Origin of the sequence: Streptomyces sp. OZ13 (assembly GCF_052068155.1) — a bacterium.
Classification (GTDB): domain Bacteria; phylum Actinomycetota; class Actinomycetes; order Streptomycetales; family Streptomycetaceae; genus Streptomyces.
Window position 1 is genome coordinate 1 of record NZ_JBQHCZ010000002.1, and the last position, 56,008, is coordinate 56,008.

Consider the following 56,008-nt stretch of genomic DNA (forward strand, 5'->3'; position numbering starts at 1 on the left):
ACCGGAAGGCCCTCACCTGTTCAAGATCCTTCAGCCGAGACCTGGCTCACCCGTCCACAACCTCCCCGGACAGAACACCTAGGATTCACTCCCTGATGACTGCAACTCTCGTCGCCAAGGACCTCGCCGCCGGACACGGCGACCGCTCGCTCTTCGCCGGGCTCGACCTCGTCGTCGCACCCGGCGACGTGATCGGTCTCGTGGGCGTCAACGGAGCGGGCAAGTCCACCCTGCTGCGTCTGCTCGCCGGACTCGACCGGCCGGAACAGGGCGAGCTGCGGCTCTCCCCGCCGACCGCGACCGTCGGCCACCTCCCGCAGGAGCCCGAGCGCCGCGAAGGGGAGACCGTCCGGGCCTTCCTGGCCCGCCGCACCGGCGTCGCGGCGGCCCAGACCGCCATGGACGCCGCCGCCCAGGGCCTGGCCGACGGCGTCGAGGGGGCGGACGACGCCTACGCCACCGGCCTGGAGCGCTGGCTCGACCTCGGCGGCGCGGACCTCGACGAGCGCGCCGAGGAGGTCGCCGGTTCGCTCGGCCTCACCGTCGACCTCGACCAGCCGATGACGTCCCTGTCGGGCGGCCAGGCCGCACGCGCGGGTCTCGCCTCCCTGCTGCTGTCCCGCTACGACGTGTTTCTCCTCGACGAGCCGACCAACGACCTCGACCTGAGCGGTCTCGAGCGCCTCGAGACCTTCGTCCAGGGTCTGCGGGCCGGCACGGTCGTGGTCAGCCACGACCGCGAGTTCCTCACCAGGACCGTCACCAAGGTCCTCGAACTGGACCTCGCTCAGCAGCAGATCACCCTCTACGGCGGCGGCTACCAGTCCTACCTGGAGGAGCGAGAGACCGCCCGCCGGCACGCCCGCGAGGAATACGACGAGTACGCCGACAAGCGGGCCGCTCTCGAGGGCCGCGCCCAGATGCAGCGGAACTGGATGGACAAGGGCGTCAAGAACGCCCGCCGCAAGGCCACCGACAACGACAAGATCGGCCGCAAGATGCGGAGCGAGGCGAGCGAGAAACAGGCCGCCAAGGCACGCCAGACGCAGCGCATGATCGAGCGGCTCGACACGGTGGAGGAGCCCCGCAAGGAGTGGGAGCTGCGGATGGAGATCGCCGCTGCCCCGCGCTCCGGCTCGGTGGTCGCCACCCTTCGGGAGGCGGAGGTGCGGCGTGGTGGCTTCCGGTTCGGCCCCGCGTCGTTGCAGATCGACTGGGCGGACCGCGTGGCCGTCACCGGCGCCAACGGCTCCGGCAAATCGACGCTGCTCGCCGCCCTGCTCGGCCGGCTTCCCCTCGACTCGGGACACGCGTCGCTCGGCTCCGGTGTCGTCGTCGGCGAGGTCGACCAGGCACGCGGGCTCTTCTACGGCACCGAGACGCTGCTGGACGCGTTCTGCGCGGCCGTCCCCGACACCGAGCCGGCCGAGGTCCGCACACTGCTGGCCAAGTTCGGACTCAAGGCCGGCCATGTGATGCGCCCGGCGACCACCCTGTCACCGGGCGAACGGACCCGTGCCGCGCTCGCGCTGCTCCAGGGCCGTGGCGTGAATCTGCTGGTTCTGGACGAGCCGACCAACCATCTCGACCTGCCCGCCATCGAACAGCTCGAGGCGGCGCTCGACTCGTACAAGGGCACGCTGCTGCTGGTCACCCACGACCGCCGGATGCTGGACGCCGTCCATGTCACCCGCCGCATCGAGGTGGCCGACGGCAGGATCACCGAACTCTGACACCCGATCCGGCCCTGATCCGAGGCCGTCCGGCCCGGCCGCTGCGACGCGGCCGGGTGCGGGACGGCCGCTCCCGGGGCCGGGGGGTGCCCCCGACCCCGGTGCGCATTCAGCGGTTCTTCGGGTCCACCAGGCCCGCGCGGCGCAGTGCGTCCGCCATCGCGCTGTTCGACGGGGCCGGGGCCTGGCGCGGTGCGGCGGCACCACGACGGTCACCGCCGTTGCCGCCACCGCGGCCGCCCCCGCCACCCGCACCACGGCGCTCTCGGCCCGCGCCGCCACCGCCCTGGCGCTGCTGCGGGGGACGTCCGCCGCGCTCACGCCGGGGCGCACCCGCCTCCGCCGGCTGCGCCGACGCCTCGTCGTCCAGCCGCAGCGTCAACGAGATCCGCTTGCGGGGGATGTCGACGTCGAGCACCTTCACCTTCACCACGTCGCCCGACTTCACCACGTCGTGCGGGTCCTTGACGAAGTTCCGGGACATTGCCGACACATGCACCAGACCGTCCTGGTGGACACCGACGTCCACGAATGCGCCGAACGCGGCGACGTTGGTGACCACGCCCTCCAGCACCATCCCCGCGGCGAGGTCGCCGATCTTCTCGACGCCGTCCTTGAAGGTGGCGGTGCGGAACGCCGGACGGGGGTCGCGGCCGGGCTTCTCCAGCTCCCGCAGGATGTCCGTCACGGTCGGCAGGCCGAAGGTCTCGTCCACGAACTCGGCCGGCCGCAACGATCGCAGGACGGAGGTGTTGCCGATGAGGGACGCCACCTTTCCACCGGTCGTCTTCACCATCCGCCGCACCACCGGATACGCCTCCGGGTGCACGCTGGAGGCGTCCAGCGGGTCGTCACCGCCGCGGATGCGCAGGAAGCCCGCGCACTGCTCGTACGCCTTCGGGCCGAGCCGTGCCACGTCCTTGAGCGCCTTGCGGGATCGGAACGGGCCGTTGGAGTCGCGGTGCGCGACGATGTTCTCCGCCAGCCCGGCGCCGATGCCCGACACCCGGGAAAGCAGCGGCGCGGACGCCGTGTTGACGTCGACGCCGACACCGTTCACACAGTCCTCGACCACCGCGTCGAGCGACCGGGACAGCTTCACCTCGGACAGGTCGTGCTGGTACTGCCCGACGCCGATCGACTTCGGGTCGATCTTGACGAGCTCGGCCAGCGGGTCCTGCAGCCGGCGCGCGATGGAGACGGCGCCGCGCAGCGACACGTCCAGACCGGGCAGCTCCTGCGAGGCGAACGCCGACGCCGAGTACACCGAGGCGCCCGCCTCCGACACCATCACCTTGGTCAGGTTCAGCTCGGGATGCCTGGTGATCAGGTCGCCGGCCAGCTTGTCGGTCTCGCGGGAGGCGGTGCCGTTGCCGATCGCCACCAGTTCGACGGCGTGCTCCTTGGCGAGACGGGCCAGCTTCGCGAGCGACTCGTCCCACTTGTTCGCGGGAACGTGCGGATAGATCGTGTCGGTGGCGACCACCTTGCCCGTCGCGTCGACGACGGCGACCTTCACCCCGGTACGGAAACCGGGGTCGAGCCCGAGGGTCGCGCGGGTGCCCGCCGGGGCGGCGAGCAGCAGGTCGCGCAGGTTGGCCGCGAAGACCCGCACCGCCTCGTCCTCGGCGGCCGTACGCAGCCGCAGCCGCATGTCGATGCCGAGGTGCACCAGGATCCGGGTGCGCCAGGCCCAGCGGACGGTGTCGCCGAGCCACTTGTCGCCGGGGCGCCCGCGCTGCGCGACACCGAAGCGGGCCGCGACGATGCCTTCGTAGGACGAGGGACCGTCGGTCGGCTCCTCCGGCTCCAGGACCAGATCGAGGACCTCCTCCTTCTCGCCGCGGAACATCGCGAGGATCCGGTGGGAGGGCAGCTCGGTGAAGCCTTCGGAGAAGTCGAAGTAGTCGGCGAACTTTGCGCCCGCCTCCTCCTTGCCGTCCCTCACCTTGGCGGCGAGCCGGCCGCGGGTCCACATCCGCTCGCGCAGTTCGCCGATGAGGTCGGCGTCCTCGGAGAAACGCTCCGCCAGGATCGCGCGTGCTCCATCGAGAGCGGCAGGGGCGTCCGCGACGCCCTTGTCCGCGTCGACGAACGCGGCGGCGGCCGCGAGCGGGTCCACCGACGGGTCGCTCAGCAGGCCCTCGGCCAGCGGCTCGAGCCCGGCCTCACGGGCGATCTGCGCCTTGGTGCGCCGTTTCGGCTTGAACGGCAGGTAGATGTCCTCCAGCCGTGCCTTGGTGTCGGCGGCCCCGATCCGGGCCTTCAGCTCGTCCGTGAGCTTGCCCTGCTCGCGCACGGACTCGAGGACCGCGGTCCGCCGTTCCTCCAGTTCCCGGAGGTAACGCAGCCGTTCCTCGAGCGTGCGCAGCTGCGCGTCGTCGAGCATCTCGGTCGCTTCCTTGCGGTAGCGAGCGATGAACGGCACGGTCGACCCGCCGTCGAGCAGCTCGACGGCCGCCTTCACCTGCCGCTCACGTACGCCGAGCTCCTCGGCGATCCTGCCTTCGATGGACGTCGTCACGGTTCCCCGACTCGCCTTCTCGTGCTCGCTGTGCTTGAGAGTGCATTGTGCCGGGTGGCCGGGGGCCGTGTCGCGTGCCTCAGACGCGCCGTGTCCTGCCGCCGCGCGAGGCTCCGCCGAAGAGCCGGGCCAGGAGCCGGAACGGCAGCGTCACCACGGTGGCGATCGCCGAGCCGACGGTGCGAAGTGCGTCCGCTATGGCGCTGAGCACAATTGACCTCCAGTGACGGGGGCGTTGGACTACGTCGGGTAGCCGGGATCGCCTCTGTGTAAACGTCTCGGCCCGCCCCCGTCCCGGTGTCTCAGCCCTTGCCCGTGAGGTCCTCGGGGAACGCGCCGGCGAGCGCGGCGCTCGTCAGGAAGCCGCGGCCGAGCTCCGTGAGACGCTCGACGCCCTCCGCGCCCAGGTGCTCGTACGGTGCCCGGTCGAGCCGGTCGGTGTGCTCCTCCAGCTCGGCCCGCAGCGCGGTGCCGGCCTCGGTCAACTCGCCCTCCGCGTCGATCAGTCCGCGCTCCCGCAGCCGGGACTGCGCGGCCTCCCAGTCGGTCCGTCCCCAGCCGCGGGTGGCGAGGATCCAGCGCGGCGCCATGCCCTTGCCCGTGGCGGTGTGGCTCACCAGCGCCTCGAGCGGGTCGAGACCGGCCGCGAGCAGCGCCGCGAGATGCCCGTCGCCGCGGTGCTCCCGCAGCAGGGTCGCCGCGTGCCAGTACGCCAGGTGCGGCTCTTCCGGAACGGGCAGGTCGGCGTGTGCCGCGTAGAGGGGACGGGCGTGACGGGTGCACGCCTCGGCCGCGCGCAGCGCGAGTTCCGCTGCCTCCGCCATCTCGGGGGAGGCGACGGCGTCGTCGCCGAGCAGCCGCCGCAGGGTGGTGTCGACGGCGCGCAGCCGCGCCGCGAGCACCGCCTCCGGCGGGGCGGTGTCCCACACGGCCGGCAGATGCTCCGCGATCAGGTCGTGGTTGAAGTTGTAGAACGCGGCGGCGACCGCACCGGGTCCGACCGCGCCCATGGCGGCGCCGCGCCCCGCGAAGTAGGCGGCTCTGGGGTCCTCGACACCCAGCTGTGCGAGCTCGGCGGTGAAGTCGGGGGAGAAGTACACCGTCGAGTGCAGCGGGTTGAGGGCGTTGTGGCAGCGGCGTCCCGCGCGCGGATGCAGAGAAGTCATGAGCCGCACGTTACCGACTGGTCGGTACGGGCGGAAGTCCGGGAACGTCCCTCGGCGGCGATGGCAGGAAAGGTGGGGTTCTCGTCATTGCGGCCATGGCCGTGCCGCGAGAAGGATGGGGCCCGTGACGGAGTCCACAACAGAACCTGCGGAGCGGCCGACGACAGGACGGACGCTGCTCGTCGTCCTCTTCGACCATGTGCAGAGCCTCGATGTGACGGGGCCGGTCGAGGTCTTCGAGGGTGCCCGCCGGGCCTGCGGCGACCCGTCCGCGTACCGGATCCGTACCGCCTCGCTCGACGGCTCGCCGGTACGGACCTCCAGCGGTCTCACCCTGGTCCCTGACGGGGACCTCGCCCGTGAACCCGCGCCCCACACGCTCCTCGTCCCCGGCGGCGAGGGCACCCGCCGCCCGGATCCGCGGCTGATCGACTGGCTCCGCGACCGGGCGCCCCACGCCGGACGCCTGGTGTCCGTGTGCACCGGCGCGCTGCTGCTGGCGGAGGCCGGGCTGCTCGACGGCCGGCGCGCCACCACCCACTGGGCCGCCTGCGACCACCTCGCCGGCGCCTATCCGGAGGTCGAGGTCGACCCCGACCCGATCTTCGTCCGGGACGGCAGGCTCTCCACCTCCGCGGGCGTCACGGCGGGCATCGACCTGGCGCTGGCACTTGTGGAGGAGGACCTCGGCCGGGACGTCGCCCTCACCGTGGCCCGCCATCTGGTCGTCTTCCTGCGGCGTCCCGGCAACCAGTCGCAGTTCAGCGCCCAGCTCGAGGCCCAGACCGCGCGCCGCGAACCGCTGCGGTCCGTGCAGCACTGGGTCACCCAGCACCCCGAGGCCGACCTCTGTGTCGAGGCGCTCGCGGACCGCGCGGGCCTGTCGCCCCGGCACTTCGCCCGCGCCTTCCAGGCCGAGACGGGCACGACACCCGGCCGCTACGTGGAACGCGTGCGCCTCGAGCACGCCAGAAGGCTCCTGGAGGACACCCCCGACGGAGTCACGAAGATCTCCCGCGCCTGCGGATACGGCACCACGGAGGCGATGCGGAGGGCCTTCGTGAAGGCCCTCGGCGTGTCCCCGGCGGAGTACCGCCGCCGCTTCCGCGGCCCCGCACGACCCGCCAGCTGAACCCTACGAAGGGAACACCCGTGCCCACGCAGATCGCCGTCCTGCTCTTCGACCGTTTCACGTCACTGGACGCCGTCGGCCCGTACGAGATGCTCTGCCGCCTCCCGGACGCCGACGTCGTCTTCGTCGCCGAACGGAAGGGTCCCGTGGCGAACGACCGTGACCAGCTCTCGCTCGTCGCCACCAGGACCTTCGACGAGGTGACGGCTCCGGACATCGTCCTCGTCCCGGGCGGCCCCGGCCAGGACGCCCAAATGGGGAACGAGACCCTGCTGGACTGGCTGCGCGCCGTGGACGCCACCAGCACCTGGACCACGTCGGTGTGCACGGGCTCGCTGCTGCTCGCCGCGGCCGGACTGCTGAAGGGCCGTGAGGCGACCTCCCACTGGCTCGCCCTGGAACAGCTGGAGCAGCTCGGCGCCAGGCCGACCGGTCGCCGGGTCGTGACGGACGGCAAGTACGTCACCGCCGCCGGTGTCTCCTCCGGCATCGACATGGGCCTGACCCTGGTCGGCAGGCTGTCCGGTGACGAGCACGCCCGGGCCGTGCAACTGCTCACCGAGTACGACCCGCAGCCGCCCTACGACGCCGGCTCACCGCTGAAGGCACCCGCACACCTGGTGGAGGAGTTCCGCACCAAGAGCCGCTTCGTCCTCCGGTAGCCCGGCACGGGTGCGCCCGGCCGGTGCTGCCGGCGTCAGCCGGCTCCCGGCGCCCACGAGAAGCGCGGCGCACGACGCTCGAGGAAGGCGGCGACCCCCTCCGCGGTGTCGCCGCTGCCGCGCGCCTGCTCCGCCCAGTACGCGTCCCGGTCCGTGCGGCCGGCGGTGAACTCCTTCGCCGCACACTGCGTGAGCTGCGATCTCGACACCAGGATCCTGGTGAACTCGGCCGCCCGCCGGCCCAGTTCGTCCCCCGGCAGCACCTCGTCGACGAGCCCGGTCCGCAGCGCCCGCCCGGTGTCGATCAACTCGCCGGAGAACAGGAGGTACTTGGCCGCGGCCGGACCCACCAGTGCCGCGAGCCGGCGCGTCGAGCCCGCCGGGTAGACGATGCCCAGCTTGGCCGGGGTGACCCCGAACAGAGTGTCGCGCTCGGCGAAGCGCAGGTCGCAGGCGGCGGCGAGCTGACAGCCGCCACCCACGCAGTAGCCGCGCACCACGGCGAGCGTCGGCTTGGGGAATGCCGCGAGGGCCTCCTCCGCATGCACGGCCAGCGCCTGCGGGTCCTCACCGGGCAGCCGCAGCGACGAGATGTCCGCCCCGGCACAGAACGTCCCGCCCTCGCCGGTCAGCACCAGTGCCCGTACGGCCGGGTCCGTTGCCAGTTTCCCGAGCAGCTCCGGAAGCGCCCGCCACATGTCCGCGGTCATGGCGTTGCGCTTGGCGGGATTGCTGATCACGACCGTGGCGACACCGTCCGCGACGGTGTGCCTGAGCCGGGGCGGATGCGCGTTCGGGGACTCCATGCGCCGGATGCTATCCGGCGGGCACGAACCTATGATCAAGAAGGGGTGCCGCTGCCACGGGGGTTCGCCGAGGAGTCGTCCGATGACCCGTACCGCGCACCACGAGAAGAACCACCGCAGCCGGGAGAAGAGCCTGCGCCGCGGCTTCGGAAGACTGGCCGCGCTCGGCGCGATCCTGGCCGCGGGCGGTCTGGTCGGCCTGGTCTACACGGGCGTGGCGACCCTCACCTCGATGCTCCTGTTCGGCTGGCTGCTGCTGATCTGCGGGATCGTCGGCCTGCTCCACGCGGTCGAGTCGCGCGGCAGCAACTTCTTCTGGCTGGCCGTCGTGGTCGCCGCGCTGAACATCGCGGCCGGCGCGATCGTCATCCGCCATCCGGAGACCGAGGCGGCCGGTCTCGTCATGTTCGCCGCCCTGCTGTTCCTGACCGGCGGACTCTTCCGGCTGGTGGGCAGCATGGTGGTCCGCGGCCCGCAGTTCGGCTGGACCCTGGTGCAGGGGGCCTTCGATCTGCTGTTGGGTGTGCTGGTCCTGGCCGACTGGCCGGAGAGCAGTTGGTACGTCCTCGGCACCTTCTTCTCGCTGGCGCTGCTTTTCGACGGCCTCGGCCTGATCGCGATGGGGGTCGGCGGCCGGCGCGTCGTCAGCATGGTCACGGAGCAGGGCGAGGGACCGCGGGGGAGCCGGGAAAACGCTGATAAGAGTGCTGAAACGATCGATCCGGGGAAGCGGGCAGAAGGCGGTTCCGACCAGTCACACAACTGACGCTGTCATACGCACCCGGTCAAAACGCGTCGATCGGCGTTCACTTCCGTTCAGTGGTACGGCACGGACCAACTGACTACCAACACTTGTTACCTGAAGGTCAGTGGGACGAGCCGAAGGTGGGTGCCGGACTATGGAGAGCCGCGGGAGCGTGCCGGCCCGGCCGCTGTCTTACGAGGGCGTCTGGCGGTTCACCGCTCCCGCACTCGACGTGTCCGTCCCGCAGGCCCGGCACGCCGTGCGGGACCTGCTCGCCCGCCAGGGCGTCCCGGTCGCCGACGACGTGGTGCAGGGCCTGCTGCTGATCGTGTCGGAGCTGGTCACCAACACTGTGCGGCACGCCGCTCTGCTCTCGCCGGAGGTCGCCGTCGAGGTCGCCATCGGCACGCACTGGGTGCGGGTCTCGGTCGAGGACAACCATCCCTACCGTCCCAAGGCTCTCGAGACCGACGCCGCGCAGACGGGTGGCAGAGGACTGCTGCTGGTCCGCGAGATCACCCGGGAGGCCGGCGGTATCTGCGACGTCGAGCACACCGCGAGCGGCGGGAAGATCATCTGGGCGGAGCTGCCGCTGGCGCATCGGTTCCAGGACGGCGCGGCGCCCGTATGAGGCGCCGCGCCGTGGAGCGGACGGCGCCTCTCACCAGCCTCCGGCCGGCCCCGTCAGCTCCCTGACCGCGGGCCTGGCCGCGTCCAGCACCGTCATGAACCAGGCGGAGAACGTCGCCCGGCCGTGCAGCTCGGTCAGCTCGTCCGGCGTCACGAAAGCCGTCTCGCTGATCTCCTCCGGATCCGGCAGCACCGGCTTCTGCACCATCCCGACGAAGAGGTGGTTGTACTCCTGCTCGACCAGCCCGGACTCCGGGTCCGGGTGGTTGTAGCGGACCGTGCCGGCCTCGGCGAGCAGCGAGGGGGAGACCCCCAGCTCCTCGTAGGTGCGCCGGGCGGCCGCGGCGAACGGCGCCTCGCCCGGGTACGGGTGGCCGCAGCAGGTGTTCGACCAGACACCGGGGGAGTGGTACTTGCCCAGCGCGCGGCGCTGCAGCAGCAGCCGCCCCTGCTCGTCGAAGAGGAACACCGAGAACGCGCGGTGCAGCCGACCGGGCGCCTGATGGGCGGAGAGCTTCTCCGCCGTGCCGATGGTGTTGCCCTCCTCGTCGACCAGCTCGAGCAGGATCGCTGGTGATGTGCCGTTCGACGAACTGGTCGCCGCGGTGGCTGGTGTGATCGGCATAACCGTCCTTCGCATCGGTCCTCGGCCCTGCGGTCCTTCCGGAGGAAGGACCCTGGGCCCCGCTCAGTCTGCCGTACAAAAGCGGCTTGTCCGTACTTCGGTGGCCGCCTGGCATGTCCGCCCCGCCCCGCCCCGCCGGCCGGGGCGGGACGGACAGCCGGTCAGACGCCGAACGCCGCCGGATAGCGGACCGTGCCCTTCGGCACCTCTTCGCGGCCGTCGAGCGTCAGCACCATCAGGGCCTCCTCCGGTACCTCGAAAGATGTCCTGATCCCGTGCTTCGCCGCGACCTCGAAGCCGAACCTCGGGTAGTACCCGGGATGCCCCAGGACGACGACCGGTCCGTCACCGCGCGACCGCGCCGCGTCGAGCACCGCCCGTACGACCGCCGTCCCCGCCCCCTGCCGCTGATGGCGGGGCGCGGTCGCGACCGGCGCCAGGGCGAGCGCGGGTGTGCCGCCGATCCGGCACCGGGTGAGCAGCGCGTAGGCGGCGACCGACCCGTCCTCGGCCTCCGCCACGTACGACAGCCCCGGCAGCCACGCCTCGGCGTCCAGGCGGAGCGAGTCCACGAGGGCGGCCTCCTCCGGGGTGGGGAACGCGGCGGCGTTGACCGCGCGTACCGCCGGGATGTCGGCCGCCGTCTCCGGTCGGGTGCGCCAGCGGGGGTCGGCCGGGCGGAGCACGTAGCCGGTGTAGCCGAACTCCGCGCCGTGGTCCCTGCGCATGGCGATCTCCGCGCGGGTGGCGGCCACCGCCTCCGGCATGCCGGGCGCGCCCGGGTCCGCGGCGTCGGCCCGCTCGCCCAGCGGGCCGTAGTACTCGTCCCAGTCGCTCTCGGGCTGCCGGTACAGCCCGAGCACGGTGTAGCCGGCCGCGACGGCCGCCGAACAGTTGTCGGCCGTGCCGCGCAACGGGTAGTGCGCGTCCCAGAAGGCGCGGGCCTCCGGGGACGGCTCGGCCGATGTCCACTCGCACTCGGTCATGACCAGGCTGCCGCCGGTGGTCCCCCCACGCCGCAGGGTGCAGGGGGAGAGCAACCGCCGCCACTTCTCGAGCGCGGTGTCGAAGCCGATGCTGTAGGCGGAGCTCTCCGCCCAGACGAGGTCGAACGAGCCGTCGGGGAAGGGGAGGTCTCCCATGTCGGCGTCGACGGTGATGATCGAGTCACCGAGGCCGCGCGCCACGGCGCTGTGCCGCAGCTCGTCCAGGAACGGCTGGTGCAGATCGACCGCCGTCACCAGTGCGCCGGCCCGCTCTGCCAGCAGCAGGGCCGAGCGGCCGGGACCGCAGCCGAGGTCGAGCACGCGCGGCCGGGCGGGCAGGGGGCCCACCGCCGCGAGCAGCCGCGCAGAGGTGTCGTCGGAGCCGGGACCCTGCCGCGGGAGACCGTGGTGCAGGGCGAAGAAAGCGTCGTGCAAAGCGTTGTCGGACAACGTGGAAACCCTTGTTCACGGGGCTCCGGCCGACGTGCGCGATCGGACCGGCGGATACCGGACAGGATCGGATCAGGGTCGGACGGAAGCCCGGAGGATGAGGAAGGACCGGGTGTGCGCAGGGCTGGGGGTACCACCACGCCGCCAGGCGTAGGGGGACTCCGCTGCGACGGTCATCAACCTCAGCTCCTCTCAAGGATCGTGGGACGTCCGCGTCCGCGGAAACCCTAGCAGGGGCGGGCGGTCCCGCTCAGTGGCAGAGTCTCGCCTCGTGCTCGGCGTGCCCGACCGGCTCCAGCTGGAAGGTGCAGTGCTCGACGTCGAAGTGCTCGCCGAGGCAGCCCTGGAGGTCGTGCAGCATCTTCTCGTGGCCCACCGAGTCCAGCGCTTCCTGGCTGACGACCACGTGCGCCGAGAGCACCGGCATTCCGGACGTGATCGTCCAGGCGTGCAGGTCGTGCACGTCCGCCACGCCGGGCAGGGCCAGTATGTGCGCACGCACCTCTTCCATGTCGACGCCCTTGGGGGCCGACTCCAGCAGCACGTTCAGAGTCTCCCGCAGCAGCCGCAAGGTGCGCGGCACGATCATCACGCCGATGGCCAGGGAGGCGATCGGGTCGGCGTACTGCCAGCCGGTCGCCAGGATGATCCCCGCGGACACCAGGACCGTCACCGAGCCGAGCGCGTCCGCCATCACCTCGAGATAGGCGCCGCGGACGTTGATGCTCTCCTTCTGGCCCCGCATCAGCAGCGTCAGCGAGACCATGTTCGCCGCCAGGCCGACGACGGCGAAGACGACGGTGAGGCCGCCCCGGGTCTCCGCCGGCTCCATGAACCGCTGCACCGCTTCCACGAGCAGGAAACCGCCGACGCCGAGCAGCAGCAGACAGTTGGCGAGCGCCGCGAGGATCTCGGCCCGGGCGAAGCCGAACGTGCGGTTCACCCCGGCCGGCCGGTTGGCGAAGTGGATCGCGAGCAGGGCCATCCCCAGGCCCACCGCGTCCGTCGCCATGTGCGCAGCGTCCGCGAGCAGGGCCAGCGAGCCCGACAGCACCCCGCCGACGACCTCCAGCACCGTCACGCCGAGCGTGATGGCGAGGGCGATCCGCAGCCGGCTCCGGTGGGCGGCGGCCGCGGTGCCCGTGGGCGGCGGGCCGCCGTGAGTATGCCCGTGGTCGTGCCCTGCCCCCATGTCGATGCCTTTCGCTATTGGTGCGCATCACTCGGCCGAGGCTTAGTCAACTACGGGTGGGGGGTATCGGGCAACACGGCACTGAACACCGTTGTCATATGCTCTGACCTGCGGAAATGCTCGCAGGTCAGAGCGTCCTGCAGATCAGTACGGTGCACCCTCGTGGCGTCCGGGGCAGCCGTAGGACACGGCCGCCCGTTCGCCGGCCGCCGTCACGGCGTGCACGACAGGCCCCCGCTGGAACGTGCTCCACGTGCGATGCGCCACGTCACGGGCTCTGGCCGGGGCCTCGGTTTGGAGGGCGGGGCGTGGATCGACAATGATGATCTCGGCGGGCCGCCAGGGCGTAAACGGCCGGTGAACTCCCGCTTCCGTACATCCGATAGCCTCTGCCGACGTGCCGCCGCCCGTGTGCGGGCCGAGCCGCCGTGGACCAGCACCGTCAGCGCCAAGGAGTGAGTTCGTCTGTCGACCGCCATCCTCACCGGTCCGCCGGTACCCGGGTCGTCGCTCGAGGGCGATCTGCGGTCGCTGGGCTTCGACGTGCGGGTCGCCAACGGCCCTGAGCACACCGCCGCCCTGATCGAGGCCGTGCCCGGTACCGAGAGGGTCGCCGTGGTCGACCCGCGCTTCGTGGGCCATGTGCACGCCCTGCGGCTGGCGCTGACCGACCCGCGCTTCCCCACCGCCGCCGTCACCGGCGCACTCACCGCCCAGCCGGCCGGACGCGCCGCGCTCACCGGCGCCGTGCGCGCCGTCTCCGCCACCGTGCCGGCCGGCGCGGGAGCCGTCGCCGGCGACGGCGTCGTCGACGGTGTGACCGCAGAGCTCGAGGCCCGGGGCATGTCCGTCCATCACCCCGAGCTCGGTCCGCTGGTCGCCGCCGTGCCCTCCGACGCGGAGGAACGGCACCGGACGCGCGCCGCCGTCGAAGCGGTCGACGACGAGGCGGTGCGCCTGCGCTCCGCCGTCAAGGCGCGAGACGGCTTCTTCACCACCTTCTGCATCAGCCCCTACTCCCGCTACATCGCACGCTGGTGCGCCCGCAGGGGACTGACGCCGAACCACGTCACCACCGCGTCGCTGCTCACCGCGCTCGTCGCGGCCGGCTGCGCGGCCACCGGCACCCGCCCCGGCTACATCGCCGCCGGCCTGCTGCTGCTCTTCTCCTTCGTCCTGGACTGCACCGACGGGCAGCTCGCCCGCTACTCCCTGCAGTACTCGACGCTCGGCGCCTGGCTCGACGCGACCTTCGACCGGGCCAAGGAGTACGCCTACTACGCGGGACTCGCCCTCGGCGCCGCCCGCGGCGGCGACGACGTCTGGGCGCTCGCCCTCGGCGCGATGGTGCTCCAGACGTGCCGGCACGTCGTCGACTTCTCCTTCAACGAGGCGAACCACGACGCCACGGCCAACACGAGTCCCACGGCCGCCCTGTCCAGCAAGCTCGACAGCGTCGGCTGGACGGTCTGGCTGCGCCGGATGATAGTTCTGCCGATCGGCGAGCGCTGGGCGATGATCGCCGTGCTCACCGCCGTGGCGACCCCGCGCATCGTCTTCTACGCCCTGCTCGTCGGCTGTTCCCTCGCCGCCTGCTACACCACCGCCGGCCGGGTGCTGCGTTCGCTGACCCGCAAGGCGCACCGCACGGACCGTGCGGCCCAGGCGCTCGCCGACCTCGCGGACTCCGGGCCGGCCGCGGAGGCCCTTTCCCGTGCGACCGCCCGCGTCGCACGGAGGCTGCCGGGCCCGGCGCCGCTCGCGGCGGCCGCCGTGGGCGCGGCCGGGCTGCTGGCGACAGCCGCCTTCACCGGTTTCGGCAGCGTCTGGACGCCGGTCGCCGCCCTCGTGTACGCCGCCACCTCGGGGCTCGCCGTCGCCCGGCCCCTCAAGGGCGCCCTCGACTGGCTCGTCCCCCCTGTCTTCCGGGCCGCCGAGTACGGCACGATCCTGCTCCTCGCCGCACACGCGGAGGTGAACGGGGCGCTGCCGGCCGCTTACGGGCTGGTAGCGGCTGTCGCGTACCATCACTACGACACGGTGTACCGCATCCGCGGTGGCACCGGCGCGCCGCCGCACTGGCTGGTCCGGGCCGTCGGCGGGCACGAGGGGCGGGTCCTGGCAGTCGCTGTGCTCGCTTTCCTGCTGCCCGCGGACATCACCATCGCGCTGACGGTCCTCGCTGTGGCCGTGGCGGCCGTGGTGCTGGTCGAGAGCGTTCGCTTCTGGGTGTCCTCGCAGGCACCCGCAGTACATGACGAAGGAGAACCCGCATGATTGGCCTCGTACTGGCAGCCGGTGCCGGAAGGCGTCTTCGCCCCTACACCGACACGCTTCCGAAGGCCCTCGTGCCGGTGGACGGGGAGACCACGGTCCTCGACCTGACGCTGGGCAACTTCGCGGAGATCGGGCTCACGGAGGCGGCGATCGTCGTCGGCTACCGCAAGGAGGCCGTGTACGAGCGCAAGGCGGCGCTCGAGGCGAAGTACGGCCTGAAGCTCACCCTCGTCGACAACGACAAGGCGGAGGAGTGGAACAACGCCTACTCCCTGTGGTGCGCCCGTGACGTCCTCGCCGAGGGCGTGATCCTCGCCAACGGCGACACCGTGCACCCCGTCTCCGTCGAGAAGACCCTGCTCGCCGCCCGCGGCAACGGCCAGAAGATCATCCTCGCCCTCGACACGGTGAAGAACCTCGCCGACGAGGAGATGAAGGTCATCACCGCCGAGGGCAAGGGCGTCCAGCGGATCACCAAGCTGATGGACCCGGCGACCGCCACCGGCGAGTACATCGGCGTCACGCTCATCGAGCCGGAGGCCGCCGCGGACCTCGCGGACGCGCTGAAGACGACGTTCGAGCGCGACCCCGACCTCTACTACGAGGACGGCTACCAGGAGCTCGTCAACCGCGGTTTCACGATCGACGTGGCGCCCATCGGCGACGTCAAGTGGGTCGAGATCGACAACCACGACGACCTCGCGAAGGGCCGTGACATCGCGTGCCAGTACTGACCCGGCTCATCCCCTCACCGGTCGTCGTCGACGTCCGGGCGGGCGCACTGGACGACCTGGCCGGCATCCTCGCCGACCAGCGGATCTCCGCGTCCGGCCGGCTGGCGATCGCGATCAGCGGCGGCTCGGGACAGGTACTCCGGGCGCAGATGGCGCCGACGCTGCCCGGCGCCGACTGGTACGAGGTCGCCGGCGGCACCATCGACGCCGCCGTCAAGCTGGCCGACGACATCAAGGGCAAGCGGTACGACGCGGTCGTCGGCCTCGGCGGCGGCAAGATCATCGACGTGGCGAAGTACGCCGCGGCACGGGTCGGCCTGCCGCTCGTCGCCGTGGCGACGAACCTCTCGCACGACGGCCTGTGCTCGCCGGTCTCCACGCTCGACAACGACAACGGCCGCGGCTCCTACGGCGTCCCGACGCCCATCGCCATGGTCATCGACCTCGACGTGATCCGCGAGGCCCCCGTCCGCTTCGTCCGCTCCGGCATCGGCGACGCGATCTCCAACATCTCGGCGATCGCCGACTGGGAGCTCTCCCACCAGGTCACCGGCGAGAAGGTCGACGGCCTGGCCGCCGCCATGGGCCGCACCGCGGGCGAGTCCGTGCTGCGCCATCCCGGCGGCGTCGGCGACGACGAGTTCCTGACCGTTCTCGCCGAGGCTCTGGTGCTGACCGGGATCGCCATGTCGATCAGCGGCGACTCCCGGCCCGCCTCGGGCGCCTGCCACGAGATCAGCCACGCCTTCGACCTGCTGTACCCCAAGCGGGCGGCCAGCCACGGCGAGCAGTGCGGACTGGGAGCGGCCTTCGCGATGCACCTGCGCGGTGCCGGCGAGCAGGCCGGCCTGTTCGCCGAGGTGCTGCGCCGGCACGGTCTGCCCGTGCTCCCGCAGGAGATCGGCTTCTCCGCGGACGAGTTCGTGCGCGCCGTGGAGTACGCGCCGCAGACCCGCCCGGGCCGTTTCACCATCCTCGAGCACCTCGACCTCGACCATGACCAAATCAGGGACGCGTACGCCGACTATGCCAAGACCATCAGTAGCTGAACTCCGCCCGGTCGTTCACCCCGCGGGTGTGAAGGACCGGCGCAGCGGTGAGCACTGGGGCGGCCGCCTCTACATGCGCGAGATCTCCCTGCGGATCACCCGCCTCCTGGTCACCACCAAGGTCACGCCCAACCAGCTGACCTACGTGATGACCCTCGCCGGTGTCCTGGCCGCTCCCGCCCTGCTCGTGCCGGGCATATGGGGGGCCGTACTCGGTGTGGTCGCGGTCCAGCTCTATCTGCTGCTCGACTGCGTCGACGGCGAGGTGGCCCGCTGGAAGCAGCAGTTCTCGCTGTCCGGCGTGTACCTGGACCGGGTCGGCGCCTACCTGTGCGACGCGGCGGTCCTGGTCGGTTTCGGCCTGCGCGCCGCGGACCTGTGGGGCAGCGGCCGGACCGACTGGCTGTGGGCCTTCCTCGGCACCCTCGCCGCGCTCGGCGCGATCCTGATCAAGGCCGAGACCGACCTCGTCGGTGTCGCCCGCCACCAGGGCGGGCTGCCGCCGGTCAAGGAGGCAGCGGCGGAGCCGCGCTCCTCCGGGGTGGCACTCGCTCGCCGGGCCGCCGCCGCGCTGAAGTTCCACCGGCTGGTCCTCGGCATCGAGGCGTCCCTGCTCATCCTGGTGCTGGCCGTCCTCGACGAGGTCCGGGACGACCTGTTCTTCTCCCGTCTCGGCGTCGCCGTGCTGGCCGGCATCGCGCTGCTCCAGACGCTGCTCCACCTCGTGTCCGTCCTCGCTTCGAGCAGGCTGAAGTGACGGCCCCGCTGAAGCTCGGCGCCGTCGTCATCACGATGGGGACCCGGCCCGACGAGCTGCGCGCCCTCCTCGACTCGGTCGCCAAGCAGGACGGCGACCCCATCGAGGTGGTCGTGGTCGGCAACGGCGCTCCCGTGGTGGACGTGCCCGAGGGCGTGCGCACGATCGACCTGCCGGAGAACCTCGGCATCCCCGGCGGCCGCAACGTCGGCATCGAGGCCTTCGGACCCGGCGGCTCGGACGTCGACGTGCTGCTCTTCCTGGACGACGACGGACTGCTCCCCGACGCGGGCACCGCCCAGCTGGTCCGGGAGGCCTTCGACGCGGACCCGGGCCTGGGCATCGTCAGCTTCCGCATCGCGGATCCCGAGACCGGGCTCACCCAGCGCCGGCACGTCCCGAGGCTGCGTGCCTCCGACCCGATGCGCTCCTCTCGGGTCACCACCTTCCTCGGCGGTGCCAACGCCGTGCGCACGAAGGTGCTGGCCCAGGTCGGCGGGCTTCCCGACGAGTTCTTCTACGCCCACGAGGAGACGGATCTCGCCTGGCGCGCACTGGACGCCGGCTGGTCCATCGAGTACCGCGCGGACATGGTGCTCCTCCACCCGACCATGCCCCCCTCCCGGCACGCGGTCTACCACCGGATGGTGGCCCGCAACCGGGTCTGGGTGGCGCGGCGGAACCTGCCCCTGCCCCTGGTGCCCGTCTACGTGGGGGTGTGGGTGCTGCTCACCCTCCTGCGGCGCCCGACGCTGCCGGCGCTCAAGGCGTGGTTCGGCGGTTTCCGGGAGGGATGGCGCACACCCTGCGGACCGCGCCGCCCGATGAAGTGGCGTACGGTGTGGCGTCTTACCAGGCTGGGCCGACCTCCTGTCATCTGACAAGCTCGGTTCTGAGAGCATCGGGGCGACGAGCCGCTGAGGCCGCGCCCCGAACTGCCGCGCATCTTGAAGACGAAAGTTTCAACTTGTGAGTGACACAACCCATGACGGTGCCATCCTGACGAGCCGCACGCCGTCGCCGGACGACGGCCTGTCCCCGTCGCAGCTCGCCGCCAAGTACGGCCTGACCGTCAGCGGCGCCCGCCCGGGCCTGGCCTCGTACATCAGGCAGCTCTGGGGCCGCCGCCACTTCATCCTGGCCTTTTCGCAGGCCAAGCTGACGGCCCAGTACAGCCAGGCGAAGCTGGGGCAGCTCTGGCAGGTGGCGACGCCTCTGCTGAACGCGCTGGTGTACTTCCTGATCTTCGGCCTGATCCTCGACGCGGACCGGGGTTTCAGCACCGAGGTCTACATCCCGTTCCTGGTGACCGGTGTGTTCGTGTTCACGTTCACCCAGAGCTCGGTGATGGCGGGTGTGCGGGCGATATCGGGCAACCTGGGCCTGGTGCGCGCCCTGCACTTCCCCCGGGCGTCGCTGCCGATCTCCTTCGCGCTCCAGCAGCTCCAGCAGCTGCTGTTCTCGATGATCGTGTTGGTGGCGGTGGTGGTCGGCCTCGGCAGCTACCCGGCCCTGTCCTGGCTGCTGGTGCTCCCCGCGCTCGCGCTGCAGTTCGTGTTCAACACCGGCCTGGCCCTGATCATGGCCAGGCTCGGAGCGAAGACCCCCGACCTGGCGCAGCTGATGCCGTTCGTCATGCGCACCTGGCTCTACGCCTCGGGCGTGATGTTCTCCATCCCGGTGATGCTCGCCGACAAGCCGGCCTGGATCGCGGACGTCCTCATGTACAACCCGGCCGCGGTCTACATGGACCTCATCCGGTTCGCGCTGATCGACGGCTACGGTTCCGAGAACCTGCCCTCGCACGTCTGGGCGGCCGGCCTGGGCTGGGCCCTCCTGGTCGGCTTCGCGGGCTTCGTGTACTTCTGGAAGGCTGAGGAGCGGTACGGCCGTGGCTGAGAACATCGACAACAGAGCCGGGGCGCGCGTCCCGACCGTCATCGCCGACGACGTGCACATCGTGTACCGGGTCAACGCCGGCAGCGGCGGAAAGGGCAGCGCCACGGCGGCGCTGAGCCGGATCCTGCGCCGGGAGAAGGGCGAGGCGCGCGGTGTGCGCAAGGTCCACGCCGTGCGTGGCGTGACCTTCACCGCCTACCGCGGCGAGGCGATCGGCCTGATCGGCACCAACGGCTCCGGCAAGTCGACCCTGCTGCGCGCCATCGCCGGTCTGCTGCCGGCCGAGAGCGGCAAGGTCTACACCGACGGCCAGCCCTCGCTGCTCGGCGTCAACGCCGCGCTGATGAACGACCTGACCGGCGAGCGCAACGTCATACTCGGCGGCCTGGCCATGGGCATGTCGCGCGAGGAGATCCGCGAGCGCTACCAGGGGATCGTCGACTTCTCCGGCATCAACGAGAAGGGCGACTTCATCACCCTGCCGATGCGCACGTACTCCTCCGGCATGGCGGCCAGGCTCCGCTTCTCCATCGCCGCCGCGAAGGACCACGACGTCCTGATGATCGACGAGGCGCTGGCCACCGGTGACCGCCGGTTCCAGATCCGCTCCGAGGAGCGCATCAGGGAGCTTCGCAAGGAGGCCGGCACGGTCTTCCTCGTCAGCCACAGCAACAAGTCGATCAGGGACACCTGCGACCGGGTCCTGTGGCTGGAGAAGGGCGAACTCCTGATGGACGGTCCGACCGACGAGGTCATCAAGGCGTACGAGAAGGAGACGGGCAAGTAGCCCCGGTTCCCCAGCGCCCGCAAGGCCCTCGCCGGTCGGCCGGCGAGGGCCTTCCGCTTGCCGCCGGCCTCCGGCGGTGCGGTGCACCGGTCCGTCGACGGGCAGTCAACTTGCCCGGGATCCGGGAAGGTTGGACCCGAACGCGGTGTTGTTCCGTTCTGTGCGGCACCCCGGGGCGTCGTTCGGCGTTGTACAACGTAAGCTGTACCGGGACCGAATCGCGGCAAGTGGGGCGATATGTCGCGATCCGATCGGCCGGGCCTTCGGTCACGGGGTGGCAGGCAAGCGGCGCAGCGTGCGGCGGCGTGTCCGAAATGGGATGTATTGAGTCGGCAGTGTAGAACGGGAGATGTGATGGCCATGACGGGAAGTCTCCAGCTCCGCGAGCCCATCGCCGTCTCCGTTCCCGGCAGCGCGCAGTGACGGGCACCGTGCACCCGCGCGCCGACGACCCGGCCCGGGGCACCCTCGACAAGGCCGCCGACGAGAACTTCCCCGTCGCCCCGTTCTTCCTGCCCCGCGCCTGGCGGGACGACCTCATGGCCGTCTACGGCTACGCCCGGCTCGTCGACGACATCGGCGACGGCGACCTCGCGCCCGGCGGCGCCGACGCCCGCCACCTCGGCATCGGACCGGACCTGGCCGACGACCGGCTCGCCCTCCTCGACGCCTTCGAGGCCGACCTGCGCCGCGTCTTCGACCTGTCGGGCGACGCCCCGCGCCACCCGCTGCTGCGGGCACTGCGGCCCACCGTCGCGCGGCGCTCGCTCACCCCCGAGCCGTTCCTCGGCCTGATCGCCGCCAACCGGCAGGACCAGCTGGTACGCCGCTACGAGACGTACGACGACCTCCTCGCCTACTGCGAGCTGTCGGCGAACCCGGTGGGCCGGCTCGTCCTCGGCATCACCGGCACGACGAGCCCCGAGCGGCTGCGCCGCTCCGACGCCGTGTGCACCGGGCTCCAGATCGTCGAGCACCTCCAGGACGTCGCGGAGGACCTCGCCCGCGACCGGATCTACCTGCCGGCAGAGGACATGAAACGTTTCCACATCACGGAGGCGGACCTTGCCGCACCGACCGCGGGCGCCTCGGTGCGCGCCCTGATCGCCTTCGAGGCGCAGCGGGCGCGGGCGCTGCTCGACGAGGGCATCGGGCTGGTCGGCTCCGTCGACGGGCGGCTGCGGCTGCTGCTGGCGGGTTTCGTCGGCGGTGGGCGTGCCGCGCTCGCCGCGATCGCCGCCGCCGGACATGATGTGCTGCCCGCACCGCCCAGAGCGACCAGGCCGAGGCTGCTGCGTGAAGTGGGGACCGTCTTGCGAAGAGCGCGTAGAGAGGGATGAACCGGACGATGGAGGGACCGACCCAGGTGCCGACCGCGCCGGTGCAGGCCGCGTACAGCTACTGCGAGGCCGTCACCGGACAGCAGGCCCGGAACTTCGCCTACGGCATCAGGCTCCTGCCGCCGCACAAGCGCCAGGCCATGTCGGCGCTGTACGCGTTCTCCCGGCGCGTCGACGACATCGGCGACGGCACGCTGAAGCCGCAGGCCAAGCAGGACCGGCTGGAAGCCACGCGCGAGCTGCTCGAACGCATCAGGCAGGGCGCCGTCGACGAGGACGACACCGACCCCGTCGCCGTCGCGCTCTGCGACGCCGCACGCCGCTTCCCGCTGCCGCTCGGCGGCCTCGACGAGCTGATCGACGGCGTGCTGATGGACGTCCGCGGCGAGACGTACGAGACCTGGGACGACCTCAAGGCCTACTGCCGGTGCGTGGCCGGCGCGATCGGGCGGCTCTCGCTCGGCGTGTTCGGTACCCAGCCCGGCGCGCGCGGAGCCGACCGCGCCGCCGAGTACGCCGATACGCTGGGCCTCGCCCTGCAAGTCACCAACATCCTCAGGGACATCGCCGAGGACGCGGCCAACGGCCGCACCTACCTGCCGGCCGACGACCTCGCCAAGTTCGGCTGCTCCGACGGCTTTCACGGCACGACACCGCCGCCCGGCTCCGACTTCGCCGGCCTGGTCCACTTCGAAGTACGGCGCGCCCGTGCCCTGTTCGCCGAGGGCTACCGCCTGCTGCCCATGCTGGACCGGCGCAGCGGCGCGTGCGTCGCGGCCATGGCCGGCATCTACCGCCGGCTCCTCGACCGCATCGAACGCGACCCGGACGCCGTGCTGCGCGGGCGTGTCTCCCTGCCGGGACGCGAGAAGGCGTACGTCGCCGTCCGCGGACTGTCCGGCCTGGACGCCCGCCACATCGGCCGCCAGACCCACGGAGGGCGCCGGTGACACCCCCGACGGACATCACGGACCCGGCCGCGGCGCAGGCACCCGAACCCGCGCGGCGGGCAACCGGCCGGGCCGCCGCCGCGTCACTGACGGTGGCGGCCGCGGCACGTCACGTGCCCGGCGGCAATCGGTTCACGAGGGAGGCAGGCGGATGACGGCCGACGGCATGGACTCCCGGCACGCGGTGGTGGTCGGCGGCGGCATCGCCGGTGTCACCGCGGCGCTCCAACTCGCCGACGCGGGGGTGCGGGTCACCCTGCTCGAGAGCCGGCCACGGCTCGGCGGGCTCGCCTTCTCGTTCCGCCGCGGCGAGCTCACCGTGGACAACGGCCAGCACGTGTACCTGCGTTGCTGCACCGCCTACCGCTGGTTCCTCGACCGGATCGACGGCGCGCACCTCGCCCCGGTCCAGGACCGCCTGGACGTGCCCGTCCTCGACGTCGCCGCCAGGAAGGGGCCGAGGCTCGGCCGCCTGCGGCGCTCCGCGCTGCCCGTACCGCTGCACCTCGCCGGGAGCCTCGCCGGCTACCCGCACCTCTCGCTCGCCGAGCGGGCGGGCGTCGGCCGTGCGGCGCTCGCACTGAAAGGGCTGGACCCCGCCGACCCGGCACTGGACGGCGTCGACTTCGCGACCTGGCTCGGCCGCCACGGCCAGTCGCCGCGCGCCGTCGCCGCCCTGTGGGACCTCGTCGGCGTAGCGACCCTCAACGCCAGGGCACCGCAGGCGTCCCTGGGTCTCGCCGCGATGGTCTTCAAGACAGGGCTGCTGTCCGAGCCTGGCGCCGCCGACATCGGCTGGGCCCGGGTGCCGCTCGGCGACCTGCACGACACACTGGCCCGCAAGGCCCTCGACTCGGCCGGGGTGCGCACCGAACTGTCCACCCGGGTACGGCGGCTCAGCCGGCCCGCGGACGGCCGCTGGCAGGTCGACGTGGACGGCGAGCAACTGGACGCCGACACCGTCGTGCTGGCCGTCGCGCAGCGCGAGGCCCACGCCCTGCTCCCGGCCGGCGCGCTGGAGGACCCCGACCGGCTGCTCGACATCGGCACCGCCCCCATCCTCAACATCCATGTGCTGTACGACCGCAGGGTGCTGCGCCGGCCCTTCTTCGCCGCGCTCGGCACGCCGGTCCAGTGGGTCTTCGACCGCACGGAGGCGTCGGGTGCCAAGGAAGGCCAGTACCTCGCGGTCTCCCAGTCCGCGGCGCACAACGAGATCGACGAACCCGTCTCCGTGCTGCGGAAGAGGTATCTGCCGGAGCTGGAAAGGCTGTTGCCCGCAGCGCGCGGCGCGAAGGTACGGGATTTCTTCGTCACCCGTGAGCGTACGGCGACCTTCGCACCGTCCCCCGGCGTCGGCAGGCTGCGGCCGGCCGCGCACACACGCGCCTCCGGCCTGTACCTTGCTGGCGCGTGGACTGCCACCGGCTGGCCCGCGACCATGGAGGGCGCCGTGCGCAGCGGGTTCAGTGCCGCGGGTGCTGCGCTCTCCGCGCTCGGCCGCTGCCATGAACATCCCCTCAAGGAGGCGGCGTGAGCACCAGTACTGGAACCAGAGGAGAAAGCGTGCCGACAGTGCACTCGGCGTACCCGGCTGACGACACCGCACAGAGCGCGGAGAATGTCGACATCTCCGCGCTGCTGGAGCGCGGACGGACTATGTCCACGCCGGTGCTGCGCGCCGCCGTGGAGCGGCTCGCGCCGCCCATGGACACCGTCGCCGCCTACCACTTCGGCTGGATCGACGCGCAGGGACGGCCGTCGGACGGCGACGGCGGCAAGGCCGTACGCCCGGCGCTGGCGCTGCTGTCCGCGGAGGCGGCGGGCGCCGCGCCCGAGGTCGGCATCCCCGGGGCCGTGGCCGTGGAGCTGGTGCACAACTTCTCGCTCCTGCACGACGACCTGATGGACGGCGACGAACAGCGCCGCCACCGCGACACGGTCTGGAAGGTGCACGGGCCCGCCCTGGCGATCCTGGTCGGCGACGCGCTCTTCGCGCTGGCGAACGAAGTGCTGCTGGAGAGCGGCACCGTGGAGGCCGGGCGGGCCGCCCGCCGGCTCACCACCGCGTCCCGCAAGCTCATCGACGGCCAGGCCCAGGACATCTCCTACGAGCACCGCGAGCGGGTCACCGTCGAGGAGTGCCTGGAGATGGAGGGCAACAAGACCGGTGCGCTGCTGGCCTGCGCCGTCTCCATCGGCGCGGTGCTCGGCGGGGCCGACGAGAGGACCGCCGACACGCTGGAGGCGTACGGCCACCACCTCGGTCTGGCCTTCCAGGCCGTCGACGACCTGCTCGGCATCTGGGGCGACCCGGTCGCCACCGGCAAGCAGACCTGGAGCGACCTGCGCCAGCGCAAGAAGTCCCTGCCGGTCGTCGCGGCGCTCGCGGCCGGCGGTCCGGCCTCCGAGCGGCTCGGCGAGCTGCTCGCCGCCGACGCCAAGAGCAGCGACTTCGCCAGCTTCTCCGAGGAGGAGTTCGCCACCCGGGCGGCCCTGATCGAGGAGGCCGGCGGCCGGGAGTGGACCTCCCGGGAGGCCCGCCGTCAGCACGCCGTCGCGATCGAGGCCCTCGACCGTGTCGACATGCCGGAACGGGTCCGCGCGCAGCTCGTCGCGCTCGCGGACTTCGTCGTCGTGCGAAAGAGATGATCGCCATCACCATCGCAAGGACCGACCGGAACAACAGCCGCACCATATGAAGCGCGTCGCCGGCCGGTGACGTCATCGTCACCGGCCGACGTCAGACCCCGGCTCAGCAGAGACCACTGCAACGAAGGGGAACCAATGACAGCGACGACCGACGGAAGCAGCGGGCCCGTGCGGGCCGGTGCTGCCACTGCCGGCGACACGACCACGACGACCGCCGCCCGGACCACCGCACCGGGCACCGACGTACGGGAAGCGGCCGGACGTGCCGCGGAACGGGCCGTCGAGCATCTGCTCGCGCGGCAGGACGCCCAGGGGTGGTGGAAGGGCGACCTCGAGACCAACGTGACCATGGACGCGGAGGACCTGCTGCTGCGGCAGTTCCTCGGCATCCAGGACGCGGCGACCGTAGAGGCGTCCGCCCGCTTCATCCGCGGGCAGCAGCGGGACGACGGCACCTGGGCGACCTTCTACGGCGGCCCCGGCGAACTGTCCACCACCATCGAGGCGTACGTCGCCCTGCGGCTGGCGGGGGACCGTCCCGACGACCCGCACATGCAGCGGGCCGCCTCCTGGGTCCGGAGCAGGGGCGGCATCGCGGCGGCCCGGGTCTTCACCCGGATCTGGCTCGCCCTGTTCGGCTGGTGGAAGTGGGACGACCTGCCCGAGCTGCCGCCGGAGCTGGTCCTCCTGCCCAAGTGGGTCCCGCTGAACATCTACGACTTCGGCTGCTGGGCCCGGCAGACCATCGTGCCCCTGACCATCGTCTCCGCGAAGCGGCCGGTGCGGCCGGCCCCGTTCGCCCTCGACGAGCTGCACACCGACCCGGCGATGCCCTACCCGCGGAAGCGATTCGCCCCCGCGGCCAGTTGGGACGGCTTCTTCCAGCGCGCCGACAAGGCGCTGCACCTGTACCACAAGGTGGCGCCCCGTCGGCTGCGCCGGGCGGCCATGAACGTCGCGGCCCGCTGGATCGTCGAGCGGCAGGAGAACGACGGCTGCTGGGGCGGCATCCAGCCGCCGGCCGTGTACTCGGTGATCGCCCTGCATCTGCTCGGCTACGACCTCGAGCACCCCGTCATGCGGGCGGGGCTGGAGTCGCTCGACCGCTTCGCCGTCCACCATGAGGAGGACGGTCTCCCCGTCCGGATGATCGAGGCCTGCCAGTCCCCGGTCTGGGACACCTGCCTCGCCACCATCGCCCTCGCCGACGCCGGTCTGCCCGCCGACCACCCCGCGCTGGTGAAGGCGGCGGACTGGATGCTGAGCGAGCAGGTCGTGCGGCCCGGCGACTGGTCGGTGCGCAGGCCCGGACTCGGGCCCGGCGGTTGGGCGTTCGAGTTCCACAACGACAATTACCCTGACATCGACGACACGGCCGAGGTGGTGCTCGCCCTGCGGCGGGTGAAGCATCCGGACCCGGAGCGGGTCGAGGCGGCGGTGGCCCGCGGCACCCGCTGGAACCTCGGCATGCAGTCACGGAACGGCGCCTGGGGGGCGTTCGACGCCGACAACACCAGCCCGTTCCCGAACCGCTTGCCGTTCTGCGACTTCGGCGAGGTGATCGACCCGCCGTCGGCGGACGTCACCGCGCACGTCGTCGAGATGCTCGCCCACGAGGGCATGGCGGACGACCCGCGCACCCGGCGCGGCGTGCGGTGGCTCTTGCAGGAACAGGAGGCGAGCGGCGCCTGGTTCGGCCGCTGGGGAGTCAACTACGTGTACGGCACGGGGGCGGTGGTGCCCGCCCTGATCGCAGCCGGGCTGCCCGCCTCCCACCCGGCGGTCCGCCGGGCGGTCACCTGGCTCGAGTCCGTCCAGAACGAGGACGGCGGCTGGGGCGAGGACCTGCGCTCCTACCGGGAGGAGCAGTCGATCGGCCGCGGCGCCTCCACGGCCTCCCAGACCGGCTGGGCGCTGCTCGCCCTGCTGGCGGCCGGTGAGCGGGAGAGCAAGGCCGTCGAGCGGGGTGTCGCCTGGCTGGCACGGACCCAGCGGCCGGACGGCTCCTGGGACGAGCCGTACTTCACGGGCACCGGCTTCCCCTGGGACTTCTCGATCAACTACCACCTGTACCGGCAGGTCTTCCCCCTCACCGCGCTCGGCCGCTTCCTGCACGGGGAACCGCCCGTGGGCCGTCCGGCCGCCCGTGAGGGGGGCTGATGGGGGACGCGCAGGAGCCGGTCGTCCCGGCCGTTCCGCTGCTGGTCGCCTGTGCGCTCGGCATCGAGAAGTTCGCGCTGCGGGCCGGTGACCGGCGCCGCGGCGGGAGCGGCGCGACCGTCCTGCGTACCGGCATGGGGCCGGCCAACGCCGGCCGTGCCGTGCGCGCAGCGTGCGGCACCGAGCCCTTCCGGGAGGCGGCGGTCGTGGCGTCCGGCTTCTGCGCGGGGCTCGCCCCGGGCATGCACCCGGGAGACCTCGTGGTCGTCGAGGAGGCCCGGCTCGGCGGGGTCTCCACCTCCTGCACCGACACGGACCTGCTGGTGAAGGCCGTGGCCAGGGCGGTCCCCGGGCGCACGGTGCACCGGGGCCCGCTGACCGGCGTGGACCATGTCGTGCGCGGCCACGAGCGTGCGGAGCTGCTCGCGGCGGGAGCGATCGCGGCGGACATGGAGTCGGCGGCGACCCTGAACAGCGCCATGGAGACCGGGCCGCGTCCCGTTGCGGCCGTCCGGGTGGTCGTGGACGCCCCGGAACATGAACTGGTACGGATCGGCACACTCCGCGGTGGAATATCAGCCTTCCGTGTACTTCGTGCCGTAATGCCCGCATTTCTTGAATGGCACCGTTCTTTGCTGCTCCCCAGGAGGTGAGCCAGATGGCCATGCCGCTCCGCCAGACCGTCAGGGTCGGGACCTATCTCTTCGAACAGAAGCTCCGCAAGCGCGACAAGTTCCCTCTGATCGTCGAACTCGAGCCGCTCTACGCGTGCAACCTCGCGTGCGAGGGCTGCGGCAAGATCCAGCACCCCGCCGGGGTGCTCAAGCAGCGGATGCCGGTGGCGCAGGCGGTCGGCGCGGTGCTGGAGTCCGGTGCTCCGATGGTCTCCATCGCCGGCGGCGAGCCGCTGATGCACCCCCAGATCGACGAGATCGTGCGTCAGCTGGTGGCCCGCCGGAAGTACGTGTTCCTCTGCACCAACGCCGTTCTGCTGCGCAAGAAGATCGAGAAGTTCACACCCTCCCCGTACTTCGCCTTCGCCGTGCACATCGACGGACTGCGGGAGCGGCACGACGAATCGGTCGCCAAGGAGGGCGTGTTCGACGAGGCGGTCGCGGCGATCAAGGAAGCCAAGCGCCGCGGCTTCCGGGTCACCACCAACTCGACCTTCTTCAACACCGACACCCCGCAGACGGTCATCGAGGTGCTGAACTACCTCAACGACGACCTCAAGGTCGACGAGATGATGATCTCGCCCGCCTACGCCTACGAGAAGGCGCCCGACCAGGAGCACTTCCTCGGCGTCGAGCAGACCAGGGAGCTGTTCCGGAAGGCCTTCGCCGGCGGCAACCGGCGGCGCTGGAGGCTCAACCACTCCCCGCTCTTCCTGGACTTCCTCGAGGGCAGGGCCGACTTCCCCTGCACCGCGTGGGCGATCCCCAACTACTCCCTCTTCGGCTGGCAGCGCCCCTGCTACCTCATGAGCGACGGCTACGTCCCCACCTACCGCGAACTCGTCGAGGACACCGACTGGGACAAGTACGGCCGCGGCAAGGACCCCCGCTGCGCCAACTGCATGGCCCACTGCGGCTACGAGCCCACCGCGGTCCTCGCCACCATGGGATCGCTCAAGGAATCGCTGCGGGCCGCCCGCGAGACGGTCTCCGGGAGCCGGTGACCGGCATGTGACCGACCGACACTCTGGACCAGGAGAGCCGAGGAATGACCGAGCAGCCCAAGAGCTTCGATCTGGCGGAACTGCTGGCGCGGCGCGGTGACGAGCGCTACGAGCTGCACGCCCGGTACCTCAACCACCAACTGCCGCGCATGCTGCGCACCATCGGGTTCGACAAGGTCTACGACCGGGCGGAAGGGGCCTACTTCTACGACACCGAGGGCAACGACTACCTCGACATGCTCGCCGGTTTCGGAGTGATGGGCCTCGGCCGGCACCACCCCGTCGTGAACAAGGCGCTGCACGACGTCATCGACGCCTCGCTCGCCGACCTGGTCCGGTTGGACTGCCAGCCGCTGCCCGGCCTGCTGGCGGAGAAGCTGCTCGAGCACACGCCGCACCTGGACCGGGTGTTCTTCGGCAACAGCGGGGCGGAGGCTGTCGAGGCGGCGCTGAAGTTCGCCAGGTACGTCACCGGCCGGCCCAGGGTCCTGTACTGCACGCATGCCTTCCACGGGCTGACGACCGGCGCGCTGTCGGTCAACGGCGAGAACGGGTTCCGCGACGGCTTCTCCCCGCTGCTGCCGGACACCGCCGTCGCGATGGGCGATCTCGGCGCGCTCGAGCGCGAACTGGTGCGCGGCGACGTGGCCGCCTTCATCGTCGAACCGGTCCAGGGCAAGGGCGTCCACCCGACACCCCCCGGATTCCTGCGGGGCGCCCAGGAACTGCTGCACAAGTACAAGGCGCTGCTGATCGCGGACGAGGTGCAGACGGGCCTCGGGCGGACCGGCGACTTCTACGCCTTCCAGTACGAGGCGGGTGTCGAGCCGGATCTCGTCTGCGTGGCGAAGGCGCTGTCCGGCGGTTATGTGCCTGTCGGCGCCACCCTCGGCAGGGACTGGATCTTCAAGAAGGTCTACTCGTCGATGGACCGGGTCCTGGTGCACTCGGCGAGCTTCGGCTCCAACGCCCAGGCGATGGCGGCGGGGCTGGCCGTGCTGTCCGTGCTGGAGAACGAGCACATCGTGAAGAACGCGCGGGTGACGGGCGAGCTGCTGCGGGCCCGCCTGGCGTCGCTCGTCGACCGGTACGAGCTGCTGCACGCCGTGCGCGGTCGGGGGCTGATGATCGGCATCGAGTTCGGGCGACCGGAGTCCATCAAGCTGCGCAGTCGCTGGACGGTGCTCCAGGCGGCCCGGAAGGGACTGTTCGCACAGATGGTGGTGGTGCCGCTGCTTCAGCGGCACAGGATCCTCACCCAGGTCTCCGGGGACCACATGGAAGTGATCAAGCTGATCCCGCCGCTGATCATCGGGGAGAAGGAGGTCGACCGTTTCGTCGGCGCGTTCGAAGCCGTGATGGAGGACGCGCACGGCGGTGGCGGTCTGATGTGGGACTTCGGCAAGACCTTGATGAAGCAGGCGGTCGCCAACCGCTGAGCAGGATTTTTGCCTGTGAGGCAAAGTGGTTTGCCTCGCAGGCAATACTCTGGCCCAATGGAGGCATGACCGCCTCCACAGAGCCGACGGACGAGGGGCTGCCCGAGATGGCGCCCCGGCTGCGCGACCTGCGCCGCCGCCGTGGACTCACCCTCGAGGTCGCCGCCCAGCGGGCGGGCCTCTCGCCCGCCCATCTCTCCCGGCTCGAGACGGGACAGCGGCAGCCCTCGCTGCCGATGCTCCTCGCCCTCGCCCGCATCTACGGTACGACGGTCGCCGAACTGCTCGGCGAGCAGCCCGCCGAACGCGATCCGGTCATCCGTGGCCGCGACCACGAGCCGGCGGCGGCCGGCTGGGACTACCACCGGGCCGGCAACCCGGGACGGGCCATGCAGGCCCTGCGCGTGTTCGTGCCGTACGGCGTGCAGGGCGACCTCGTACGCGTCCACCCCGGCGAGGAATGGCTCCACGTCGTCCGCGGGCGGCTGCGGCTCGGCCTCGGGGATGCCGTCCACGAGCTGGCCTCCGGTGACAGCGCGCACTTCGACTCGCTCACCCCGCACCGCATCGCGGCGGCCGGCCCCGAGGGGGCGGAAATGCTGTTCGTGCACACCCTGCTGCAGGCCCCGGAACCGCACCCCGTCCCTGACCACCGAGGAATGTGATCCCGCATGTCGTACGACCCTTTGGACAGGCGCACCTCCGGTGGCGAGAGCCCGCGCGAGGAGCGGTTCCCGCGCGGACTGGTGATCAGGCTCTTCGCCTACCTCATCGCCGGCCACATCATCGCCGGGTTCCTCTACCTGCTGTTCCTGGTGGGCGGCCAGAACCAGTGACGGGCGAGGGCTCAGCCCTGGTCGAGCAGCCGATCCCGCAGACGTTCACGTGTCTGCGGGGACAGCCGCAGGCCCTCGGTGAGGTACCGCTCCGTCGTGCCCCAGTTCTCCTCGATGGCCTCGAAGGCCGCGGCCAGGTACTCGGCGCGGGCGTCGAAGAGCGGGCTGAGCAGCTCCATCACCTCGGGTGACATGGCGTCAGGTCCATTGCCGCTGCGCCGGACCTTGTAACGGCGGTGCGGGTCGTTGGACTTGAGGTAGTCCGCCTCGATGGCGTCGCGCTCCACGCCGACGGCGAGCAGTGACACCGCTATCGACAGGCCGGCGCGGTCCTTGCCCGCAGCGCAGTGCATCAGGGCGGGGACGCTGTCCTCGGCCAGGGCGTGCAGCACGCGGCTGTGCTCCGCCGTCCGCTCCTTGATGATCATCCGGTAGGAGGCGATCATCCGGCCGGCGCCCTTGCCGTCCGCGAGGATCGACTTCAGCTGGTCCAGATTCCCGTCCCGGACCATCTTCCAGAACTCCGCGCCGTCCGCGGGGTCGCTCAGCGGCAGGTTCACGTTGCGCACCCCGGGCAGGTCGATGTCCGGCCCCTCGAGCTTCTGGTCCGCCGCGTTGCGGAAGTCGAAGATCGTGTGGAGGCCGAGCGTCGACAGGAACGCGGCGTCGGTCGCCGTCGCGTGTGCCAGGTGGCCGCTGCGGAAGAGCTTGCCGGGCCGCACCCGCCGCCCGTCCGTCGTCGGCAGGCCGCCCACGTCCCGGAAGTTACGGACCCCGGTCAGCTCGGGCTCTGTAGAGGGGACCTGCGGCAGCTGCTGCGTCACGGGGACTCCTTCGGAGGACAGTCGCCGGCGCTGTTCGCCGGGCGATGGCGCGGCCTCGACCATACGACACGCGTTCATCGGCCAATCGTCCCGGCCGTCCCGCACGGTGGCCGGCGCCCCCTGTGCGCCGTTGCCGCCGCGGGCCGCCCGGGCGGATGATGTGCGGGCCTGTGCGGTCCTGTGAGTATCCGAGGGGTCAGATGATCGAGAACGTTGGCAAGGGGCGCACCTGGGTCCTCTCCGGCCCCACGAGCAGCTACGCCCTCCACCTCACCGACGCGGACGAGGTCGTGCACCTCCACTGGGGCGGGCGCATCCCGGCCGCCGCCGCGGCGGCCCTCGCGGCCGCGGGCCCGCCGCCGTACCGGCCCTTCGAGTCCCCGCTCGACGGCCGCGAGGAATACCCCGTGGAAGGCGGCCCGCGATTCGTGCGCCCGGCACTGTCGGTCAGGAGCGAGAGCGTCCGCGGCACGGAATGGACCTTCGCCGGCTGGACCGCGGAGGACGACGAGCTGCGCCTGCGCTTCCGCGACGAGCTGGTGGGCCTGGGCCTGACCCTGCACTACCGAATGCGCGGCGACAGCGACGTGATCGAACGCTGGGTCACCGTCGCCCACGAGGGCGCCGGACCCGACCTCGAACTGCTCCGGGCCGATGCCGCCGCCTGGACGCTGCCGCTGAGGGACGCATGGCGGCTCTCGCAGCTGCACGGCCGCTGGGCCGCCGAATCCCGCCTCGTGCGCACCGCGCTCCCGTACGGGGAGGCGGCGATCGGCAGCCGGCGCGGCCACACCGGTCACCAGCACCTGCCCTGGGTGGCCCTGGACGCGGAAGGTGCCACCGAGGAGCACGGAGAGGTGTACGGCTGCGCCCTCGGCTGGTCCGGATCGTGGCGGATCTGTGTGCAGCGGCTGCCGGACGGGGCCGTACAGATCACCGGAGGAGCGGGACACGACGACTCCGGGCTCCTGCGGCTCGCCCCTGGCGGGAGGTACATTTCGCCTGTCTTCGCCGGCCTCTGGAGCGACCGGGGCTTCGGCGGGGCGAGCAGGGCCTGGCACGCCTGGCAGCTGGCCCACGTGATTCCCGGCGCCGACCGGGTGCGGCCGGTGCTCTACAACTCGTGGGAGGCCACCGGCTTCGACATCTCCCAGCAGCAGCAGTCGGCGCTCGCGCGGCGGGCCGCCGCGATGGGGGTCGAGCTGTTCGTCGTGGACGACGGCTGGTTCGGGCGGCGCACCGGAGACCGGTCCGGGCTCGGCGACTGGACACCGAACCCGGACCGCTTCCCCGACGGGCTGGGGCCGCTGGCCGCCGAAGTGCACGCGCTCGGCATGCAGTTCGGCATCTGGGTGGAGCCGGAGATGGTCAACGAGGACAGCGACCTCTACCGGGCGCATCCCGACTGGATCCAGCACCGTCCGGGGCGGACGAGGACCGAGTTCCGCAACCAGCTGGTGCTCAACCTCGCGCGCGAGGACGTACGGGCCCACCTGTGGGAGCAGCTCGACGCACTGCTTTCCGACGCGCCCGTCGACTATGTGAAGTGGGACTTCAACCGCTGCTTCACCGATGCGGGCTGGCCGGGGGAGCCGTACCCGCAGAAGCTGTGGGCCGAGCACGTCGAAGGCTTCTACGGTCTGCTGGACCGGCTGCGGGCGGCGCATCCCTCCGTCGCCTTCGAGTCCTGCTCCGGCGGGGGCGGCAGGATCGATCTGGGAGTCCTCGCCCGCACCGACCAGGTGTGGACGTCGGACAACACCGACCCGCTGGACCGGCTCACCGTCCAGCACGGCTTCAGCCAGCTGCACCCGGCCCGGGTCATGGCGGCATGGGTCACCGACAGCCCCAACGTCCAGCTCAACGGTCGCCGCAGCAGTCTGCGCTTCCGGTTCGTGAGCGCCATGGCCGGCGTGCTGGGCGTCGGGGGAGACCTCTCGGCCTGGAGCGAGGCGGAGCTGGCGGAGGCGCGCGACTGGGTCCGGCTCTACAAGGAGATCAGGCCGGTGGTCCAGCACGGCGAGCTGTACCGGCTGCGGACCCCGCAGGGCGGTCTCAGCGCCGTGCAGTACGTACGGGGCGACGAGACGGTGGTGCTCGCGCTGCTCCAGGCCCAGCGCTACGGCGAGCGGCCGCCGGCGCTCCGGCTGCGCGGCGTCGAGGCGACGGCGGCCTACGTGTGTGCGGACACCGGAGCGGTCCACCAGGGCGGGGTGCTGCTTCACCACGGAATTCACACCGGACTGAAGGGCGATCTCGACGCCACTGTGATCCGGCTCCGGCGGATGTGATCCACCGGTTCCAATTCGCCTTACGCGCAAGCGAGCAGGGGAATTGCGAAAGGGGGCCGGCCGGCCGGTGGCGCGGAAACGGGCGGAGCGCAGAAGGCGCGGGGGGCGATGGGAGGGAGCCCCGGTCCGGGGAGCCGGAAGTGACAGGTGTCACGGCTTCAGTCGCCGGACGGCGAAGTGGGGCAAGGGTGGCGGGATTTGATGGGCAAGTGCGGGATTAGGTGGCTAAATGATCCTTCTGTCCGAATTGGATGGTTGCGCATAACGTGCCCCGTAAGAAGGGGAGATGGTCGCCGGCCCGTGAGCAGCGTCATATCCGTGACGTTCTGTGGCCGTGGCGCTGATGTGAATTCCTTGGTCGGCAAGGCGATTGGCCGCCCCTTGTCGACGGAGGGTGACCGGGAATCCGCGAGGGCGGGGCGCCGGTCATTGATCGTGGAAAATCGTGGCTTGTCCCGCGCTGCCCGACTCGCCTACGGTCACGCTCAATCCGGACGGACCGCCTAATCCTGCCGCCGCCCGGAATTCGAACCTATCCACGCGTGGCAGGAGCGGGGGACCCAGGTAGTACGCCGTATCCGGACAATCCGGACGGCTTGGGGTGAAGTAGCACCAAGTGTGCGACCGGGCATCTCCAGCCCGAACCCGACAGCTCACCTCGCAGGCGCCGGAGAGGAATGCGCCATGCCCGCGAAGGGTAAGCACCGCCGTCCCAAGACCAACCCGATCACCCGCGGCTTCGTCGTCGCCGGTACGGGTGGCGCCGCCATCGCGCTCCCGCTGTTCGGCGCCACCACGGCCAATGCCGCCCCGGCGGCGGCCCCGGCCCCAGCGGAGAAGGCCGCCGCCGCGGCCCCGGCCTCCGCACCCGCGGCGGCCCCGGCCGCCAAGAAGGCACCGAAGACCTACACGGTCGTCGCCGGGGACTACCTGTCGAAGATCGCCGACGAGCAGGACGTCCGCGGCGGCTGGAAGCAGCTCTTCAACGACAACCGCCGTGTCATCGGTGCCGACCCGTCGCTGATCCACCCGGGTCTGGAGCTGACGATCGGCGCGAAGAACAAGGCGACGAACGACCCGGAGCCCCGCTCCGAGTCCCAGTCCCGCCCGTCGCGCGACGACTCGCGGTCCGCCGCGCCGGAGGCCGAGGCGCCGAAGGCCGAGGCCCCCGCCAAGGAGGCCGCGACCACTGCGTCCGGTTCCGGCTTCAGCGCCCCCGTCGACGCGGGCGTCACCACCCCGTACCGGGCGTCCGGTGCCATGTGGTCCAGCGGTTACCACACCGGTGTCGACTTCGCCGCCCCCACCGGCAGCTCCGTCAAGGCCATCGGCGCGGGTACCGTCGTCTCCGCCGGCTGGGGCGGCGCCTACGGCAACGAGGTCGTCATCCAGCACACGGACGGGACCTACTCCCAGTACGCCCACCTCTCCTCGCTCGCCGTCTCCAGCGGGCAGTCGGTGACCGGTGGTCAGCAGATCGGACTGTCGGGTTCGACCGGCAACTCCTCCGGTCCGCACCTGCACTTCGAGGTCCGCACCGGCTCCTCGTACGGTTCGGACATCGACCCGCTGGCCTACCTGCGTGAGCACGGCGTCTCCCTCTGAGCCGTCCGGTCGCACCCGGTCCACCGGTGAGTCCCCGTTCCGCATCAGGCGGAGCGGGGGCTTCCGCGTATTCCGGCCCGGCCGGAATTTGACGGGTGGTAAAGATCACGGCGCGTCAACCCCTCCTTACGGTCGCGTAGGTCACATCAGTGAAGGAAAGATGTGCTCCCGTGGCAGACGATTCGAGAACAGAGAACAGTGGCGTATTCGGGTCGTACGCGGCGATCGGTGACAGCTTCACCGAGGGCGTGGGGGACCCGGGGCCCGACGGGAGATTCGTCGGATGGGCGGACCGGTTCGCCGTCCTGCTCGCCGACCGGATGCCGGAGCACTCCTTCCGGTACGCCAACCTCGCCGTACGCGGCCGCCTCCTCGACCAGATCGTCGAGGAGCAGGTGCCGAGGGCGCGCGAGCTCGCGCCGGACCTGGTGACCTTCTGCGCCGGCGGCAACGACATCATCCGGCCCGGCTCCGACCCCGACGACGTCGCGGAACGCTTCGAACGCGCGGTGGCCGACCTCGCCGGCTCGGTCGGCACCGTCATGGTGACCACCGGCTTCGACACCCGGGACGTGCCGGTCCTGCGGCATCTGCGCGGCAAGATCGCCACGTACACCGCCCACGTACGGGCCATCGCCGACCGCTACGACTGCCCCGTGCTGGACCTGTGGTCGCTCAAGTCCGTCCAGGACCGGCGGGCTTGGGACGCCGACCGGCTCCACCTGTCGCCCGAGGGGCACACCAGGGTCGCGCTGCGCGCCGCTCAGGTCCTCGGGATCGAGGTGCCCGCCGACCCCGACCAGCCGTGGCCGCCGCTGCCCCCGCGAGGGACGCTCGAGGTGCGCCGGGACGACATCCAGTGGGCGCGCGAGTATCTGGTGCCCTGGATCGGGCGGCGGCTCCGCGGCGAGAGCTCCGGCGATCATGTGGAGGCCAAGCGCCCCGACCTGCTGCCACTCTGAGGCGCACGGCGGTCCGGGGCCCGGATCGCCGAGGCGGCGCCGGTGTGGCGGACCGCCCGGCAACCGCCGGACTTCTGCCCCGCCCAGGACGACGTCGGCGGCCCGGGCGCCGGGCCCGGCCCTGCTGGTCCCTGGTCGCCTCGCCACCCTCGCGTTCACCGGCATGGGCCGTCCGGAGCGTGCCGCGCACCCACTGAGGGGAGGGCCCGCGCGGCCGGTCGCCAGGTGCGGCACCGCGAGCACCGCCACGGCAGCGGCCGTGTGCGTGAACCCCGGCCGCCCACCCCCGTAGCAGCGTCCCGTGCGGGGCCCGGACGGTGTGACGTCCGGGCCCCGCACGGGACGGGAGCATCAGCGCTTCATGAGGGCGAAGACTCCCCAGCCGAGATACTCACGTGTGCAGCGCGCGTAGCGGGCGGGCTCGTTGGTGAGTTCCTCCCGTACCTCGGGGGCCAGTTCGTCGTCCGGGTTCCGGTCGAGCCAGCGGCGCAGGTTGAGCCACTGGGCCGCGGCGTACCGGTCCCAGCTGTCCTGGTCGGCCAGCATCATCTCCACGACGTCGTACCCGAGATCCTGGAACTGCCCGATCAGGTCCGGGAGCCGCAGGAAATCGGCGATGCCGGTGGCGTGGCAGCCCTTGGCGGTCTCCTCGTCCGGAGGGGTCCGCCGCCAGTACGGCTCGCCGATCAGCATCAGGCCGCCGGGACGGAGGCTGCGGCCGAGCAGCTCTGCCGTTCCGGCGACGCCGTTCCCGATCCACGTGGCGCCGACACAGGCGGCCAGATCGACCGGCTGGTCCGCGACGTGGCCGGAGGCGTCACCGTGGACGAACTCGACCCGGTCGGCGACGCCGAGTTCGACGGCGCGGGCCCGGGCCTGCTCGGTGAAGACCGTGCTGATGTCCACCCCGGTGCCCGTGATCCCGTGGTCACGCGCCCAGGTGCACAGCATCTCGCCCGAGCCGCCGGCCAGGTCGAGCACCCGTGTCCCGGGGGCGAGATGGAGCGCTTCGCCCAGGGCGGCGAGCTTGGCCGCCGTCAGCGGGTTGTGGATCCGGTGGCTGCTCTCGCGGATGGTGAAGATGCGGGGAAGGTCCATGATCGAATTCCTTTCCGTCATGCCTTGCGGTGGAACGGGCGGTTGATGGCGTGTCGCAGGCGCGCGATGTCCTTCCTGGGCCGCTCCTGCTCGGCGCGCGGCCGCGCGTCGGTGCGGAAGGCGGCACAAGCGTTCTCGCTCAGCAGCCGGTGGTAGCTGTCCAGGCGCCGCCGGGTGAGGTGGCCGTCGTCGATGGCGGACAGGACGGCGCAGCCCGGTTCGGTGGTGTGGGCGCAGTCCGCGAAGCGGCAGCCGCGTGCCGGTTCGGTGATCTCGGTGAAGGTCCGGTCCAGGCCCTCGTCGGCATCGTGCAGGCCCACGCCACGCAGGCCCGGGGTGTCCAGCCGGAGCCCGCCGCGGGGCAGCGGCAGCAGCTCGCGCCGTGCGGCGGCGAGACCAGGTGGTTGTGAAGGGGGTTGATGAAACAACGTGGAGACCCTTGAGAAGGGGCCCCGCCGGACGGCAGGCGTGCCGGGACTACTCCCGCAAGGGAGAAAGGCAGGCGAAGGTCAGGACGAGGCCCGGGAAGTGAGGATGATCCGGGCACCGCGCACAGCGGTGGTCTCCACGACAGTCATCGACTCACCTCCTTCGATCTCCATGAGCGATCTTGATGTCGCTGCGGCGATCACGATAACACCTGCCGGGGACGTCGACGCCGCCCGGGCGGCGCCTTGGAGACCCGGCAGACGCGGATCCGCTCGCGGAGAGCCTTCCGGCCTTCTTGGACCCCGCGCACACCGGTGTGGTGCTGGCGCATCCACGTCGCCGGCCGCGACGGACCCGACGAGAGACGTCTGCCCACGGGCCTGCGGGCGGAAAGCACGCTTCCTAGGTGAGGGCGGACGGGACCGCCGGGGGAAGCTGCGACGGGATACGTTCGAGGACCCCGCCGGCGAAGACGTCGTACAGCGGCAGCGTCTCCAGGTGGACGTACCCGATGTGGCAGTCGCACACGGCGAGGGGGCAGGCGCGGGGGCGAAGCGCGCGGCGGTACGAGCCGTCGTAGAGATTGCCGAGCTCGGCGCGGACGAAGTGGCAGCGGCGCACGGTCCCCTCGCCGTCCACCGAGACGACACTCTCGCCCGTGCGGCACGGCAGCCCCGCGGAGCGGTGCGGGTGGCGGCTGTAGGGGAAGAGCGGATCCAGCTCCGTCCAGGCCTGTGCCTCCGCGTCGGAGAGTTCGTGTCCCTCGGGCGCGTTCACCCACAGATAGATGTGGCCGGGCAGGTCGGCGCGGAGTCTGCGCGCCTCCTCCAGATGGCCCGGGAAGCCGACGATGCCCACGCTGAAACGGATCTCCCGCCGTATCAGGTCCCGGCACTTGCTGATGAACCGGTCATAAGGCGTCTGACCGGGGTGAAAGGTGCACCACAGGGCGAGAGTTTCGGGGCACGCCTCCGCCAGCCAGTCCGTACGGCAGCTCAGATTCGTCTGGATCGCGACCCGGCGGATGTGCGGCAGGTGCGACAACTCCGTCAGGGTCCGGCGGTACCAGGAACGGACCAGCCCCTCGCCCCATGGCGTGAACAGGACCGACAGCCGGTCCCCGGTCTGCCCGGCGGCCCATCCCGAGAAGCGCTCCAGCGCGGCGCGGTCCGCGCGCAGCTGCTCCGGGCTGTCGCGGCGCTTCGCGAACGGACAGTAGGGGCAGTCGTAGTCGCAGGACGACAACGGGCCCCGGTACAGCACGGTCAGATCCATGGACGCGCTCACTTCGGCTCGTACGAGGCCATGGCCGCCCGGACCGCGGGCGAGAACAGCTCGGGGCCCAGGGCGTCGGAATGGGCGAGCCCTTCGGGCGACAGCCTCAGCCGGCCGGGCGCGGCGGCCGCGTCGAGCCAGCCGAGGGCGGCGAACCGCTCCAGCTCCGCGGCGAAATGGGCGGCGGGAGCCGCGCCGAACCGCTCGCGGTAGCCGGCCACGTCCATCCCCTCGGCCTGGAGCAGCGACTGCAGAAGGTGCCGGCGGCGTGCCTCGTCCTCGTCGACCCGCCGGCCCACCTCCGCCCGGGAGAAGTCCTCCGTCGCCGTGAAGTCGTCGATGATGCGGCGGATCTGGCCCATGTCGACGGCGTAGTCGAAGGAGTAGTGGAGGGACGACGTGTAGGAGCGGGCACCACAGCCCAGCCCGATCATGCCGTCCGTCTGGCAGGCATGGTCGTCGGAGGCCGACGGCGGCGCGCCCGCGCGGCGGAACATACGCATGGACACCTGCTCGTACCCGCGGGCGAGAAGATGGTCGCGGCCCGCGCGGTACAGACGCAGCCGCTGCTCGTCCCAGGCGGCGTCACCCGCCGCCCCCAGCCGGCCCAGACCGGTCAGCGGGCGCACGTACAGCGGGTAGAGATACAGCTCCTCCGGCTCCCAGCCGAGGGCGGCGTCGAGCGACGAGAGCCACGTTCGTTCGGTCTGACCGTCGATGCCGTAGATCAGGTCGATGTTGAGGACGGGGATCCGTGCGTCCCGTATCCGGCCGAGCGCGGCCTCCACGTCGGCACGGCGCTGAGGCCGCACCGCCGCCCTCGCCTCCGCGTCGACGAAACTCTGCACGCCGATGCTGACCCTGCTCGTGCCGCGTTCGGCGAGCACGGCCAGCCGGTCCGCGGTCGCCGTGGCCGGCGACGTCTCCACCGACAGCGGCACCGCGCTCAGGTCGGCGCCCATCCGCTTCTCCGCGATGTCGCAGAGCCGCTCCAGTTCCCCGGCCGTCAGGAACGTCGGCGTACCGCCGCCGAACGCGGCCGCCGCGAACCGCACCGGGGCGCCGTCCCCGAGGGCCTCGCGCACAGCGACCGCCTGCCGGTCGAGGGCGTCCAAGTAACGTCCGGTCAGCTCGTCAGGGGCGCCGATCCTGGTGAACAGGTTGCAGAAACCGCACCGGACCTCGCAGAACGGGATGTGCAGATAGAGGGACAGAGCGTCCTTGGGTTCCGGTGCCCACAGTTCGCGCAGCGCCGGCCGGTCCTGGAGGGGCCGGTAGGCCGTCTTGTGCGGATAGGCGTAGACATAGCTCTGGTAGGGGCGCGGAGAGCCGGGGCCGGCGAGGGCCGCGGGGGCTGTCAAGGGGGTCGACGCGCGGGTGCTCATGCGGAGGCCTCGAGGAAGAAGTGGGCGTAGGGGACGGTCCAGACGGCCTCGTGGCCGAGGCGGTGACCGGTGAAACCGCCGTCACCGTAGGCGGTGCCGTGGTCGGAGCAGACGATCGCGAAGCACCGCCGGCGGCTGCTCGCGGCGGCGAACAGCCGCCCGATGTGACGGTCGATGTACTCGAGGGCCGCGGCGTGGGTCTCCCGGGAGTCACCGTCGGCCCGGGTCGCTCCCGGCAGATGGAACCAGTTGGGCTGGTGCAGGGAGGGCACGTTGACGAACAGGAACAGCCTGCGCTCGCGCGGCAGGGAGGCCACGACCTGCTCGGCCCGTTCCACCTGCGCCTCGAAGGACGTGGGAGAGGCGACCGAGAACGAGGGCTCCCAGTGGCTCTCCTGGAACATCCCCGGCAGCACGGATCCCAGCGGCCCCTGCTTGTTGAAGAACCCGACACCGCCGATGCACACGGTGCGGTAGCCGGCCCCGGCCAGGGCGGAGACGAGGTCGGGGGTGTCGAAGACGAACGTGCGTCCGGCGGTGGTCTCACTGCCGGCGAAACGGGCGGCGAACAGCCTCGGATGGGGCCCCTGTTCGGCGGGCGTGGGCAGGAACCCGGCGAACATCGCCTGATGGGAGGCGTAGGTGAAACTGCCCGGGGCATGCCGCTTCTCCCAGACGCCGTCCGGGAGATGACGGGCCAGGTTCGGGAGCCGTCCGGCGGCAGCCAGTTCGGCGGCGACGTCGAAACGCAGGGTGTCGAGCGTGACGAGGAGCAGGTCGTCCCGCCCCACGACCTCGTTCATGTCCGGGGTACCGGTCGCTGCCGGCACCTCCTGGCCGCGTCCGGTGGTGATGTCAGGGTGTCGCACGTCGGTGGTTCCTCGTCCCGCGTAGTACGGCGGCGACCTGCGCCGCATAAGTGTCCTGGCCCTCCGCGCCGCTGCCGGGCATCCCGGTGAGCCCCGGCAGCAGATCCCCGAAGGCGTTGACCTCTCCGACGGCGAAACGCCGCCATCCGGTCGCCGGCAGCAGGTCGACCCCGATGCGGGAGACACCGGGGAAACAGGCAGCGGCCAGCTCACAGACCGCCAGGGTCGCGGCCCAACTGCCGCCCGCCGCCTCCGTCGCGGCACGGGCCTCGGAGAGATCGCCGCGCACGCCGCCCAGATGAAGATTGGTCATGGGCGATCGGCTGGTCCGCACCACCGCGTGGGTGGCGCGCCCTGCGACCACCACCACCCGCAGATCGGCGACCCGGCCGTGCTGCGAGGCCTTCGGCAGCCAGCGCTCGATGTGCAGGCCGTCCGGAGCGAGCGCGTCGACCAGCGCGGCGACCTCGCGCTCGGAGCCGTAGCGGCGCACCCGCAGGGAGTTGAACAGACGGCCCTGCGCGTCCCGTTCGACCGAAGTGGTGGCCTGTACGCGTCCCCCGCCCGCCGTCTCCAGGGCCATCACACCGGACGCGGACGAGCCGTGCGCCGGTTTGACGAACACCCGCCGCATGCCGGTCGCCGCCAGCAGCGAACGCACATCGTCCCAGCCGCGCACCGGCGGCGCGGCCGCTCCCGAGGTCGGCGACCCGGGCACCGCCACGCCCGCCGCGAGCAGCGCCGCATGGCACAGCCGCTTGTCGAACAGCACGGCGAGCTCCGCCGGATCGTCGAGCAGCCGTGCCCCGCCCGCTTCCGCCCGGACCGCGACGTCGCGTACGGCGGCGGTGAACCGCTCGTACCACAGCGCCGAACCCTCCACGCGGGTCGGATCGTCCACGCCGCGCAGCGCCCGCTCCACCTCGCGGTCCTCGCCCGGGGAGTCGATCCGCACCAGCTCGCCCGGAAGGAACTCCGCCCGGCCGCGCAGTACGTCGAGCCAGGGCACCACCCGCGCGGCGGGCGCTCCGGCCGCACACAGCGCGTCCTGGAAGAGGGCGACACGCCGGTTGGCCGGATTGCCGACGACCGCGAGCGGAGGACCGGACGGGCGGCGGGCGGAGCCGGTCACTCGGCGACGGCCGTGTATCGGTCTTCCCTGTCGCCGGACCCGTTGCCCTCCGACTCGGAGACGTCGAGCTCCACCCCGGCAGGCACCAGGGCGTCGGACAGGCGCTGCACCATCGCCTCGCTCATGAAGTGGTGATGCAGATCGAGCTTCTTGAGGTGCGTCAGCGGCTGGCCGTTCAACAGTGCCTCCGCACCGTCGTCGCCCAGGGTGCCCATCGACAGGTCCAGCATCTCCAGTCGCGCCACGACCGGAGCGCCGGCGAGCGCCACAGCGATCTCGTCCTGTATCTCGCTGTTGCGCAGTGCCAGACACCGCAACCTCGGCAGCCTCGTCCCCGACAGGAACGGCTCCAGGTCCGACACGTCCGCGTTCGCGCCGTACCACGACGTGCCGAGCCACAGGTCGAGATTCTCCAGCGCCGGCAGGTCGCTCGCCGCGATCCCGCGGACCACGGCCACGTCCAGACCGCCGCTCTCCACGACCAGGGCCTCCAGTCGCTCGTGCTTCACCGCAGGGAACACCAGATCCTGGCCGCCGCGCACACCGAAGTGCTCGAGCTGCGGGAAGCCGTCGAGGAGCCGGGTCACCTCACCCTGGTTGATCCAGGAGATCTCGCACTCCTCGAACGTGATGTCGCCGATGAACAGCCCCCGCAACCGCGGCAGTTTCTCCTTCGCGCCGAGCAGCGCCGATATGACCTCGCCGGGACCGGAGTCGTACACGTCGCTCCACGAGCCGACGATCAGCGCGCGCACCCGGGTCGTGTCCACCGCCGCGGCGAAGTGGGCGAACGCCTCCTCCCACTCCTCCTGGCTGTCGTAGGAGTCGACGGAGATCCGCCAGGCCACACTTTCAGGCACCGGAAGCCCGGTCCCGGACGTGGCCTGTGCCCCGGAGTCGGGGAAGTCGAACGCGGGCAGGCCGTACCACTCCTGCAGATGGTCCGAGATGGTCATGACGGGCTCCAGACACCGGTGAGGCTTGATCGGCTGACGTGTGAGCAGTTCTACCAAGGGCCACTGACACCCCCGCCCGCGGGGCGGCCGGAGTAGGCGGCGGCGCCGGACGCCGTTGTCAGACCCGCCCCTTAACGTCGGGAACAGGTCGGACGCAGCGGGCGGCCGGCGGGAAGGGGAGAGCCATGTACCGGCAGGGGGACGTCCTGATCGTGTCCGTCGCGGAGCACGCCGTGCCACCGCACGTCACCGACGCGCCGGGCGAGCCACGGGACGCACGCGGCCGGATGGTGCTCGCCCTCGGCGAGGTCACGGGCCACGCCCACGCGGTGACGGGACCCGGCCGACTGGTGCGCGAGCCGGGGCCGTTCGGTCCGATGCTCCTGCACCTCCCGGAAGGCGGCCGGGTGGTGCACGAGGAGCACGCGGCGATACCGCTGCCGAAGGGGTGGTACCGCGTCGTGCGCCAGCGGGAGTACCTGCCGGGAGCGGTGCGGATCGTCGCCGACTGAGCCGCGGCGGGCGGCAGGCGGCGGAGCACGACGGACAGAACGACGACAGGGGACGGGACTTCACATGCAGTATGCGGACAAGTGGCGGGCGATCGCGGCGGCGACAGGACCGGCGGACCGGGCCGCCGCGGAGGAGGGCGTGCGACTGGCCTACGGTGCGGCGGGGCTCGCCGCGCCCGACCGGATCGTCTGGGCGGACTCGCCCCTCTCGGGCGTGACCGCCGTCCGAGGACTTCAGGACCCGGGGCGCTCGGTGCGCGACGAGGTGCGCACCCGCCCTTGGGCCGACGAACGGCGGCGCGTCCACGACGAGTTGGGCCCCGGCGGCTGGACCGCGCTGTGGAGCGGCACCGGAGCGCTCCTGTGGGACAGCACCCGAGCCCTGGCCGACCGCATACGCACCGGCATAGTGGACGCGCTGCTCGAGAAGGCGCCGGAGGGCGCCGCCGACCGTGCGGCGGAGGAGACGAGGATCCGGGGGGTCCTGCTCGACGCCGTCCTCGGACAGCACGACGCGGCATGGCTCGCCGCCTTCGACGGCCGCAGCGACCGGCTGACGGGCCTGGCCCGGGTAGCGGAGCACGCCGGCTGGTGGTGGCCCTTCGAGAACGCCGTCGTCATCTGCGAACGGCCCTCCCGGCTGCACCGCGACGAGGCCGGCCGGCTCGACAACGGCGAAGGCCCCGCCCTTGTCTTCCCGGACGGATTCGCCCTCCACGCATGGCGCGGCATGCCCGTGCCCGCCGAGTTCCTCCGCGAACTCACGGCCCTGACCCCGGAACGGATACGCGACGAGGAGAACGCGGAACTGCGCCGCGTGATGCTCGAGTACTACGGCTACGACCGGTACCTCGCGGAGTCCGGCGCCGAGCCCGTGCACCGCGACGAGACCGGCATCCTGTGGCGGATCGCGCTCGCGGACGACGAGGACGTGGTGATGGTCGAGGTGGTCAACTCCACTCCGGAGCCCGACGGCTCGCACCGGACGTACTGGTTGCGCGTGCCGCCCACGACGCGCACGGCGAAGGAGGGCGTCGCCTGGACGTTCGGGCTGGACGCCGCCGTCTACGAACCTGTGCGGCAGACCTGAGCCGTGCCGCCGCCGTCACCGTCCCGGCCCGTCGTCACGGTCGCGGGCGGGAGCAGGAGACTCACCGTGCCGTGGCCGTCAGCTCGGCGTGGTCGATGCCCAGTTCACGGGCGAGTGCCTCGTCGGCCCACTGGAGCATCGCCGCCCGGGACAGCGAGCCGGCGTACGACGTCATCTGGACGGCCAGCCCGTCGAGGAACGCCGTCAGCCGCCAGGCCGCCGCCGCCGGATCCTCGCAGGGGAACTCGCCGGCGGCCGCGCCCTCGGTCATGACCTCCGTCAGGGCGGACTTCCACTGCTGGTCCAGGGCGCGGGACACGTCCCGCAGGGCCGGTTCCCGCAGCGAGACCGCCCAGGCGTCGATCCACAGGCGCCAGCCCTTGGCCTGCCCGGTCGGGGCGTACCAGCGCACCGCCGCGCGCAGCCGGCGCAGCGCGGTGGTGCGCCGGCCGAGAAGCCTGCGGAGATGGGCCAGATCCGCGTCGGCGGCGTAGGTGAAGGCGGCGGCCACCAGCTTCTCCTTGGTGGAGAAGTGGTAGAGCACCAGGGCGCTGCTCACCCCGAGCGCGTCGGCGACGTCGGCGATCCGTACGGCTGCCACGCCCCGAGCCTCGATCTGCTCGACGGCGGCGCCGAGGATCTCCTCGCGCCTCTCCGGCACGCTCAACCGAACTCTGGCCACGGCGTCACAGTACACAGCTGATCTTGGATGAAGTCCAGCCCTGTACAGGACCTGCCTCAGGTGGCCGCGGTGACACGGCGACCCCCAGGCGTCAGCCGGCCGGGACCTCCCCGGCGGCGACCCCGGCCTCGGCCCGTTCGCGCGCCGGGATCTCGCAGTGGTCCTTGAAGCCCTGGCTGGTCAGGCCGAGCGCCGTGTTCATCCTCGACCGCAGGTTCTCCACCGCCACAATCGCCGTGAGTTCCACGAACGCCGCCTCGCCCAGCACGGCGACCAGCCGCCCGGCGAGATCGTCGTCGATCTCCGGCGGGTTGGCCGTCATGGCCTCCGCGAACTCCATGACGTCCCGTTCCAGCGGGGTGTACGCGTCGCTCTCCCGCCACATGGGCACATCACGCACCTTGCGGGCGTCCATCCCGCGCTGCCTGTTCTCCCAGTGTCCGAAGTCCATGCACCAGCTGCAGCCGATCGAGGCGGCGGAGGCCATCACCGCCAGCGCCTTGAGATCCGCGTCCAGCTTGTTCCACCTGCCCACCGCCATCTCGAAGCGCAGATCGGCCCGGAGAACCCTGGGGTTGTGCCCCAGCGCGCGGACCGGGTCGAGGATCTCCCCGTAGACGCGCTTCGAGTACCACTGGGCCGCGCGCAGGAAGAGTGAGCGGTGAGGGTCGAGGGAAATACGGGCCATGACGTGCTCCTCGTGGGGGAAGCCGTGTGCTGTCACCGCTACGACGGAACGCACGCACGGAAACGTGACACGGACCGGCACCGGAACCAGCCGCGGGAGCGCCGTTCAGGAACACCGGCACCACGGCAGGCGTTGGCCGGTCATGACGGAGTGGCTGGTCGCCGACCGGGTCAGGGCGGCCTCACAGTCCACTGCTTTCCGCCTTGAAACCCACATAATGAAATGACCCCGAGCATCAGGAGGTGCCGTGTCCGGCGCTGGTTACCCCCACTCGCTGAGGTCCCGGCTGCGCTCACTGAGGCCTGCCGCCTTCGGGGCCGACCCGGCCGGCGAGCGCCTGGCGCGCATCCGCAGCTCGCCGAACTTCGCCGACGGCGTCTTCCAGAATCCCGAAGGGACGCGCACGAGACCGTCCAGCGGCTCCATGGTGGAGTTCGCCAGGACGTACTTCGCCAAGGAGGCGAGGACACACCGCGTACCGGCCCGCCCCGTGCCGCTGCACACGACCACCGCCACCGACCTCACCCGGCCCGCCGCCTCCGGACTCCGGCTCACCTGGATGGGGCATTCCAGCGTCCTCGCCGAGATCGACGGCCGCCGGATTCTCTTCGACCCGGTCTGGGGAGAGAGGTGTTCCCCCTTCACCTTCGCCGGGCCCAAGCGCCTGCACCCGGTGCCCGCGCCGCTCGCCGCCCTCGGCAGCGTCGACGTCGTCGTGATCTCCCACGACCACTACGACCACCTCGATCTGCCCACGGTCCGCGCCCTGGCCTCCACCGACACCCTTTTCGCAGTGCCGCTCGGCGTCGGCGCCCACCTCGAACGCTGGGGCGTGTCCCCCGACCGTCTGCGCGAGCTCGACTGGAACGAGACCACGGAGATCGGCGGCATCCGGCTGACCGCGACCCCCGCACGCCACTTCTGCGGCCGCGGCCTGCGCAACCAGCAGCACACCCTCTGGGCCTCCTGGGCCGTCGCCGGCCCCGAACACCGGATCTACCACAGCGGCGACACCGGGTACTTCACCGGCTTCCGGGACATCGGCGCCGAGCACGGGCCGTTCGACGCGACGATGATCCAGATCGGCGCGTACTCCGAGTACTGGCCCGACATCCACATGACCCCGGCGGAGGGCATGCGGGCCCACCTCGACCTGCAGGGCGGCACACCGGCCGGTGTGATGCTGCCGATCCACTGGGGCACGTTCAACCTGGCGCCGCACCCGTGGGCGGAGCCCGGCGAGGGCACCGTCGCGGCCGCGGCGAAGGCGGGAGCGCGCATCGCGCTGCCGCGGCCGGGGGAGCCGTTCGAACCCACGGCCGAGACCGTGCCGTCCGTTCCGTGGTGGCGCGGTGTGGCCACCGTGCCGGCGGAAGGCTGGTCGGCGGTCACCGCGACCGCGGAGGCGACGGCCGCGAAGCCGGCGCGAGACGCGGCGCCGGAGTCGGGCTCACCGGAGACGGCGCCCACGGCTTGACGGGCGCGAGGGCGGCGTAGCGCCTGCTGGGGGCTTGTCCTCCCGCCCCTTCCCGTAACCGGGGCAGGCCCTGGACCCCGTACCGCGCTCCGCGCGGTGCCCGCGAGCGCCGGACGGGCTGGATTTCGCTCTGCGAAATCCAGCCCGTCAGCGTTTGAAACGCAGCGGCGCCCGCGCCCACCTTCGGTCTTTCGTGCGAGCCCTCATACCAGAGCGCGACCCATAGCGGGCAACTTTCGCAACAGCTCGGTCGACCCTCACCACCGGCGACTACCGTGTGTTGCCGGTGATCAACGGTGGGCTCTTATCCGCGTGCCCGGGTTCCGCCGTGGAGTCATGCCGATCAATCGCAGTACGCCGATCCCTGGGGCCCCACGTACCGAGGACGCTGATGTCTCAACTACGCGCACCAGCCGCGCGGTCCGACCGCCGAGAGGGCGGGCGTCACGGCAGGCCAGGCGCCCGCTCACTGTCGTCCGCGGGCCGGACGTCCTCCGGCAGGACGTCTTCCGGCAGAACGCCTTCCGGCAGGACCGCGTCCGCGCCGGAAGCCCGCATACGACCCCAACTACTGCGCACCGCCGTCCTGCCGGCCCTGGTCGCCGCCCTCAGTGGTGCGACCGCGGTGGTCATGACGCTGCGCGCCGCCGCTCCCGAACCGTCCGCCGGTCTGTGGGTCGCCCTGAGCGCCATGGCCGCGCTCGCCGTGGCCGCCGTGGCAGTCGCCGCGCGCGGCGCCGACCGGGTCGCCTCGTCGGTGCTCGACCGGTGTTCCGAGCTGCGCCGCACCACTGCCCGGGCCCAGGAGGAGCTGCGCACCGTCGTCGACGGACTCAGGCGCGGCGAGGGCCCGCCGCCCCGCCGTACGCCCGAGCAAAAACCCACGGGCGGGGACGAGTTCGACCTGCTCGCCCACGATCTGGTCCGCTCGCACGACGCCGCGCTGGCGGCCGTGGTGCAGGCCTCCCGGCTCTCCAGCAGCGTGGGCAACGAACAGAAGGTCGAAGTCTTCGTCAATCTGGCCCGCAGGCTGCAGTCCCTGGTGCACCGTGAGATCCAGCTGCTCGACGAGTTGGAGAACGAGGTCGAGGACCCGGAGCTGCTCAAGGGCCTCTTCCACGTCGACCATCTGGCCACCCGCATCCGCCGGCACGCGGAGAACCTCGCCGTCCTCGGCGGCGCCGTCTCCCGACGGCAGTGGTCCCACCCCGTCACCATGACGGAAGTGCTCAGGTCCGCGATCGCCGAGGTGGAGCAGTACCCGAGGGTCAAGCTGGTGCCGCCCATCGCCGGCACACTGCGCGGCCACGCCGTCGCCGACGTGATCCATCTCCTGGCCGAACTGGTCGAGAACGCCACGCTGTTCTCCGCCCCGCACACCCAGGTCCTGCTGCGCGCCCAGCACGTCACGGCCGGGCTCGCCGTGGAGGTCGAGGACCGCGGGCTCGGCATGCCGCCCCAGGAGCAGGACAAGATGAACGCCCTGCTCGCCGACCCCGACCAGGTCAACGTCGCCAATCTGCTCCAGGACGGCAGGATCGGCCTGTTCGTCGTGTCCGCGCTGGCCCGCCGGCACGGCATCGCCGTGCGGCTCCAGACGAACATCTACGGCGGCGTCCAGGCCGTGCTCGTACTGCCGCAGAGCCTCCTCGGGGCCGACCACGAGGGCGCGGCCGACCACGGGACAGCGGCCACGCCCACGTCCGCCCCGCACCTGAACGGGCCCCGCGTCGCGGCCACGTCGCCGCCGTCGCTGCCGCAGTCGGCCCTGTCCGGACAGGCCAGGCCGGTGCCGTCGCAACGGGAGCCGGCCACCGCCCTCATGGCGGACGCGCCCCTGCCCGTGCGCGGGGAGCGCGGCGAACGGCGCATGCCGGGCGCCGGCCACTTCGGCGACGGCCACCACCAAGCCCCGCCCGGGTCCGTCGCCGGACCGCGCCCCGACGTGGCGGAGCCGCCCGACCGGCCGGTGGTCCGCGGCACGATGGGCCGCCCCCAGCTGCCCAGGCGCCGCATCCAGGAGCACCTCGTCCCGCAGCTGAGGGACGCCCCCGCGCCACGCAGGGACGACGAAGAGGCCCTGCACGACCCGGGTCTGATGGCAGCTTTCCAGCGGGGCATCGGCCTCGCGGAGAACGAGCCGGAACGGGCGGCACCGCTGTCCGGGCAGCCGGACCCCCAGCGTGACGAACCCACCATCAAGGAGTAGATGCACCATGGCGAGCGATGTGCCGACCGGCCATGTCCCGGACCTCGACTGGTTGTTGAGCGGCCTGGTCCAGCGTGTGCCGTACACCCGCAACGCGGTACTGCTCTCCTCCGACGGCCTCGTGAAATCGGTGCACGGTCTGGACAACGACAGTGCCGACCACATGGCGGCCCTCGCCTCCGGCCTGTACTCGCTGGGCCGCAGCGCCGGAGCGCGATTCGGCGACGGTGGCGAGGTACGCCAGGTCGTGGTCGAGCTCGATTCCACGCTGCTGTTCGTCTCCACCGCCGGCTCCGGGACCTGTCTCGCCGTCCTCGCCGGACGGGAGGCCGACGCCGCCGTACTCGGCTACGAGATGGCGATGCTGGTCAAAAGCGTGCGGCCCTATCTGGTGACGCCGGTCAGACAGCACGCCGGAGCACCGAGCGCCGTGAGGCAGTGACCATGCCCTCGCCCACGGACGGGCCGCTCCTCGACGACGCGGCGGGCCGGCTGATCCGCCCGTACACGGTGAGCGGCGGACGCACCCGTCCGACGGCCGCGCTGGACCTGCTCTCCATGGTGATGGCCACGGGCACCGCACCGCAGGCGCACCTCGGTCCCGAGCACACCACGGCGCTCGGCCTGTGCCACGGTCCGACATCGGTCGCCGAGATCTCCGCGCACTTACGGTTGCCGGCCGTCGTGACCAAGGTGCTGCTGTCCGACCTGGTGGACTGCGGCGCCCTCACGGCCCGGGCGCCGCGCAGCCATGACACACCCACGGACCGTTCACTGCTGGAGGCGGTGCTCGATGGCCTACGACGACGGCTCTGACACCCGCGTCGCCGGGAGCGGCGACCAGTTCCCCACCGCGCTCAAGATCCTCGTCGCGGGCGGGTTCGGGGTGGGCAAGACGACCTTCGTCGGAGCGGTCAGCGAGATCGAACCGCTCAGTACGGAGGAACTGCTCACCCAGGTGGGCGCGGCGACCGACAGTCTGGAGGGCGTCGAGTCGAAGACGACCACGACGGTCGCCATGGACTTCGGCCGGATGACCCTGGACGAGCACCATGTGCTCTACCTCTTCGGAACACCGGGACAAGAGCGCTTCTGGTTCATGTGGGACGAACTGTCGGAGGGCGCCCTCGGCGCCGTCGTGCTCGCCGACACCCGCAGGCTCGAGGACTCGTTCTCCGCCGTCGACTTCTTCGAGCGGCGCGGTATCGGATTCGTCGTGGCCGTCAACGAGTTCGACGGTGCCTACCGCTACGACCCGCAGGAGGTGCGGGCCGCGATCGACCTCAAGCCGGAGGTACCGGTGGTGCTGTGCGATGCGCGGATCGCGAGTTCGGGCATCGGGACGCTGGTGACCCTCGTCCAGCACCTGCTCACCACAACCGCCGTCGTGCCGGGCCCGGCACCGAGCCATGGAGCACCGACATGACGTACAGCCCCACCGGCCGTCTGCTGCTGACCCCGGTGGACCCCGAGGCACCCGCACGGGTCCGGCGGCTGCGCCGGCTCGGGCTCGGGGAACACCCGGACGCGGCGTTCGACGACTTCGCCCGCAAGCTCGCCGGGGTGACCGCAGCTCCGTACTCCATGGTCAACTTCATCGATGAGAACCGGCAGTTCTTCGCCGGGCTGCACGCCCCGTCCGGCACTCACGGCGGCGGCGAGCCGGGCCGCGCGGAGGTGGGCCGGTTCATGGCGCGCGACCACGGGTACTGCCCGCATGTGGTCGTGCGCCGCAAGGCGCTCGTGCTGGAGGACGTCTGCGACTACCCGCGCTTCGCGGGGAATCCGGTCGTCGACGAGATCGGCATCCGCTCGTACCTGGGCGCGCCGCTGATCGACCGTACGGGCATCGCGCTGGGCACGGTCTGCGTGGTCGACACCGAGCCGAGGCGATGGGGCCGCGAAGGTCTGGAGACCATCAAGTCGCTCGCGGCGGACCTGGTCCAGCAGATCCACCGCCGGGAGGACGGCGGTATCTGAGGCGACGCCCACGGGGCGCGGCGCGGCGTGGCTCCATGGCGTCGCGGGATGCGCGGACCTGCCGCACGACGACGGCAACGGCTTCACCGGCATGCGGCTCCCGGCGGTGGTCAGCGGTCCGGCGCGCCGAGGTGCCGGCGGTGGTCAGCGGTCCGGCGCGCCGAGGTGCCGGTCGGTGCATCCGGTGTTCGACGGACCCGCGGAGAGCCGCTGTACGTCCCCGCCCGAAACGGTGACCGGTGCGTCCCGTGGTGCCGGTGGGGGAGCGACGCTGGCGCGCAGGACGACCTCACCGCCCACCCGCAGCACCCGCGACCGCGGGCCCCGGGGCTCGCGCAGGGCGAGCGCCATGACTTCCTCTCCCATGGCGGTGAGCGGCAGGGCGACCGTGGTCAGCGGTGGCGTGAGCTCGCGTACGAGGGGGATGTCGTCGAATCCCGCGAGCGAGATGTCCTCCGGTACGCGCACCCCCTGCTCCCGGAACGCGGCCAGCGCGCCGACCGCCATCACGTCGGTCACCGCGAACACGCAGGTGGGCCGGTTGCCGCGGGCGAGCAGCGTGCGCGCGGCCGCGTAGCCGCCCTCGCGGGTGAACGGGCCCCGTACGATGCGTTCCGGCGGCAGTTCGACGCCGCCCCGGGCCAGCTCCTCCTGGAAGCCGGCGAGCCGGTCGGCGACGGTGGTCAGCGACGGCGGGCCGCTGAGCACCGCGAACTCCCGGTGTCCCAGGTCCAGCAGGGCCCGGGCCAGGGCCGCGGCCCCGCCGTGGTTCTCCGGCAGTACGGCGTCGGCCCGCAGGCTGCGGTGCCGGCTGACGACCGCGACGCGACCGCCGGCCCGTACGTACGGGTCGAGCTCCGCGGCGAGCGCCCGCTCCCACGAGCGGTCCTGGAAGCCGGATCCGATCAGCAGGATCGCGCGCGCCCGCTGGGCGCGCAGCGTGGACACGTAGGCGATCTCGCGGGCCGGTTCGCGGAAGGTGCTGGCGAGCATCACCAGCAGGTCCTTCGCCGCGGCGGCGCGCATCACCCCGGCGGCGATGGCGGCGAAGTAGGGATCGCCGACGTCGTGGCAGATCAGGCCCACCGTGTTGCTCGACGCGCTGGCGAGCGCCTGGGCATGGGCGTTGGGGATGTAGCCCAGCTGGTCTGCGGCGGCGCGCACCCGGCTGCGCAGGTCCTCCCGTACCCGGGTGGTGCCGTTCAGGGCTCGTGACGCGGTTGCGAGGGACACTCCCGCCCTGCGGGCGACAGCGTCCAGCGTCACATGAGCCTGTGTTTCCCGTTCACTCACTTGACCCCCCGAAACTTCGGGACGACCTATTGACCGTGCGGACGAGCAGTCATTAGCGTGGCGACACCTTACCAGAAAGCGCTTTCTGAAAGCGTTTTCTCCCGCATGGATTCAGCCGCTCCGGAGCGCACCAGGAGTTGACCGTGAGTCAGAGCGCCATCAAGGCAGCACCCGTGACGGTGGCGGGAGTCGATCGGCGTGGGAGGCCGAGCCCGGGGGAGCGGGCGGCCCGCCTGCTCGAACAGAGCTGGCGCCCGGTCGCCCTGCTCCTCGCCTGCTTCGCCGTCTGGTGGGTGATCGCCGCCGCCGAACTGGTCGAGCCCTACCTCGTTCCGTCGCCCGGCGCGACGCTGGACGTGCTGACGGGCAAGGCCGACTACATCTGGCAGCACAGCTGGGTGACCACCTACGAGACGCTCCTCGGCTTCCTGATCGCGGTGGTCGTCGGGGTCTTCGCCGCCGTGATCATGGTGTACTCGGCCACCGTCGAGAAGACCCTGTACCCGATCCTGCTGTTCGCGCAGGTCGTTCCGAAGATCGCCATCGCGCCCCTGTTCGTGGTGTGGCTCGGCTTCGGCATCGCGCCCAAGATCCTCATCGCCGTCCTGATCGCCTTCTTCCCCGTCGTCATCTCGATGGTGACCGGGCTCAAGGCCGTCGACCCGGAGATGCTCCAGCTCTCCTCGACCATGGGGGCGAGCCCTTGGCAGACCTTCGTGAAGATCAGGATGCCCGCGTCCCTGCCGCACCTGTTCTCCGGCCTCAAGGTCGCGGTGACACTCGCCGTGACCGGCGCGGTCGTCGGTGAGTTCGTCGGCGCCAACGAGGGGCTCGGCTACGTGATCCTCCAGGCCAACGGAAACCTCGACACCCCCATGCTGTTCGCCGGCCTCCTCGTGATGTCCCTGATCGGCGTCGTCCTCTTCGTCCTCGTCGAGATCGCCGAGAAGCTGCTGCTCCCGTGGCACGCGAGCCGCCGGGAGACCGGCGTCACCACCACCTACTGACCGACCCCCGGGCACCGTTCCAAGTCGACGAGAAGGACCAGCAATGACTGCGCGCAGACTGCTTCTGACCGGCCTCGTACCGCTGCTCCTGGCCGCCACCGCCTGCGGCGGGGACGACTCGGGCACATCCACCAGCTCCTCGGGGAAGAAGCTGGAGAAGGTGACGCTGACCCTCAACTGGTACCCGTACGGAGAACACGCGCCGTTCTACTACGGCAAGCAGCAGAAGATCTTCGAGAAGCACGGCATCGACCTCGACATACGCGCCGGCCAGGGTTCGCAGAAGACGGTGCAGGCGACCGGCGCCGGCCAGACCGACTTCGGCTGGGCCGACACACCGGCCGTGCTGTCCGGGGTCGACGCCGGTGTCAAGGTCAAGAGCCTCGGCGTCTTTCTCCAAACCACCCCGTCCTCGGTGCAGTTCTTCGAGTCGCAGAACATCAAGAGCCCCGCCGACCTCAAGGGCCGGACCATCGCGGGCACCGCCGGTGACGCCCTCTCCAAGACGTTCCCGATCTTCCTGAAGAAGAACGGCCTCAGCGAGTCCGACGTCAAGGTCCAGAACACCGACCCGGCGGGGAAGATCGCCGCGGTGATCTCCGGCAAGACCGACGGTCTGCTCGGATACGCGAGCGACCAGGGCCCCACCATGCAGAACAAGGCCAAGAAGCCCGTCTCCTACCTCCGGTTCTCCGAGAACGGCCTGAACTTCTACTCCAACGGCCTCATCGCCGGGCAGAAGGTCCTCACCGGCAAGAAGGACCTCGCGCAGCGCATGGCGAAGGCGGTCAGTGAGTCCTTCGCGGCGGCCGAGAAGGCACCCGAGCCGGCCGTCGCCTCGATGGACGGCGCGAGTGAGCAACTGCCCCCGAAGGAGGTGCTGGCCGAGCAGTTCGCCACCACGCTCACGCTGCTGCACACCGACGCCACCAAGGGCCAGGCGCCCGGTGTGAACGCGGAGGCCGACTGGCAGCAGACCATCGACGTCTTCGCCGAGGCCGGACTGGTCAGCAGCCCCAAGGCCGTCGCGGAGTA

General features: G+C 71.6%; 53 protein-coding genes and 1 riboswitch (1 of these 54 cut by a window edge). Of the genes, 35 read left to right on the forward strand and 18 right to left on the reverse strand.

What is annotated here, in order from left to right; all coding sequences use genetic code 11:
- Positions 1-95 precede the first annotated feature (95 nt).
- A complete protein-coding gene (locus ACTMTU_RS03690) occupies positions 96-1,733 on the forward strand; it encodes an ABC-F family ATP-binding cassette domain-containing protein (RefSeq protein WP_441261985.1) in 1,638 nt (545 codons plus the stop codon).
- A 109-nt stretch (positions 1,734-1,842) separates the two neighbouring features.
- On the opposite strand, the gene ACTMTU_RS03695 is transcribed toward ACTMTU_RS03690, so the two are convergent.
- The 3 genes from ACTMTU_RS03695 to ACTMTU_RS03705 all read right to left on the reverse strand — a co-directional run bounded on the left by ACTMTU_RS03695 (position 1,843) and on the right by ACTMTU_RS03705 (position 5,423).
- A complete protein-coding gene (locus tag ACTMTU_RS03695; protein WP_441261986.1) occupies positions 1,843-4,257 on the reverse strand; it encodes a Tex family protein in 2,415 nt (804 codons plus the stop codon).
- Between the two features lie 79 nt (positions 4,258-4,336).
- Positions 4,337-4,468: an LPFR motif small protein gene (locus ACTMTU_RS03700; RefSeq protein ID WP_268247290.1), complete on the reverse strand. Its 132-nt coding sequence runs from the start codon at positions 4,466-4,468 to the stop codon at positions 4,337-4,339.
- Positions 4,469-4,559: 91 nt separating this feature from the next.
- A complete protein-coding gene (locus ACTMTU_RS03705) occupies positions 4,560-5,423 on the reverse strand; it encodes an SCO6745 family protein (RefSeq protein WP_441261987.1) in 864 nt (287 codons plus the stop codon).
- Positions 5,424-5,538: 115 nt separating this feature from the next.
- On the opposite strand from ACTMTU_RS03705, the gene ACTMTU_RS03710 reads away from it, so the two are divergent.
- Both ACTMTU_RS03710 and ACTMTU_RS03715 read left to right on the forward strand, forming a co-directional pair.
- Positions 5,539-6,555, forward strand: a complete 1,017-nt coding sequence (locus ACTMTU_RS03710; protein WP_441261988.1) for a GlxA family transcriptional regulator — start codon at positions 5,539-5,541, stop codon at positions 6,553-6,555.
- A gap of 20 nt (positions 6,556-6,575) precedes the next feature.
- Positions 6,576-7,217, forward strand: coding sequence for a DJ-1/PfpI family protein (locus tag ACTMTU_RS03715; RefSeq protein WP_441261989.1), 642 nt, complete (start codon positions 6,576-6,578; stop codon positions 7,215-7,217).
- A 35-nt stretch (positions 7,218-7,252) separates the two neighbouring features.
- On the opposite strand, the gene ACTMTU_RS03720 is transcribed toward ACTMTU_RS03715, so the two are convergent.
- Positions 7,253-8,023 (reverse strand): enoyl-CoA hydratase/isomerase family protein, encoded by a 771-nt coding sequence (locus ACTMTU_RS03720; RefSeq protein ID WP_441261990.1) that lies wholly within the window; start codon positions 8,021-8,023, stop codon positions 7,253-7,255.
- Between the two features lie 82 nt (positions 8,024-8,105).
- Between ACTMTU_RS03720 and ACTMTU_RS03725 the strand changes: the two genes are divergently transcribed.
- Complete coding sequence (locus ACTMTU_RS03725; protein WP_441261991.1) at positions 8,106-8,789, forward strand: HdeD family acid-resistance protein; 684 nt, start codon at positions 8,106-8,108, stop codon at positions 8,787-8,789.
- Positions 8,790-8,922: 133 nt separating this feature from the next.
- Complete coding sequence (locus ACTMTU_RS03730) at positions 8,923-9,399, forward strand: ATP-binding protein (RefSeq protein WP_159683950.1); 477 nt, start codon at positions 8,923-8,925, stop codon at positions 9,397-9,399.
- A gap of 30 nt (positions 9,400-9,429) precedes the next feature.
- Here ACTMTU_RS03730 and idi read toward each other — a convergent pair whose 3' ends face one another.
- The 3 genes from idi to ACTMTU_RS03745 all read right to left on the reverse strand — a co-directional run bounded on the left by idi (position 9,430) and on the right by ACTMTU_RS03745 (position 12,651).
- A complete protein-coding gene (idi, locus tag ACTMTU_RS03735; RefSeq protein ID WP_441261992.1) occupies positions 9,430-10,023 on the reverse strand; it encodes an isopentenyl-diphosphate Delta-isomerase in 594 nt (197 codons plus the stop codon).
- A gap of 161 nt (positions 10,024-10,184) precedes the next feature.
- Positions 10,185-11,459 carry a bifunctional class I SAM-dependent methyltransferase/N-acetyltransferase gene (locus tag ACTMTU_RS03740; protein ID WP_441261993.1) on the reverse strand — a complete coding sequence of 425 codons (1,275 nt, stop codon included), beginning with the start codon at positions 11,457-11,459 and terminating at the stop codon, positions 10,185-10,187.
- A gap of 250 nt (positions 11,460-11,709) precedes the next feature.
- Positions 11,710-12,651 carry a cation diffusion facilitator family transporter gene (locus ACTMTU_RS03745; protein ID WP_441261994.1) on the reverse strand — a complete coding sequence of 314 codons (942 nt, stop codon included), beginning with the start codon at positions 12,649-12,651 and terminating at the stop codon, positions 11,710-11,712.
- Between the two features lie 465 nt (positions 12,652-13,116).
- Here ACTMTU_RS03745 and ACTMTU_RS03750 point away from each other — a divergent pair, with 465 nt between their 5' ends.
- The 17 genes from ACTMTU_RS03750 to ACTMTU_RS03830 all read left to right on the forward strand — a co-directional run bounded on the left by ACTMTU_RS03750 (position 13,117) and on the right by ACTMTU_RS03830 (position 31,209).
- The gene (locus tag ACTMTU_RS03750; protein ID WP_441262574.1) at positions 13,117-14,928 is read left to right on the forward strand and encodes a DUF5941 domain-containing protein; all 1,812 of its coding nucleotides are present in this window, start codon (positions 13,117-13,119) and stop codon (positions 14,926-14,928) included.
- Complete coding sequence (locus ACTMTU_RS03755) at positions 14,925-15,662, forward strand: sugar phosphate nucleotidyltransferase (RefSeq protein WP_441261995.1); 738 nt, start codon at positions 14,925-14,927, stop codon at positions 15,660-15,662. The genes ACTMTU_RS03750 and ACTMTU_RS03755 overlap by 4 nt, the downstream gene beginning before the upstream one ends.
- Positions 15,650-16,711: an iron-containing alcohol dehydrogenase family protein gene (locus ACTMTU_RS03760; protein ID WP_441261996.1), complete on the forward strand. Its 1,062-nt coding sequence runs from the start codon at positions 15,650-15,652 to the stop codon at positions 16,709-16,711. Before ACTMTU_RS03755 ends, ACTMTU_RS03760 begins: the two co-directional genes overlap by 13 nt.
- The gene (locus tag ACTMTU_RS03765; protein ID WP_441261997.1) at positions 16,689-17,468 is read left to right on the forward strand and encodes a CDP-alcohol phosphatidyltransferase family protein; all 780 of its coding nucleotides are present in this window, start codon (positions 16,689-16,691) and stop codon (positions 17,466-17,468) included. The genes ACTMTU_RS03760 and ACTMTU_RS03765 overlap by 23 nt, the downstream gene beginning before the upstream one ends.
- A gap of 35 nt (positions 17,469-17,503) precedes the next feature.
- Positions 17,504-18,349 carry a glycosyltransferase family 2 protein gene (locus ACTMTU_RS03770; protein ID WP_441262575.1) on the forward strand — a complete coding sequence of 282 codons (846 nt, stop codon included), beginning with the start codon at positions 17,504-17,506 and terminating at the stop codon, positions 18,347-18,349.
- Between the two features lie 88 nt (positions 18,350-18,437).
- Entirely contained in the window at positions 18,438-19,367 is a 930-nt protein-coding gene (locus ACTMTU_RS03775) for an ABC transporter permease (RefSeq protein WP_441261998.1), read from the forward strand.
- Positions 19,360-20,154 (forward strand): ABC transporter ATP-binding protein, encoded by a 795-nt coding sequence (locus ACTMTU_RS03780; RefSeq protein ID WP_441261999.1) that lies wholly within the window; start codon positions 19,360-19,362, stop codon positions 20,152-20,154. The genes ACTMTU_RS03775 and ACTMTU_RS03780 overlap by 8 nt, the downstream gene beginning before the upstream one ends.
- Positions 20,155-20,573: 419 nt before the next feature.
- Positions 20,574-21,494: a squalene synthase HpnC gene (gene hpnC, locus ACTMTU_RS03785; RefSeq protein WP_441262000.1), complete on the forward strand. Its 921-nt coding sequence runs from the start codon at positions 20,574-20,576 to the stop codon at positions 21,492-21,494.
- On the forward strand, positions 21,491-22,444 hold the full coding sequence (gene hpnD, locus ACTMTU_RS03790; protein WP_441262001.1) for a presqualene diphosphate synthase HpnD: 954 nt from the start codon (positions 21,491-21,493) through the stop codon (positions 22,442-22,444). Before hpnC ends, hpnD begins: the two co-directional genes overlap by 4 nt.
- 151 nt (positions 22,445-22,595) lie before the next feature.
- Entirely contained in the window at positions 22,596-23,981 is a 1,386-nt protein-coding gene (gene hpnE, locus ACTMTU_RS03795; protein ID WP_441262002.1) for a hydroxysqualene dehydroxylase HpnE, read from the forward strand.
- On the forward strand, positions 23,978-25,096 hold the full coding sequence (locus tag ACTMTU_RS03800; protein ID WP_441262003.1) for a polyprenyl synthetase family protein: 1,119 nt from the start codon (positions 23,978-23,980) through the stop codon (positions 25,094-25,096). Before hpnE ends, ACTMTU_RS03800 begins: the two co-directional genes overlap by 4 nt.
- A 135-nt stretch (positions 25,097-25,231) precedes the next feature.
- Positions 25,232-27,256 (forward strand): squalene--hopene cyclase, encoded by a 2,025-nt coding sequence (gene shc / locus ACTMTU_RS03805; RefSeq protein WP_441262004.1) that lies wholly within the window; start codon positions 25,232-25,234, stop codon positions 27,254-27,256.
- Entirely contained in the window at positions 27,256-27,909 is a 654-nt protein-coding gene (locus tag ACTMTU_RS03810; RefSeq protein ID WP_441262005.1) for a phosphorylase family protein, read from the forward strand. The genes shc and ACTMTU_RS03810 overlap by 1 nt, the downstream gene beginning before the upstream one ends.
- Before the next feature lie 5 nt (positions 27,910-27,914).
- Complete coding sequence (hpnH, locus tag ACTMTU_RS03815) at positions 27,915-28,934, forward strand: adenosyl-hopene transferase HpnH (protein WP_441262006.1); 1,020 nt, start codon at positions 27,915-27,917, stop codon at positions 28,932-28,934.
- 44 nt (positions 28,935-28,978) lie between these two features.
- Positions 28,979-30,373 (forward strand): aspartate aminotransferase family protein, encoded by a 1,395-nt coding sequence (locus ACTMTU_RS03820; RefSeq protein WP_441262007.1) that lies wholly within the window; start codon positions 28,979-28,981, stop codon positions 30,371-30,373.
- Positions 30,374-30,438: 65 nt separating this feature from the next.
- A complete protein-coding gene (locus tag ACTMTU_RS03825; protein ID WP_441262008.1) occupies positions 30,439-31,038 on the forward strand; it encodes an XRE family transcriptional regulator in 600 nt (199 codons plus the stop codon).
- Positions 31,039-31,044: 6 nt separating this feature from the next.
- Positions 31,045-31,209 (forward strand): DUF6126 family protein, encoded by a 165-nt coding sequence (locus ACTMTU_RS03830; protein ID WP_441262009.1) that lies wholly within the window; start codon positions 31,045-31,047, stop codon positions 31,207-31,209.
- 11 nt (positions 31,210-31,220) lie between these two features.
- Here the strand turns inward: ACTMTU_RS03830 and ACTMTU_RS03835 are convergent, their stop codons facing one another.
- Entirely contained in the window at positions 31,221-32,033 is an 813-nt protein-coding gene (locus tag ACTMTU_RS03835) for a tyrosine-protein phosphatase (RefSeq protein ID WP_441262010.1), read from the reverse strand.
- A 200-nt stretch (positions 32,034-32,233) separates the two neighbouring features.
- Between ACTMTU_RS03835 and ACTMTU_RS03840 the strand changes: the two genes are divergently transcribed.
- The 3 genes from ACTMTU_RS03840 to ACTMTU_RS03850 all read left to right on the forward strand — a co-directional run bounded on the left by ACTMTU_RS03840 (position 32,234) and on the right by ACTMTU_RS03850 (position 36,891).
- Positions 32,234-34,324 carry an alpha-galactosidase gene (locus tag ACTMTU_RS03840; RefSeq protein ID WP_441262011.1) on the forward strand — a complete coding sequence of 697 codons (2,091 nt, stop codon included), beginning with the start codon at positions 32,234-32,236 and terminating at the stop codon, positions 34,322-34,324.
- A 506-nt stretch (positions 34,325-34,830) separates the two neighbouring features.
- Positions 34,831-35,006, forward strand: a riboswitch (cyclic di-AMP (ydaO/yuaA leader).
- A 2-nt stretch (positions 35,007-35,008) separates the two neighbouring features.
- On the forward strand, positions 35,009-35,929 hold the full coding sequence (locus ACTMTU_RS03845; RefSeq protein ID WP_441262012.1) for a M23 family metallopeptidase: 921 nt from the start codon (positions 35,009-35,011) through the stop codon (positions 35,927-35,929).
- A 170-nt stretch (positions 35,930-36,099) separates the two neighbouring features.
- Positions 36,100-36,891, forward strand: a complete 792-nt coding sequence (locus ACTMTU_RS03850; protein ID WP_441262013.1) for an SGNH/GDSL hydrolase family protein — start codon at positions 36,100-36,102, stop codon at positions 36,889-36,891.
- Between the two features lie 351 nt (positions 36,892-37,242).
- Here the strand turns inward: ACTMTU_RS03850 and ACTMTU_RS03855 are convergent, their stop codons facing one another.
- From ACTMTU_RS03855 to ACTMTU_RS03885, 7 genes are all read right to left on the reverse strand, one after another.
- A complete protein-coding gene (locus ACTMTU_RS03855) occupies positions 37,243-37,989 on the reverse strand; it encodes an SAM-dependent methyltransferase (protein WP_441262014.1) in 747 nt (248 codons plus the stop codon).
- Positions 37,990-38,006: 17 nt separating this feature from the next.
- The gene (locus ACTMTU_RS03860) at positions 38,007-38,417 is read right to left on the reverse strand and encodes a hypothetical protein (protein WP_441262015.1); all 411 of its coding nucleotides are present in this window, start codon (positions 38,415-38,417) and stop codon (positions 38,007-38,009) included.
- 403 nt (positions 38,418-38,820) lie between these two features.
- On the reverse strand, positions 38,821-39,693 hold the full coding sequence (locus ACTMTU_RS03865; RefSeq protein ID WP_441262016.1) for an STM4011 family radical SAM protein: 873 nt from the start codon (positions 39,691-39,693) through the stop codon (positions 38,821-38,823).
- An 8-nt stretch (positions 39,694-39,701) separates the two neighbouring features.
- Positions 39,702-41,078, reverse strand: coding sequence for an STM4012 family radical SAM protein (locus tag ACTMTU_RS03870; protein WP_441262017.1), 1,377 nt, complete (start codon positions 41,076-41,078; stop codon positions 39,702-39,704).
- Positions 41,075-41,881, reverse strand: a complete 807-nt coding sequence (locus ACTMTU_RS03875) for an STM4013/SEN3800 family hydrolase (protein ID WP_441262576.1) — start codon at positions 41,879-41,881, stop codon at positions 41,075-41,077. Before ACTMTU_RS03875 ends, ACTMTU_RS03870 begins: the two co-directional genes overlap by 4 nt.
- Positions 41,882-41,933: 52 nt before the next feature.
- Positions 41,934-43,079: an STM4014 family protein gene (locus ACTMTU_RS03880; protein WP_441262018.1), complete on the reverse strand. Its 1,146-nt coding sequence runs from the start codon at positions 43,077-43,079 to the stop codon at positions 41,934-41,936.
- Positions 43,076-44,035 carry an STM4015 family protein gene (locus ACTMTU_RS03885; RefSeq protein ID WP_441262019.1) on the reverse strand — a complete coding sequence of 320 codons (960 nt, stop codon included), beginning with the start codon at positions 44,033-44,035 and terminating at the stop codon, positions 43,076-43,078. Before ACTMTU_RS03885 ends, ACTMTU_RS03880 begins: the two co-directional genes overlap by 4 nt.
- 185 nt (positions 44,036-44,220) lie before the next feature.
- Between ACTMTU_RS03885 and ACTMTU_RS03890 the strand changes: the two genes are divergently transcribed.
- Both ACTMTU_RS03890 and ACTMTU_RS03895 read left to right on the forward strand, forming a co-directional pair.
- Positions 44,221-44,547 carry a hypothetical protein gene (locus tag ACTMTU_RS03890; RefSeq protein WP_005308854.1) on the forward strand — a complete coding sequence of 109 codons (327 nt, stop codon included), beginning with the start codon at positions 44,221-44,223 and terminating at the stop codon, positions 44,545-44,547.
- 64 nt (positions 44,548-44,611) lie between these two features.
- Positions 44,612-45,637: a DUF6745 domain-containing protein gene (locus tag ACTMTU_RS03895; RefSeq protein WP_441262020.1), complete on the forward strand. Its 1,026-nt coding sequence runs from the start codon at positions 44,612-44,614 to the stop codon at positions 45,635-45,637.
- Between the two features lie 61 nt (positions 45,638-45,698).
- On the opposite strand, the gene ACTMTU_RS03900 is transcribed toward ACTMTU_RS03895, so the two are convergent.
- Both ACTMTU_RS03900 and ACTMTU_RS03905 read right to left on the reverse strand, forming a co-directional pair.
- Positions 45,699-46,319 (reverse strand): TetR family transcriptional regulator C-terminal domain-containing protein, encoded by a 621-nt coding sequence (locus ACTMTU_RS03900; protein ID WP_441262021.1) that lies wholly within the window; start codon positions 46,317-46,319, stop codon positions 45,699-45,701.
- Between the two features lie 91 nt (positions 46,320-46,410).
- The gene (locus ACTMTU_RS03905; protein WP_441262022.1) at positions 46,411-47,007 is read right to left on the reverse strand and encodes a carboxymuconolactone decarboxylase family protein; all 597 of its coding nucleotides are present in this window, start codon (positions 47,005-47,007) and stop codon (positions 46,411-46,413) included.
- A 247-nt stretch (positions 47,008-47,254) separates the two neighbouring features.
- Here ACTMTU_RS03905 and ACTMTU_RS03910 point away from each other — a divergent pair, with 247 nt between their 5' ends.
- The 6 genes from ACTMTU_RS03910 to ACTMTU_RS03935 all read left to right on the forward strand — a co-directional run bounded on the left by ACTMTU_RS03910 (position 47,255) and on the right by ACTMTU_RS03935 (position 52,673).
- A complete protein-coding gene (locus tag ACTMTU_RS03910; protein WP_441262023.1) occupies positions 47,255-48,484 on the forward strand; it encodes an MBL fold metallo-hydrolase in 1,230 nt (409 codons plus the stop codon).
- Positions 48,485-48,875: 391 nt separating this feature from the next.
- Positions 48,876-50,693 carry an ATP-binding protein gene (locus ACTMTU_RS03915; RefSeq protein ID WP_441262024.1) on the forward strand — a complete coding sequence of 606 codons (1,818 nt, stop codon included), beginning with the start codon at positions 48,876-48,878 and terminating at the stop codon, positions 50,691-50,693.
- A 7-nt stretch (positions 50,694-50,700) separates the two neighbouring features.
- On the forward strand, positions 50,701-51,135 hold the full coding sequence (locus ACTMTU_RS03920) for a roadblock/LC7 domain-containing protein (protein WP_441262025.1): 435 nt from the start codon (positions 50,701-50,703) through the stop codon (positions 51,133-51,135).
- 2 nt (positions 51,136-51,137) lie between these two features.
- Positions 51,138-51,509, forward strand: coding sequence for a DUF742 domain-containing protein (locus tag ACTMTU_RS03925; protein ID WP_441262026.1), 372 nt, complete (start codon positions 51,138-51,140; stop codon positions 51,507-51,509).
- Positions 51,487-52,119, forward strand: coding sequence for a GTP-binding protein (locus tag ACTMTU_RS03930; RefSeq protein ID WP_441262027.1), 633 nt, complete (start codon positions 51,487-51,489; stop codon positions 52,117-52,119). The genes ACTMTU_RS03925 and ACTMTU_RS03930 overlap by 23 nt, the downstream gene beginning before the upstream one ends.
- Entirely contained in the window at positions 52,116-52,673 is a 558-nt protein-coding gene (locus ACTMTU_RS03935) for a GAF domain-containing protein (RefSeq protein ID WP_441262028.1), read from the forward strand. Before ACTMTU_RS03930 ends, ACTMTU_RS03935 begins: the two co-directional genes overlap by 4 nt.
- A 144-nt stretch (positions 52,674-52,817) precedes the next feature.
- On the opposite strand, the gene ACTMTU_RS03940 is transcribed toward ACTMTU_RS03935, so the two are convergent.
- Positions 52,818-53,939 carry a LacI family DNA-binding transcriptional regulator gene (locus tag ACTMTU_RS03940; RefSeq protein ID WP_441262029.1) on the reverse strand — a complete coding sequence of 374 codons (1,122 nt, stop codon included), beginning with the start codon at positions 53,937-53,939 and terminating at the stop codon, positions 52,818-52,820.
- Positions 53,940-54,109: 170 nt separating this feature from the next.
- On the opposite strand from ACTMTU_RS03940, the gene ACTMTU_RS03945 reads away from it, so the two are divergent.
- Both ACTMTU_RS03945 and ACTMTU_RS03950 read left to right on the forward strand, forming a co-directional pair.
- Positions 54,110-54,973, forward strand: coding sequence for an ABC transporter permease (locus ACTMTU_RS03945; protein WP_441262030.1), 864 nt, complete (start codon positions 54,110-54,112; stop codon positions 54,971-54,973).
- A gap of 43 nt (positions 54,974-55,016) precedes the next feature.
- On the forward strand, positions 55,017-56,008 hold the 5' portion of the coding sequence (locus tag ACTMTU_RS03950; protein ID WP_441262031.1) for an ABC transporter substrate-binding protein. Its footprint extends 31 nt past the window's final position; 992 of the gene's 1,023 nt are visible here — the first part of the coding sequence; its start codon is at positions 55,017-55,019; the stop codon falls past the right edge of the window.

What these genes read in the sequence shown, in the direction of transcription:
- ACTMTU_RS03690 (WP_441261985.1), top strand. Translation starts at nt 96, where the DNA reads ATGACTGCAACTCTCGTCGCCAAGGACCTCGCCGCCGGACACGGCGAC.
- ACTMTU_RS03705 (WP_441261987.1), bottom strand. Translation starts at nt 5,423, where the DNA reads ATGACTTCTCTGCATCCGCGCGCGGGACGCCGCTGCCACAACGCCCTC.
- ACTMTU_RS03710 (WP_441261988.1), top strand. Translation starts at nt 5,539, where the DNA reads ATGGGGCCCGTGACGGAGTCCACAACAGAACCTGCGGAGCGGCCGACG.
- ACTMTU_RS03720 (WP_441261990.1), bottom strand. Translation starts at nt 8,023, where the DNA reads ATGGAGTCCCCGAACGCGCATCCGCCCCGGCTCAGGCACACCGTCGCG.
- ACTMTU_RS03725 (WP_441261991.1), top strand. Translation starts at nt 8,106, where the DNA reads ATGACCCGTACCGCGCACCACGAGAAGAACCACCGCAGCCGGGAGAAG.
- ACTMTU_RS03730 (WP_159683950.1), top strand. Translation starts at nt 8,923, where the DNA reads ATGGAGAGCCGCGGGAGCGTGCCGGCCCGGCCGCTGTCTTACGAGGGC.
- idi (WP_441261992.1), bottom strand. Translation starts at nt 10,023, where the DNA reads ATGCCGATCACACCAGCCACCGCGGCGACCAGTTCGTCGAACGGCACA.
- ACTMTU_RS03745 (WP_441261994.1), bottom strand. Translation starts at nt 12,651, where the DNA reads ATGGGGGCAGGGCACGACCACGGGCATACTCACGGCGGCCCGCCGCCC.
- ACTMTU_RS03755 (WP_441261995.1), top strand. Translation starts at nt 14,925, where the DNA reads ATGATTGGCCTCGTACTGGCAGCCGGTGCCGGAAGGCGTCTTCGCCCC.
- ACTMTU_RS03765 (WP_441261997.1), top strand. Translation starts at nt 16,689, where the DNA reads ATGCCAAGACCATCAGTAGCTGAACTCCGCCCGGTCGTTCACCCCGCG.
- ACTMTU_RS03770 (WP_441262575.1), top strand. Translation starts at nt 17,504, where the DNA reads ATGGGGACCCGGCCCGACGAGCTGCGCGCCCTCCTCGACTCGGTCGCC.
- hpnD (WP_441262001.1), top strand. Translation starts at nt 21,491, where the DNA reads ATGAACCGGACGATGGAGGGACCGACCCAGGTGCCGACCGCGCCGGTG.
- hpnE (WP_441262002.1), top strand. Translation starts at nt 22,596, where the DNA reads ATGACGGCCGACGGCATGGACTCCCGGCACGCGGTGGTGGTCGGCGGC.
- shc (WP_441262004.1), top strand. Translation starts at nt 25,232, where the DNA reads ATGACAGCGACGACCGACGGAAGCAGCGGGCCCGTGCGGGCCGGTGCT.
- ACTMTU_RS03810 (WP_441262005.1), top strand. Translation starts at nt 27,256, where the DNA reads ATGGGGGACGCGCAGGAGCCGGTCGTCCCGGCCGTTCCGCTGCTGGTC.
- hpnH (WP_441262006.1), top strand. Translation starts at nt 27,915, where the DNA reads ATGGCCATGCCGCTCCGCCAGACCGTCAGGGTCGGGACCTATCTCTTC.
- ACTMTU_RS03820 (WP_441262007.1), top strand. Translation starts at nt 28,979, where the DNA reads ATGACCGAGCAGCCCAAGAGCTTCGATCTGGCGGAACTGCTGGCGCGG.
- ACTMTU_RS03825 (WP_441262008.1), top strand. Translation starts at nt 30,439, where the DNA reads ATGACCGCCTCCACAGAGCCGACGGACGAGGGGCTGCCCGAGATGGCG.
- ACTMTU_RS03830 (WP_441262009.1), top strand. Translation starts at nt 31,045, where the DNA reads ATGTCGTACGACCCTTTGGACAGGCGCACCTCCGGTGGCGAGAGCCCG.
- ACTMTU_RS03840 (WP_441262011.1), top strand. Translation starts at nt 32,234, where the DNA reads ATGATCGAGAACGTTGGCAAGGGGCGCACCTGGGTCCTCTCCGGCCCC.
- ACTMTU_RS03845 (WP_441262012.1), top strand. Translation starts at nt 35,009, where the DNA reads ATGCCCGCGAAGGGTAAGCACCGCCGTCCCAAGACCAACCCGATCACC.
- ACTMTU_RS03855 (WP_441262014.1), bottom strand. Translation starts at nt 37,989, where the DNA reads ATGGACCTTCCCCGCATCTTCACCATCCGCGAGAGCAGCCACCGGATC.
- ACTMTU_RS03865 (WP_441262016.1), bottom strand. Translation starts at nt 39,693, where the DNA reads ATGGATCTGACCGTGCTGTACCGGGGCCCGTTGTCGTCCTGCGACTAC.
- ACTMTU_RS03870 (WP_441262017.1), bottom strand. Translation starts at nt 41,078, where the DNA reads ATGAGCACCCGCGCGTCGACCCCCTTGACAGCCCCCGCGGCCCTCGCC.
- ACTMTU_RS03875 (WP_441262576.1), bottom strand. Translation starts at nt 41,881, where the DNA reads ATGAACGAGGTCGTGGGGCGGGACGACCTGCTCCTCGTCACGCTCGAC.
- ACTMTU_RS03885 (WP_441262019.1), bottom strand. Translation starts at nt 44,035, where the DNA reads ATGACCATCTCGGACCATCTGCAGGAGTGGTACGGCCTGCCCGCGTTC.
- ACTMTU_RS03890 (WP_005308854.1), top strand. Translation starts at nt 44,221, where the DNA reads ATGTACCGGCAGGGGGACGTCCTGATCGTGTCCGTCGCGGAGCACGCC.
- ACTMTU_RS03895 (WP_441262020.1), top strand. Translation starts at nt 44,612, where the DNA reads ATGCAGTATGCGGACAAGTGGCGGGCGATCGCGGCGGCGACAGGACCG.
- ACTMTU_RS03905 (WP_441262022.1), bottom strand. Translation starts at nt 47,007, where the DNA reads ATGGCCCGTATTTCCCTCGACCCTCACCGCTCACTCTTCCTGCGCGCG.
- ACTMTU_RS03915 (WP_441262024.1), top strand. Translation starts at nt 48,876, where the DNA reads ATGTCTCAACTACGCGCACCAGCCGCGCGGTCCGACCGCCGAGAGGGC.
- ACTMTU_RS03920 (WP_441262025.1), top strand. Translation starts at nt 50,701, where the DNA reads ATGGCGAGCGATGTGCCGACCGGCCATGTCCCGGACCTCGACTGGTTG.
- ACTMTU_RS03925 (WP_441262026.1), top strand. Translation starts at nt 51,138, where the DNA reads ATGCCCTCGCCCACGGACGGGCCGCTCCTCGACGACGCGGCGGGCCGG.
- ACTMTU_RS03930 (WP_441262027.1), top strand. Translation starts at nt 51,487, where the DNA reads ATGGCCTACGACGACGGCTCTGACACCCGCGTCGCCGGGAGCGGCGAC.
- ACTMTU_RS03935 (WP_441262028.1), top strand. Translation starts at nt 52,116, where the DNA reads ATGACGTACAGCCCCACCGGCCGTCTGCTGCTGACCCCGGTGGACCCC.